Below are 50855 nucleotides of genomic sequence, written 5' to 3' on the forward strand. Positions count from 1 at the left end.
TTGTTGGCGAGGATTCCGCCGCGCCCAAGCGCCACGGGAACGGTCCAGCCATCGGCCGTCAGCCAGCCCCGGCGCGGATCGCCGGCGGCGCTGCGGACCTCGATGGCGGAGAGCGGGCGATCACGTTTTACTGTCATATAAGTGATTGAAATAGCTGGTGTTCCCTTAAGAATCGTTCAAAACTGAACTTGCCTTGGATGAACAGATCATTCTATCTCCCGGCATTACAGGACATTCACGTCCTGCCCCGCCGGATTTGAGGTAGACTGCGCTGCCTTGTGAATCGGTAACGACGGCCTACCTGAGCACGTATCTAGCCGATGCTACGGCCATAAGCGCCCTCCGCTTCTGACCGCCCCGCCCCCCGAAGGATTGTACCTATGGCCAATGCCCGCAAGATCTTGATCGTGGATGACGATACCGATCTGCGCGATACGCTGGTCGAGCAGCTGTCCCTGCACGAGGAGTTCGAAGCCTCGGCAGTCGATACCGGTGCCAAGGGCGCCACTGCCGCCAAAGCCAATTCCCCCGATCTGGTCTTGATGGACGTCGGCCTGCCCGACACCGACGGCCGCGAAGTGGTCCGCTCGCTTCGCAAGGGCGGCTTCAAGGCCCCAATCATCATGCTGACCGGCCACGACACCGATTCCGATACCATCCTCGGCCTGGAAAGTGGCGCCAACGATTATGTGGCGAAGCCGTTCCGCTTCGCGGTGCTGCTGGCCCGGATCAGGGCGCAGCTGCGCCAGCACGAGGCCAGCGAGGACGCGGTGTTCTCGGTCGGCCCCTACTCGTTCCGGCCCGGCTCGAAGATGCTCACCGGCGCCAATGCCAGGAAGGTCCGGCTGACCGAGAAGGAAACCGCGATCCTGCGCTTCCTCTACCGCGCCGGCCAGATGCCGGTGTCGCGCGAGACCCTGCTCCAGGAAGTCTGGGGCTACAATTCCGGCGTCACCACCCACACGCTGGAAACCCACATCTACCGCCTCCGCCAGAAGATCGAGAAGGACGCCGCCAACCCGGAAATCCTGGTGACGGAAGCCGGTGGCTACAAGCTGGTGCCGTGATACGCTTCGCGCTCAACGATTCGTGAAATCGAGGCGCACCGCGGTTACCGGCCCTGAATGTCGATCGATGATGACGTAGCCCTGCTTGAGCAGGTCCCGACGATGCGTCTGTTGGGCGACAGCTCCTTGCGCATGCTGGCGATTGGCTCCGAGCAACGCGATTTCAACGCAGGCGAGGTGCTGTTCAAGACCGGCGACACGGCCGATGCCGGCTATGTCGTGCAGCGCGGCACGTTCCGGGTCGAGGAAGGCGGCGCCGAGATCATCGCCGGTCCCGGCGCGCTGATCGGCGAGCTCGCATTGATCGTCGCGATGAAACGGCCCTCGACCGCGACCGCGCTGGAGCGCGGCTCGGTGATCCGCGTCGCGCGCAGCCTGTTCCAGCGCGTGCTGGAAAGCGATCCGGCCGCGGCCCGCCGCCTGCGCGACGAGCTCGCGCTGCGGACGAGCCAGCTCGCGAGCGACATTTTGATCGCGGGCGGGAAGCTGAGCACGTAGCCGCCGTCGTTGCGGCGACAGCTCATTGATCCGTCACCCTGAGGAGCGCGCTCTTGCGCGCGTCTCGAAGGGTCGACGGCCACCAGCCGGGCCGATTCATCCTTCGAGGCTCGCTCCGCTCGCGCCTCAGGATGACGGTGCTTAGGCTGACGCCGCGTCTAAACCTCCATCACCGCCGTCACAGGCACATGATCCGACGGCCGCTCCCAGCTGCGGGCGTCGCGGGTGATCTTGAAGTCGCTGACGTGATCCTTCAGCGCGCGCGAGACCCAGATGTGATCGAGCCTGCGGCCGCGGTCGCCGACGGTCCAGTCCGCCGCGCGATAGCTCCACCACGTGTAGACCTTTTCCGACATCGGAATCCGCTCACGCGCGATGTCGAACCATTCGCCATGCGCCTGCGCCGCGAGCAGCTTCTCGGTCTCGACCGGCGTGTGCGAGACCACCTTCAACAGCTGCTTGTGCGACCACACGTCATTCTCGTGCGGCGCGACGTTGAGGTCGCCGACCAGGATGTGACGGTCGTCGCCGCGCGGATGCAGCGGCTCGCAGGCCTTCATCTCGTCGAGGAATTGCAGCTTGTGCTCGAACTTCGGATTGAGCGCGGGATCGGGAATGTCGCCGCCGGCCGGCACGTAGAAATTATGCAGCACCAGCGGTTTCGAAAGCTGCGCTTTCTCGCCGAAGGAAACCGAGATGTGCCGCGAGTCGATCTTGTCGCAGAACGTCCGGATGTCGGTCGTCTCGAACGGCAGGCGTGAGACGATGGCGACGCCGTGATAGCCCTTCTGCCCGTTCAGCGCGATGTGCTCATAGCCGAGCCGCTTGAAGCGCTTCAGCGGAAACGCATCGTCGATGCATTTGGTCTCCTGCAGGCACAGCACGTCCGGCCGCGCGCCCTTCAGGAATTTGGCGACGATGTCGATGCGCAGGCGCACCGAGTTGATGTTCCAGGTGGTGACGGAGAACCGCATGAGAGGTGCGTCTTAGCACGGTTCTCGGTGCGGGTTAGCGCTTTGTCCACAAGCAAGCGCTTGTAGGATGGGTAGAGCGCAGCGAAACCCATCATCTCAATCCGCGGCACAAAGACGATGGGTTTCGCTGCGCTCTACCCATCCTACGCATCCCGCTCAACCCGGCGATGAACCCGGATACGTCGTGAAGTCGATCTTGAACAGCCCCGGATCGGGCTTCTGCGTGGCGTCGAGATTGTAGACCGCAACTGTCGTCTCGTAGCCCTGCGGATCGGTGACGGTCCACTGCTTGAGCTTGCCGTCCTTGGCGCCGATCATCAGCAGGAAGCGGCTGGTGCCGACCAGCGCCTGCTTCTCCTCGATCGTGATGCTGACGAACACGTCGTCGGCGGTGACGCTGACGACGTTGGTGTCCTTCATCAGGTCGATGCGGTCCGACAGCAGATAGCGCAGCGGGGTCTGCGACAGCGGATAGACGTCCTGGGTAGCGAGCCTGCGGTCGCGCACCGCGACCGACGAGCCGTCGGCGATCACCTCGATGGTGCTCGGATTGTCATATTCGAAGCGCAGCTTGCCGGGCTTCTGGATGTAGAAATCGCCCTTGGTCTTGGTGCCGTCGGGACCGACCTGGACGAAATTCCCGACCAGCGTCTGCAGCGACGACAGGTACGCCGAGACCTTGGCGGCCTGCGCCTTCTGGTTGGCGTCGAAGGTCTGGAAGATGTTGGCCGGCACGTTGCGGCGTGGATCGGGAATCACCGGGTCCGGCGGTGCCTGGGTGGCGCCCGTGGTGGCCGGGCCCTTGTCCGCATTGCTCTGCGCGCCGGCGTCCTTGGCCTTCGGCGCAGCCTTCGGTCCGGCGTTGGCTACGGGTTTCGGCGGCGCCGGCGCATTCTGCGCAGTCGCGCCGCCGGCGATCGCGGCGGTGACGAGAAGAGCCAGCGCAGTGCGCGTGCCGCGGTCAATGAGATGTTTTGCCATCAGATATGTCAGGTCTCTGTTCGACGCTCGTCCCGCTTCGCCGGATTTTATCCCGCCTCTTCCGAGGGAGATATGGTTTTTCCGTGATGATCGCCCCCGATCAGAACTGGCCCTCTTCCTCCCCGACCAGGATTTCGCGCTTTCCGGCGTGATTCGCCGGGCCGACGATGCCTTCAAGTTCCATCCGCTCCATCAGCGAGGCGGCGCGGTTATAGCCGATCTGCAGCCGGCGCTGGATGTAGGAGGTCGACGCTTTGCGGTCGCGCTTGACGATCGCAACCGCCTGCGTGAACAGGTCGCCGCCGCCGTCGCCACCCATGCCGGTGGCATCGAACACGGCGCCGTCCTCGTCGGTCGGCTCTTCCGCGGTGACGGCTTCGAGATATTCCGGCTGGCCCTGCGTCTTGAGGTGACGCACCACCTTCTCGACTTCCTCGTCGGACGCGAACGGGCCGTGCACGCGGCTGATGCGGCCGCCGCCCGCCATGTAGAGCATGTCGCCCTGGCCGAGCAGCTGCTCGGCGCCCATCTCGCCGAGGATGGTGCGGCTGTCGATCTTCGACGTCACCTGGAAGGCGATGCGGGTCGGGAAGTTCGCCTTGATCGTGCCGGTAATGACGTCGACCGACGGACGTTGCGTGGCGAGGATCACATGCAGGCCGGCGGCGCGCGCCATCTGCGCCAGGCGCTGCACCGCGCCTTCGATGTCCTTGCCGGCGACCATCATCAGGTCGGCCATTTCGTCGACGATGATGACGATATAGGGCAGCGGCTCGAGGTCGAGCTTCTCTTCCTCGTAGATCGCCTTGCCGCTCTCCTTGTCGAAGCCGGTGTGCACGGTGCGCGTCAGCTCTTCGCCCTTGGCCTTGGCTTCGACGAGGCGCGCATTGTAGCCGTCGATGTTGCGCACGCCGAGCTTGGCCATCCGCTTGTAGCGTTCTTCCATCTCGCGCACGGCCCATTTCAGCGCGACGACGGCCTTCTTCGGGTCGGTGACGACGGGCGTCAGCAAATGCGGGATGCCGTCATAGACGGAGAGTTCGAGCATCTTGGGATCGACCATGATCAGGCGGCACTGATCCGGACGCAGCCGGTAGACCAGGCTCAGGATCATGGTGTTGATCGCGACCGATTTGCCGGAGCCGGTGGTGCCGGCGATCAGCATATGCGGCGTGCGCGCGAGATCGATGATCACAGGATCGCCGCCGATCGTCTTGCCGAGACACAGCGGCAGCTTCGCAACCGAATCGACGCTTTCCTTGGCGACCAGCAGCTCGCGCAGATAGACCTTTTCGCGATGCGCGTTCGGCAGCTCGATGCCGATCGCGTTGCGGCCGGCGACCACGGCGACGCGGGCCGACAGCGCGCTCATCGAACGCGCGATGTCGTCGGACAATCCGATCACGCGCGACGACTTGATGCCGGGCGCGGGCTCGAGCTCGTACAGCGTGACCACCGGGCCCGGGTTGGCCTTGACGATCTCGCCGCGCACGCCGAAGTCCTGCAGCACGCCTTCGAGCGAGCGCGAATTGGCCTCCAGCTCGGCCTTGCTCAGCGGCTGGCGATCGCTCGCCTTCGGCGCACTGAGCACCGAGACCGACGGCAGCTCGAACTTGTCGGAATTCTTCTTCTTCGGCTTCGGCTCGGCCTTCTTGCGCGGTGCGCGCGCGACGGGAACTTCCTCCTCGTCCTCTTCTTCCTCTTCGTCGTCGCCGAGGTCCTCGGCTTCGTCTTCATCCTCGTCGTGATCGTCATGCGCGGGCGCGATCGAGGGCGCCGCGCGGCCACCGCTGATATTGGGCTCCTGGCGCTCGAACGCGGCGCTGCGGCCCTGCGCTCCGCTCGACACCAGCGATTTGTAGGCGGTGGTGAACAGCCAGCCGAGCCGGGCCTTGGCGCTCATCAGCGCGTGGAACAGCCAGCCGAGCGAGACCGAGCTGCGGTCCTCATCCTCCTCGACGAACGGCTCGTCGTCGTCGGAGATCGGCGTCAGTTCCTCGTCCTGCTCCTTGGCGCCCCAGCCGCAGGCGAACAGGAAGCATGCCGCCATCGCGACGAACAGGATCAGGCCGAGCACGACGCGGTAGATGAAGCCGGGCGGGCCGAACACCACGGCCGGTGCGCGCAGCAGCGCATCGCCAACCACGCCGCCGAGCCCGGTCGGCAGCGGCCATGCGGTGTTGTGCGGCCAGCAGCTGGCGAAGCCCGCCGCGATCACCGTGCACAGGACCCAGCAACCGAGCCGCAGCGCCTCGCGGTCGAACGGACGGTGCGTCAGCATCCGCCAGCCCCAGACCGCGACCGGCAGCAGCAGCATGATCGCGCCGAGGCCGAGGATCTGCATCAACAGGTCGGCGCCGATCGCGCCGGGATAGCCGAGCACGTTGCGGATCGCCCGCGAGGTGGCGTGACTGAGCGACGGATCCTGCACCGACCAGGTCATCAGCGCGGCCGTGATGGCGCCCGATAGCGCGATCAGGCCGAGCCCGGTGAGCTCACGCAGCCGTCGCGCCAGCGCCTCGCGCAACGAGAGCGGCAGATGGCCGACCAGGGGGATGACACGTTCGATCGCTGGCATACTCAATCTTCGCGCTTCGCGATTAACCCAGGGTTTCGACCAGGCGATGCATCGCCTCGGCCGTCGATTCACTGTCGGAGACCAGCGCAAGGCGGATATAGCCCGCGCCCGGATTGGAACCGTCGTTCTGCTCGCGCGCCAGATAGCTGCCGGGAATCACGCGAACGCCGGCGTCGCGATAGAGCCTGACCGTCGTCTCCTCGTCGCCGCCGCGGTCGGAGACGTCGAGCCAGACGCAGAAGCCGCCGGCAGGACGCTTGTAGCCGTAGCGGTTGCCGAGGATCTGGTCGGCGAAATCGAACTTGATGCGATAGAGCCTGCGGTTCTCCTCGACATGCGCCTCGTCGCCATAGGCGGCGACCGCGACATGTTGCAGCGGCACCGGCACCTGCGGTGCTGCGACATTGCGCAGCTCAAGGAATGCGGCGAGGAACTCCCGGTCGCCCGCGGCGAAGCCGACGCGCATGCCCGGCAGGTTCGAGCGCTTCGACAGCGACTGGAACGCGACCACATTGGTGAAGTCGGGTCCGGCGCATTCAAGCATGCTGCCCGGCGCGTCGCGGGTGTAGATCTCCGAGTAGCACTCGTCGGAGAGGATCATGAAGCCGTAGCGATCAGCGAGCTGCTTCAGCCGCGTGAAATAGGCGCGTGAGGCGACCGAGCCTTGCGGATTGGCCGGCGAGGCGATGAAGAACGCGACGGTGCGCGCCAGCGTCGCCTCGTCGATCGAATCGAGGTCGGGCAGGAAGCCGTTAGCGAGCGTGGTCGGCAGATGGATCTGCTCGCAGCCGGCCGCGCGGGCGCCGGCGCCATAGGCCGGATAGAACGGATTCGGCATCAGGACTGCCGGCCGGCCCTTGCGCGGCGAGACGTAGCGTGCTGCCGTGATCGCGGCAAAGAACAGCCCCTCGCGGCTGCCGTTCAGCACCATCACCTCGCTCTCCGGATCGACCGGACGCGGCAATTGGAACCGGGTTCCCAGCCAGGTCGCGGCCGCGCGGCGGAACGGCTCGATGCCCTTGGCCATGGGATAGCGGCCGAACTCGGCGGTGTGCCTCGCCAGCACCGGCCCAACGAAATCGGGCACAGGATGCTGCGGTTCGCCTACCGACAGCGTAATCAAGGGCTTAGCCGGTTGGTAGGGCGCCAGCAGCTCGGTGGTCCGCACGAATGGGGAGCGCTCGGCCTGGCCGGCGGATGCGACATCGCCGGCGCCCTGCGCCAAGCCGGATGAGGCGGTCATTGCCATGATTGAAATGCCAGCACTTTCACTGCGGTCGGAGGATAAGGGCGCCGACCGTAAACCGATCAAATCACCATAGATAGGGCGAGGTTAAGACGCGATTAACCATCGGTGGCGCGCGCGATTGGCCGGCCCGTGATATCAGCGCTGGCTCCGGGAAAACCGCGAAAATCGCACCAAATTGCTCCGAGACATGCTTCACCGCCGCGCCGTCAGGGCGCTCATCATTACGGCCGAACGCGAAGTACTGCTGATGCGGATTCGGCCGCCGCATGGCGGCGACTGCTTCTGGATCGCGCCCGGCGGCGGCATCGAGGGCGACGAGACGGCTGAGGCGACGTTGCAGCGGGAGCTGGCCGAGGAATTGGGGCTGGTCGATTTCGCACCCGGCCCCGCCGTCTGGCGGCGTCACCACATCTTCAATTGGGGCGGCCGGCGGATCTCGCAGAAAGAAGAGTACCGGATCGTTCGCGCCGATCGATTCGATCCCGTGATGGCCGATGAGGCCGAGGCGAAGGTGCTCGATTGCTTCCGCTGGTGGCCGATCGCCGATCTCGCGAGCGCTGAAGAGCGGCTGACGCCGCTGTCGCTCGCCGGTATCCTCGAAAGCTATTTGCGCGACGGCGCGCCGAGCGAGCTATCGGACGAGGAAGTCCTGATCGACTGATCAGGGTTGAACAAAGCCGCACACTCGAGCACGCGCGCGACGCAGCGTGACCGCCAAACTCTGTGCGGGCACGAGTATGCCGCTCTAAGCGACCAGATCGAGTGCCAGCACGAGCCTGGACGTGCTTACCTGCGATTGTACCCCGAAGCGCCACCACCGTGCCGCAATGTTCCACACATTGGGTCGCCGGAACTCAAATTGGCTGGCGGATGCGAATGACGAGAAGAACGGGTCGAACGGTATGCTTGGTGGCGCTGTTGTTATCGTTGTTGAGCGCCTGCGCACAGAAGCAGTACGGTGCGGGCCCAACCAACGCTTTTGCCGACGTTGCCATGCCCGGCGTAGCGGTGCAGGGCAATCCCTCTGCGGCCGATCGTTACGTTGCGGTCACGCATCGCCTGACGCTGCGCGTTCCCAGCGCCGAAATCGAAGCCGTTCAACGTCAGCACATGGCCGAATGCGCGAAGCTCGGCTGTTCGATTCTGGCTACCTCGATCGATCGTTCGAACGAGGGGCGCATCCATGCCCACGCCTCGGTCCGTATCAAACCCGAATCATTCGAAGCGTTCGCCGCGGCGTTGGCGGCGCCACCCGCCCAAATCATCATGAATGCGCAATCGTCAGAGGATCTTGCTGCGCCCATCCTTGACGACGAACGGCGGCTCGCGGCGAAGACCATGCTGCGAGACCGTCTGACGGCGCTGCTGCGCGATCAGTCGCCGAAATCGGCGGCTGACCTCGTCGCGATCGAGAAAGAGCTCGCCCAGGCCCAGGCCAACGTCGAGTCGATTACGGCACATCACGACAATCTGCGTGCGCGCACCGACATGGTGCGTGTTGAGGTCGCCTATCTGGGCGCCGCGAGTCTGCTTGGCGGAGCCGACCTTACTCCGATTCACCAAGCCATTAGAGCGGTCGGTGAGACAGCTGTCAGCTCGGTCGCCGCGTTGATCACGACGATCGTCGCCATTGTGCCGTGGCTGCCGGTCATCGCACTAATCTGGTGGCTGGCGCGCCGTGGCCTGCGGCGATGGAGATCCCGGAAGGTGCCGGGATAACCGTTCGCCGTGGCCGAATGCCTTCAGCTTCTTGCGCGTTTCAGCGCGCCGGCAGCTTCTCGAACGACGGCTTGCCCTCGGGCAGATGGTGGAAGGTCTGCTTGTCGCAGGTGTAGATCGTCATCTGCGGGGTGAACACACTGGGGTCGTCGAACGTGCCGACCTTCAGGATCGTGGCCGGCAGGCCCGGTACCTTGGTCACCAGATGCGTGCCGCATTCCGGGCAGAATTCGCGCGTCACGGCACGGTCGAGGTCCTTGCGGGTGAACTGCTTGGGTTGGCTTGCGGTGTATTTGAAGCCGGTGGTCGGCATCGCCATGAACATGTTCGGTCCGCCGCCGGTGATGTACTGGCATTCGCGGCACAGGCATTGCGCCGCCATCATCGGTTCGCCCTCGGCCTCATAGCGCACGTTGCCGCAATAGCACCTGCCTTGCACCTTCATGACGTCCTCCCATTTTCGTTGTTTGTGGCCTGTCATTCCACAATGGCAGGCCATTCCGACAATATTTTCTCAAGCCGGAGAAAAAAGAAAGGGGCTCCAACTTGCGCTGGAGCCCCTCAACGGTCCGGACATTGCCGGGTATGTGCCCGGACCGTAGTTCTGGGAACGACCGCTTGGGGAGGTCGCGCCCCGGGAGAACTCACATGTTGTAGGCGCGCTCCGTGTGCTCGGTGATGTCGAGGCCTTCACGCTCGGTCTCGACGTTGGCACGCAGGCCGACGATCACGTCCACGATCTTGTAGAGGATCGCAGAGCCGACGCCCGACCACACCAGCGTGGTGCAGACGCCCCAGACCTGCGAGGTCATCTGCGCCACGAAGTCGTAATCGGCAACCTTGGGCGGGATCGCGGTGTAGTCGATGATGCCGGCACCGCCGAGCGCCGGGTTGACCAGGATGCCGGTGCCGAGCGCGCCGATGATGCCGCCGACGCAGTGGACGCCGAACACATCGAGCGAGTCGTCATAGCCGAGCGCGTTCTTCACGACCGTGCAGAAGAACAGGCAGACCACGCCAACCACGAGGCCGAGCACGATGGCACCCATCGGACCGGCGTAACCGGCCGCAGGCGTCACCGCGACGAGGCCCGCGACCGCGCCCGAGAGCGCGCCGAGCAGCGAGGGATGGCCCTTGATGATCCATTCCGCGAACATCCAGGCCAACGCCGCCGCGGCCGTGGCCACGAAGGAGTTGGTCATGGCGAGCGCGGCGCCGCCATTGGCTTCGAGGTTCGAACCAGCGTTGAAGCCGAACCAGCCGACCCAGAGCAGCGAGGCGCCGATCATGGTCATGGTCAGCGAGTGCGGAGCCATCAGCTCCTTGCCGTAGCCGGTGCGCTTGCCGATCAGGAGCGCGCCGACGAGGCCGGCGATGCCCGCGTTGATGTGCACGACGGTACCGCCGGCGAAGTCGATCGCACCCTTCTTGAAGATCCAGCCGGCATCGGCGTTGATCGCGTCGAGGGCGGCCTGCGCCTTCGTCTTGGCATCGCCGTCAGCCGCGGCGGCAAGCGCCTTGGCGGCATCCTGGATGGCGTCCGGGCCCGGCCAGTACCAGACCATGTGCGCGATCGGGAAGTAGATCACGGTGACCCAGATCGGGATGAACAGCGCGATCGCCGCGAACTTCATGCGCTCGGCAAAGGCGCCGACGATGAGGGCCGGCGTGATCGCCGCGAAGGTCATCTGGAAGCACACATAGACGAGCTCCGAGATATTGGCGTCGACCGAGAAGGTCGCGGCCTTGGAATCCGGCGTGACGCCCATCAGGAAGGCCTTGGAGAAGCCGCCGATGAAGTCGGAGCCGCCGGTGAAGGCGAGGCTGTAGCCGTAGAGGGCCCAGAGCACGGTGACGATGCAGACGGTGTAGAACACCTGCGCCAGCACCGAGAGCATGTTCTTGGAGCGGACGAGACCGCCATAGAACAGTGCGAGGCCCGGGATGGTCATCAACAGCACCAGCACCGTCGATGTCAGCATCCAGGCGTTGTCGCCCTTGTTGACGGTTGGCTCGGCGTAGGCGGCGGTCGCGGCAAAGAGGCCGACTGCGAGGGCCGCCAATCCCGCGCCATAGGGACGCTTGAACGTCATGTTATTTCACTCCTGAGGTCTTAAGGGTTGAGCGCGAAATCAGAGGGCCGCGGCATCGGCCTCGCCGGTGCGGATGCGCACGGCGTGCTCGAGGCTGATGACGAAGATCTTGCCGTCGCCGATCTGTCCGGTCTTGGCGGCGGCGGTGATGGCGTCGATGGTCTTGTCGACCTGATCGGAGGCGACTGCGACCTCGATCTTGATCTTGGGCAGGAAGCTCACCGCATATTCGGCGCCGCGATAGATTTCCGTATGGCCCTTCTGGCGGCCGTACCCCTTGACTTCCGTCACCGTGAGACCGTGAACGCCAATGGCGGTCAGGGCGTCACGGACCTCTTCCAGCTTGAATGGCTTAATGATCGCCATAACAATTTTCATGAGTCCTATCCCCGCTTGGGCCCGGTGCGAACGAACACCGGGAGTTTCGACTGAGGTTCACCACGCGGAAGACATCCATTACGCGGGCACAGCCGAGACCCTTAGAATCAAATGCCGTGCCAAACGGCTCGGGTTCGCTAATGGATTATGAATCCGGACCTTTTCCCGCATTGCGGGAGCAAGGTGCTGCTGCGCTATTCCGTCGCGCCTAAAATCTAATCAGATTGGCCTAATTCGTGAGCAAGCCAGGGTCTGGACACAATTCTGCTCAGCCGCGGTGCAGGCGTCGGTATTTAGATAAAGCAATGCCAGGCCATTAGACGGCGTCGCGCGCTTCAAAAACCCTGTCGATCAGTCCCCATTCGAGCGCTTGCTCCGCCGACATGAAGTGATCGCGGTCCAGGGTCCGTTCCACGTCCGCCTCGGTGCGCCGGCAGTGCTGCGCATAAAGCCGGATGATGCGCCGCTTGGTCGCCTGCATCTCGGCGGCATGGATCTGGATGTCGGACGCCTGGCCCTGGAAGCCGCCGAGCGGCTGATGCACGTGCAGGCTGGCATTCGGGAGCGCGGCGCGATGACCGGGTTCGCCGGCCATCAGCAGGAACGACCCCATGGACCGCGCAGTGCCCATGCACAGCGTGTGCACCGGCGCCTTGATGAACTGCATGGTGTCGTACATCGCAAGCCCGCTGGTGACCACGCCGCCATAGGAGTTGATGTAGAGGTTGATCGGCTTGTTCGGGTTGTCGGCCTCGAGGAACAGAAGCTGCGCGCAGACCAGCCCGGACATCGCATCATTGACCTCGCCGCTGAGGAAGATGATGCGTTCGCGCAGCAGCCTGGAATAGATGTCGAAGGAGCGCTCGCCGCGGGACGACTGTTCGACGACCATCGGGACGAGTTGCATCATGTCGCGCATCGGCGACCTCCCATTTCAGCAGGTGATGAAGTTTCAGCGGATGATGAAGTCTGCGATCAGGCCGCGCGCATCAGCACGCGGCTGTTGCTGTTGGCCGCTTGCGGCTGGTTTGCGCGCTGGTCGCAGGCTTCCTGGATGATGCGAAACCGGGTGCCGCCGGCCTCGTTCGGCTCGATCCGGAAGGTAACGTGACTCTCGCGAAACGGCGGCTCGGAGTCGCGGAGCCGGTAACGCACCTCTTCGCCCGTGATCGATGATAGGGGTTCAGCGCCCGCGAGATCACAATCCGGAAGCCAGCGTTCGCGCAGGGCTGGAATGGTGACGGCGCGCCATACTTTGTCAGGCGGCGCGTCGAGCTCGTATTCGATCACCAAGGCTGCGTCGGCGTCAGGCTCAACCGTGTCGCTCATTGATCCATGTCCTTCAAGAGGTCAGAGAGCGCTTCGATGCGCTTCGGCCAATAGGCGCGGTAGCGGGCGAGCCAGGTCCCGATGCTGGCGATCCCGTCCGGGTCGACTTCATAATTCACGAAGCGGCCCTGCCGCTGCTCGCGCACCAGTCCAGCCGCGCGCAGCACTGCCAGATGCTGCGAAATCGCCGGCTGGCTGATCTCAAGCCCGTCGCGCAAGGCGCTGGCGTTCAGGCTGCCGCCAGCCAGTTTCTCAAAGACCCTGCGGCGGGTCGGATCGGCCAGTGCCTTGAAGATATCGGTGTCGACCATGCCAACACATAAGCATATACTAATGTGTTGTGCAAGCCCCGAACCACTTGAGGCTCGAGCAGCCGGCTTACTGCAGCGCCTCGCCGTGCTGCGAGATGTCGAGGCCCTCCAGCTCCTGCTGCATCGAGACGCGCAGCGGGACGAAGGCGCTGACCAGCTTGAGCAGCACGAAGGTGACGCCGCCGCACCAGACCAGCGTGACCACGACGCCGTAGAGCTGGATCAGGAGCTGTCACCGGTTGCCCTCCAGAAGGCCGGAGGTGCCGCCGATCGCCGCGGTGGCGAAAACGCCTGCGAGGAGCGTGCCGGTCAGCCCGCCGATGCCGTGTACGCCGAACACGTCGAGCGAGTCGTCATACTGGAAGCGATGCTTCAGCCAGGTACAGGCCCAGAAGCAGACCAGGCCGGCAATGATGCCGATGACGATGCCGTGCCAGGGCGCCACGAAACCGGATGCCGGGGTGATGGTGCCGAGCCCTGCGACCGCGCCCGAGATCATGCCGAGCACCGACGGCTTGCGGCGCGTCGCCCATTCGATCGCGCCCCACGTCAGCGCGCCGGCGCAGGCGGCAAGATGGGTGGCGGTGATCGCCATCACCGCGCGTGAACTGGCCGCCAGCGCCGAGCCGCCGTTGAAGCCGAACCAGCCGACCCAGAGCAGGCCGGTGCCGACCACGGCGAGCGACAGGTCGAACGGCGACAGATTGTCATGGCCGTAGCCGTGCCGGTTGCCCATCACCTTGGCCGCGACCAGGCCGCTGATGCCGGCGGACAGATGCACGACTAGGCCGCCGGCGAAGTCCATCACGCCCATCGAGGCGAGGAAGCCGCCGCCCCACACCCAATGCGCCAGCGGCACATAGGCGAAGATGAACCAGCCGATCGAGAACAGCACATAGGCGGAGAACCGCATGCGGTCGGCGACCGAGCCGGCAACCAGCGCCACCGTGATGATCGCAAACGTCATCTGGTACAGCATGAACAGCGCTTCCGGGATGGTCTTTGCCGCCGGATTGACGCTGTCCATCGTGATGCCGGCGAGGAACCAGCTGTCGAGCGATCCGAGCCATGGACCGTTGCCGACGAAGGTCAGCGAATAGCCGAAGACGACCCAGAGGATCGAAATGATCGCAACGGCCGTGAGGCTCTGCGCCATCGTCGCCAGCACGTTCTTCTTGCGCACCATGCCGGAGTAGAACAGCGCGAGCCCCGGGATCGTCATCATCAGCACCAGCGCGGTGGCGACCATCATCCAGGCGGTGTCGGCGGCGTTGACGCCGGAGGCGCTGGAGTCTTGCGCTGACGCCGGCGTACCCCACGAGAGCAGGATTGCAGCAGTGATCGGCGCAGCTGATATCGCTGCACGAAGAGCCCGTGCCCCCATCATCATTCCCCGGCGTGTCGTCGTTGCTTGGTGTGGATTTCGGCGTGCACCGGCGTCGTTGCCGGCGGTGATCTCGAACTTTTCTTGAGCATGATCTTTTCGGAAAACCGGCTTCCACTTTTCCGGATCAAGCTCCAAGACTCATGCTTCAAGGCTCAGAGCGCGTCGTTGTCGGTCTCGCCGGTGCGGATACGCAGCGCGTGGTCGATCGGCGTCACGAAGATCTTGCCGTCGCCGATCTGGCCGGTGCGGGCGTGCTCGGTGATGACGCTGACTGCCTTGTCGGCGAGCGCGGTATCGACGGCGATCTCGATCCTGAGCTTGGGCAGGAAATTCACGACATACTCGGCGCCGCGATAGATCTCGGTGTGGCCCTTCTGGCGGCCATAGCCCTTCACCTCGGTCACCGTCATGCCGTGAACGCCGATCGCGGTCAGGGCCTGGCGTACCTCATCGAGCTTGAACGGTTTGATGATCGCGACGACGAGTTTCATGGTTCAGGCCTTCATTTCCTTGAGGTTTTCCGTGTGCGCCCATCCCCGGAGCGGCACTTGCCATCTCCGAGCCTGCACGTTCCGCCACCGGAGCGGCAATTTGCCATCCGCCAAATCTGGCAGCTTTCTGGGCAAATGGCATAAAAAAGTTGCAGGTTGAAGGGGAAAACGTGCGCAGCGCGTGAACTCCGTCACTGTACGGGACGACAACCGTCGGCCAGAATATGGCTTTCCCGCCCCGGCCAGCGCTCCCGCTGGCTCATTCTCGCCACAGCGCGTGCGCCCGCGCCCCGAGGAACAATAAAATGTCGAATCGAAACTGGTTTTATGCATCTGAAGGCCAGCAAAAGGGCCCCCTGCCTGAAGCTCAGCTCCGCGACCTGATCACCCGTGGCATGGTGGGCGCCGATACCCTGGTGTGGACCGAGGGCATGGCCGGCTGGCAGAAGGCCGGGGAGATTCCTGGCCTTGTTCCGAGCGCGGGTGCGCCGCCGGCGTTTCCGCAGGCCGGCGGACCGCCGCCGGTGGCCGCATCGGCAAACTATAGTGGCGGCGCGCTGTCGGCCGACTTCCCGATCTGGGGCCTGTTCGGACGCAGCTTGCTGATGTTCATCGGCCAGATTTTCGTCATCCCCGCGCCGTGGACTGCGACCGGCCTATACCGCTTCGCGATTCCCTATATCCGCGTGCCGGGCCGGCCGCATCTCGGCTTCACCGGGCAGCCGCTCGACATCTGGTACGTCTTCATCGTGCTCGGTCTTCTGACCTATGCCGGAGCGGCCAACAGCAACATCGTCACGCTGCTCTCGTTGCTGTTGCAGGCTTTCCTGAGCTGGATGATCGTGCGCTGGATCTTCGGCCGCCTCAGCTCGAGCGGCCAGGATCTGCCGATCTCGTTCACGGGCAGCCCGCTCGTCTATATCGGCTGGTATTTGCTGATGGTGATCTCGGCCATCACCATCGTCGGCTGGGCCTGGGTGCTGACCGCATGGCTGCGCTGGATCTGCCGCAACGTCGAGGGCACGCGCCGCGAGGTCACCTTCAACGCATCCGGGCTCGAGGTGCTGTGGCGAACCATCGTGTTCTCGATCGGCTGCGCCTTCCTGATCCCGATTCCGTGGGTGCTGCGCTGGTACGCCAACTGGATCGTCTCGCAATTCGCGCTGACCGAGCGCGGCGCTTACGCGGGCGCCTGAGCGCGCTAAAGCGCGATGAGGTCAGGTTGGATCGTCATCGCGCTTTAGGCTCTTGTTTGAGCATGATCTCAGCGCAAACGCTTCGCGTTTGTCGCGGAAAACCGCTTCGCACCTTTCCGGATCACGCTTACGCCTTGCGTTCGCGCACCGAACCTTCTTGCGCGACGGACGCCACCAGCGTGCCGTCGGGCTTGAAGATCTGGCCGCGCGTCAGGCCGCGGCCTGATTGCGCGCTCGGCGAATCCTGCGCGTAGAGCAGCCATTCGTCGGCGCGGAACGGGCGGTGAAACCACATCGCGTGATCGAGGCTCGCCGGCATCATGCGCCGGTCGAACAGCGTGCGGCCGTAGCGCGCCATGACCGCATCGAGCAGCGAGAAATCCGATGCATAGGCGAGTGCGCACAGATGCAGCGCCGGATCGTCGGGCAATTTCGCCGCGGTGCGGATCCAGACGTGGATGCGGCCATCCTCGATCTGCTGGCCGAAATAGCGGCCGAGCTCGACCGGGCGCAGCTCGATCGGCCGGTCGCTCTCATAGTAGCGGCGGATGAACTCCGGCATTTCCTTGAACATCGGCTGCTTCGACACTTCCTCCGCGGTGAGCTTCTCCGGCGGCGGCACGTCGGGCATCTTCTCCTGATGATTGAAGTTGCTCTCTTCCTCGGCGTGGAATGACACCATGATGGAGAAGATCGCGTTGCCGTGCTGGATCGCGGTGACGCGGCGGGTGGTGTAGCTCTTGCCGTCGCGTAGCCGCTCGACCTGGTAGATGATCGGGATCTGCGGATCGCCCGGCAGGATGAAATAGCAATGGATCGAGTGCGGCAGCCGGCCCTCGACGGTGCGGCAGGCCGCGACCATCGCCTGGCCGATCACCTGGCCGCCGAACACGCGCTGCCAGCTCGTCTTCGGGCTGTTGCCGCGGAACAAATTCACCTCGAGCTGCTCGAGATCGAGGATGGACAACAGGTCGATCAGGCTCTTGGACATGAGGGGGCTCTCTTTCGTCATTCCGGGGCTCGCGAAGCGAGAGCCCGGAATCCATTCGTCCACGGAACATGCGGCTTGATGGATTCCGGGTTCACGCTGCGCGAGCCCCGGAATGACGACCGTTGGATTTGGCCTTGTTTCTGTCTCCTGTTTCGCCCAGCTATTATCAGGTAGCAAGCACAGTCTGAGAGCGCAGGGCGCGTAAAGGAACGGCATGCCGGCACAGCGAAGTATTGTCATCTGCGGGGGCGCTTTTGCGGGTCTGGCGCTGGCCGTGGCGTTGCGCCAGGGGCTGGGGCCGGACATTCCGGTCATCGTGGCCGATCCGGCGCTGAGCCAGCGCCCGAGCCGCGATCCGCGCGCGACCGCGATCGTGGCGGCCTGCCGGCGGTTGTTCGAGACCCTCGGCGTCTGGGGGCAGGTGGCGCCGACGGCGCAGCCGATCACCGACATGGTCGTGACCGACTCCAAGCTGGAGGATGCGACGCGCCCGGTGTTCCTGACCTTCGCCGGCAATGTCGAGCCCGGCGAGCCGTTCGCCCATATGGTCGAGAACCGCTATCTGATCGATGCGCTCGCGACCCGCGCCGAGGCCGAGGGCGTCGAGCTGCGCGCCACCGCGGTGTCGAGCTTCGACTCGCGGCCCGACGGCATCAGCGTCCGGCTGGCCGACGGCACCGAGATCGATGCGAGCCTGCTGGTTGCCGCCGACGGCGCGCGATCCAAGCTGCGCGAGCGCGCCGGGATTGCGACCCATGGCTGGGACTACGACCAATCCGGCATCGTGGTCACCGTCGGGCATGAGCGCGAACATCACGGTCGCGCCGAGGAGCATTTCCTGCCCGCCGGTCCGTTCGCGATCCTGCCGTTGACCGGCAATCGCTCGTCGCTGGTGTGGACCGAGACGCGCAAGGAGGCCGCGCGCATCACGGCGCTGAGCGAGGAGGAATTCCACGCCGAGCTCGAGCAGCGTTTTGGTTTGCACCTCGGCGAGATTAAGGCGCTCGACAAGCCGCGCGCATTCCCGCTCGGCTATTTCGTCGCGCGCTCGTTCATTGCCGAACGTCTGGCGCTGATCGGCGACGCCGCGCATGTGATCCATCCGATCGCAGGACAGGGGCTCAACATGGGCCTGAAGGATGTCGCAGCGCTTGCCGAGGTCGTCGTCGATGCGGCGCGGCTCGGCATGGATCTCGGACAGGCTGACGTGCTCGAGCGCTATCAGCGCTGGCGGCGCTTCGACACGATGGCGATGGGTGTTGCGACCAACTCGCTGAACTTCCTGTTCTCTAACGAATCGACGCTGCTGCGCACCGTGCGCGACATCGGATTGGGCCTCGTCGATCGCGCGCCGCCGCTGAAGAGCATGTTCATCCGCCAGGCAGCGGGATTGTCAGGCGAAGTGCCGCGGCTGCTGAAGGGCGAGGCGCTGTAGGACTCGCGCGGTGCCGTAGCCCGGATGCAGCGAAGCGAAATCCGGGAGCAGTCTCTCCACGGGTGGATCGGCCCCGGATTGCGCTGCGCTTCATCCGGGCTACGGCCTTCGCATCCACTATTTCTGCGAAATGAAGCCAGCCACCGCGTCGATCAGGTCGGGATCGAGCGGCCGCTCCGGCTCGTTGTAGCTTGCCATGTCGTCCGCCGCGTCGGTGACGTCGACCAGCAGGTGATTCATGTCCGGCAGCCACAATGATTTGGCCGCTACGTCGGCGGTGGTGAGCGCGAGGTAGTCGAGACGCGCCAGCTGATGGTCGCGGCCGCCCGCGACGATCAGGACAGGCCCGGTAATCTTCTTCATCGGATCGATCGGATCCTCGGTGAAGGCGGATGCGATGGCGGGCTGCATCGCAGGCGCGATCGCCAGCCCCGCCGGCGGCGGGTTGACGATCTGCCCGGCCATGATGTCGTCGATGGCCTTTCCGATCGGCTCGAATTTGTCCGGCGGCAGCTGCTTTTCGAGCTGCGCCTTCAACAGGTTGCCCTGCTTGCGCGCCGCCGTTGCCAGCAGCACCAGCCGGTCGACCGGCACGCGCTGTGCGGCGAGGATCGCGACCAGGCCGCCCTCGCTGTGCCCGACCACCGCGACATGGGCGAACCTGCCGCTGCCGCGCAGATACTCGATCAGTGCCGCCGCATCGCCGACATAGTCCTTGAAGCGAAAGTCCTCCGGACGACCGAACTCCTTCTTCCATTCGCCGGCGCCGCGCTTGTCGTAGCGCAGCGTCGCGATGCCGCGTGCGACCAGCTGCTCGGAGAGCTTCTTCAATGTCGCCGGCTTGAGCTGCGGCCCGTTGCCGTCATGATCGGTCGAGCCGGAGCCGGCGATCAGCAGCGCCACCGGCGGTTTTGCGATGTCGGGCGGCACCGTCAGCACCGCGTCAATGGCGCCGATGCGCAGCCTGCTCTCGTCGGCTGTCGCGCTCGCCACCGAGACGAGCAGCAGCAGCCATGTGACGAGGGCGCGCATGTGGTCCTCTTATTGGAGCATGATCTCAGCGCAAACGCTTGCGTTTGTCGCGGGAAAACCGCTTCACACTTTTCCGGATCATGCTCTAGTCGATCTTGCGCGCCTCTTCCGGCAGCATGATCGGGATGCCGTCGCGGATCGGATAGGCGAGCTTTGCGGAGCGCGAGATCAGCTCCTGCCGCGCGGCGTCGAATTCCAGCGGTCCCTTGGTGATCGGGCACACCAGGATTTCGAGCAGTTTTGGGTCGGCGGTGCTCTCGAGGTGGTCGGTCGTCGAATTCATTGATGTCTCCGACTGGAGCGTTTTCGAGCGAAGTGGGCAGCGGTTCGCGTGAAGAAAACGCGTCAGAACTAACTGGCCGTCGTGTAGCACATTCTCGTGTCAGCTGTCAGCGCTTGGTCATCCGCAACAGCTCGTCGATTGCGGCCTGCTGACGCGGCTTCGGCAGCGTCTGCTCGGACAGCGCGTAGCCGATGAACGCCCAATAGAAGATCTGCGCCCGGCCGCGCGCCACGCCGTCGGGGAATCCGGCATGCCGGAGCAGGGTTTCGATATAGCCGATGCGGCGCTGGTCGACCTCGAGCACGGCGGCGCGCGCTGCGGCATCGGCGGTGGCCCAGCTGCGCACCGCGCGTTCCAGTGCTAGCCGCGCCGAGAAGGCGCGGCGCAGCAGCAGCGCCAGCGCATCGCCGCCTTCCGGAATGGTCTCGAGTTCGGCGATCACCTGCTCGGCTGCGACCTCGCGCCAATGGTTGAGGATCGCGGTGCGGTAGGCGCCGATGTCGGCGAAATGCCAGTAGAAGCTGCCGCGCGAGACCCCCATGGCCTTGGCCAGCGGCTCGGCCTTGAGCGCCGTGAAGCCGTGCTTCGCCAGTGTCTTCAGGCCCTGATCGAGCCAGTCCTTGACCGAGAGCTGTTCCGTCATGGTTCCCCGCCCGCGCCCGACCATACACAAGTGTATTGACAGGCGCCAGCCGGCGGTGTCCTATCCATACAGAACTGTATGGAGGTGTCGCGATGCGTGATCTTTTGCTGCAAGGCGCCGGCATCATCGCCATCCTGGTCAGCCTGATCCACGGCGTTCTCGGCGAGACCAAAGTGTTCGCACGCGCCACCGTCGAACCGCCGCGGCTGCGTCTCTTGCTTCGTCTGGTTTATCAGGCCGGCACGGTCGCCTGGATCGGCGGCGGCGTGCTGCTGGTCGCCGCGCCGGCGATGGCCTCCGATGCCGCGCGGCACTGGATCGTGGCAACGCTCGCCATCGTGTTCGGCAGCGCCGCGCTCGCCAATGCAGTCGCGACCCGTGGCCGGCATTTCGGCTGGATGGCGATGAGCGCCGTCGTGGCGCTTGCCGCCGCCGGTTACTAGCGGGCGCATGACGACCGATCGCATCGGCCTGCGCATGATTCGCGGAGAACGCGCAGGGCGTGGCGTCGCCGTCGCAACCGGTGAAACGCTGCTCGTCCCGCTCGAGACTTGAGGACCCGCGCGATCGCAGGACGTGTGCAATATTTATGGAGCCATCAATTTCCGTGCGGAATCGGCTTACGCGTGGATAACCATGCCACTGAAAGTTGTAGAAAATTATCGAGAAGACAATTCAATCGGCCTAGCTTGTCGGCGCGGACAACCATGGACCGACGTATGTTTCGTGTTCTTACGTGTCTTTCAGGTGAGCATGACTGGCGGCTCGTTCTGCTCGCCGGCCTGGTCTGCTTCGTTGCGAGCATCGTCGCCGTCAACATCTTCCATCGCGCGATCGCTTCACAGGCGAGGACGCGGCTGATCTGGATCGCGATCGCGGGAGCTGCGATCGGCTACGGCATCTGGGCAACGCATTTCATCGCCATGCTCGCCTACGAGCCGGGCGTGCCGACCGGCTACGGTATCGTCCTGACCGGCCTGTCGCTCGTCGCAGCGATGATGCTGACATCCGGCGGCCTCGGCCTTGCCGCCAGCGACTCCAGCAGCTGGCGTGCGCCCGTCGGCGGCGCGGTGATCGGCGTAGGCATCGCCAGCATGCATTATCTCGGAATGTGGGCGCTGGAAGTGCCGGGCCATGTGGTGTGGTCGATGGATCTCGTGGCGGCCTCCATCGTGCTCGGCATGCTGTTCGGTTACGCCGCGCTGTCGGTCGCGGTCCGCTACCAGGATCGCTGGATGTCGCTCGTCGCGGCGCTGTTGCTGACGCTTGCGATCGTGTCGCATCATTTCACCGCGATGGGCGCGGTCGAGATCGTTCCGGACCTGCTGCTGGCTCCGGAAGCCCTGTCGCTCTCTCCCGCCTTCCTCGCCATCGTGATCGCGGGCGTGGCGCTCTCGGTGCTCGGGATGAGCCTGGTCGGCGTGCTTGCCGACCGGCGCCTCGCGCTTCGCACCCGCCGCTTCGAGGAGATCATCAGCCAGCTCTCGCTGGCGCGGCAGCAGGTCGAGGCGTCGCAGAAGGAGCTCGAGGAACAGCGGTTCCGGCTGGATACGGCGATCAACCACATGGGTGAGGGGCTCTGCATGTTCGATGCGGAGAAGCGCCTCGTGGTGTGCAACGAGCGCTACGCCAAGATGTACCGGCTGCCGCCCGAATTGCTGCTGCCCGGCACCGCGCATCGCGAGATCATCACGCATCGGATCGCCAATGGCATTCTCAGGGGCGAGACCAGCGACAGCGCCGCGACCCAGGTGCTCGCGACATTGAATGCGCTGCCGGCCGACGAGATCAGCAGCCGGGTCGACGAGCTTGCCGACGGTCGGCTGATCTGCGTGACGCGGCAGCCGATGCCCGGCGGCGGCTGGGTGGCGACGCATCGCGACGTTACCGAGCAGCGGCGCTCCGAGGCCAAGATTACCCATATGGCGCAACACGACGCGTTGACCGATTTGCCGAACCGCGTGCTGCTCAAGGAGTGGATGGAGCAGGCGCTCTCCGGCGCGCGGTGCGGCGGACCGAGCCTTGCGGTGCTGATGCTCGATCTCGACCGCTTCAAGGACGTCAACGACACCCTCGGGCATCCGGCGGGCGATGCGTTGCTGAAGTCGGTGGCCTCGCGTCTGCGCAGGTGCGTCAGCGATACCACGCTGGTCGCGCGGCTCGGCGGTGACGAGTTCGCTGTCATCGACTACGTCACCGATCCGGTCGCGGAAGCCGGTGTGCTCGCCGAGAGAATCAGGAAGGCGCTCAGCGAGCCGATCGATCTCGGCGATCATCGGGTGACCACAACGACCAGCATCGGGATTGCGATCGCACCACGCGACGGCACCGATTCCGACGAGGTCCTGCGCAGCGCCGATCTTGCGCTCTACTCGGCCAAGAGCGGCGGGCGCGGCTCGTTCCGCTTCTTCGAGCCGGAGCTCGACCGGCTGCTGCAGACCCGGCGCAGCCTCGAACGCGACATGCGCAGCGCGCTCGCCGACGGCGAGTTCGAGCTGCACTATCAGCCGTTCATCAACGTCGCGAGCGGGGAGACCTGCGGGTTCGAGGCGCTGCTGCGGTGGCATCATCCGCAACGCGGCATGGTCTCGCCGGCGCAGTTCATCCCGCTGGCGGAAGAGACCGGGATGATCGTGCCGCTCGGCGAATGGGTGCTGCGCACCGCGTGTGCGGAAGCCGCCAAATGGCCCGATGACCTCAAGATCGCGATCAATCTTTCGCCGGTGCAATTCAGGAGCCCCGAACTGGTCCCGGTGATCGTGCACGCGCTGGCGAGCTCGGGCGTTTCGCCTGACAGGCTCGAGCTCGAGGTCACCGAAACGGCGATCATCCAGGACAGCGAGGCGGTGTTCGCGGCGCTCGGCCAGCTGCACGATCTCGGGGTGCGGATCGCGCTCGACGATTTCGGCACCGGCTACTCGTCGCTGAGTTTCCTGCAGAAGTTTCCGTTCGACAAAGTCAAGATCGACCGCAGCTTCGTGTCCGAACTCGCGGGCGCAACCGACGAGTCGCGCCGGATCGCGCGCGCGATCGTTCGCTTCGCCGTCAGCCTCGGCAAGACGACGACGGCCGAAGGCGTTGAAACGAGGGAGCAGCTCGACATCCTGCGCGCCGACGCCTGCGTGGAAGTGCAAGGCTTCCACTTCAGCCCCGCGGTCCAGAGCGAGAAGGTCGCACAGATGATCAGTGGGCGGATGCCCGTAGCAACCGAACGCCCCGCGGTTCGTCTGGCAATGGCGGGTGCCGCGTCCTGACCGAAAGGCCGCGCCGGCAGACCTATGAGACGTAAGGCCGCAGCAAGCGGTCAAAACCAAATTGCGTGTGGAGCGCAAAGCGGTTTTCGCGGCCGTTAGAATTTCTCTAAAGCGTGACGCGTCAGCGCTTCCTTGACTTGGCAATCACCTCGGCATTGTTCACGCATGTGCTCAGCGCGATGGCGTTGTGGGCATGATCGTCAACGGAGGGGAGATGCGCGTGAGAGTGATTATGAGCGCTGCGCTTGCAGCGTGCGTTCTGGGGCTTACCGGTTCGGCGGCGTTCGCCGACGGCTACAAGAATTGCACCAAGCTCGACAAGGCGTCGTGGAAGCCGGCGACCGATGCCGAAGCCAAGGCCAAGGCCGCCGGCTACGAGGTGCGCCGCTCGAAGGTCGAGGGCTCCTGCTACGAAGTGTACGGCGTCAAGGAAGGCAAGCTCTACGAGCTGTTCTACAGCCCGGAGGATCTCAGCCTGAAGCACACGATCGCGAAGTGAAACAGACGCGATGACGAAGGCGGCGCCCGGCGCCCGCGGCGCCACCACCGTGCAGGTCTGGGACCTGCCGCTGCGGCTCTGGCACTGGGCGCTCGCCATCCTCGTCCTGGTCGCATGGGTGACGCCCAACGTCTATGACCGGCTGCACCGGCTGGCGGGCTATTCCGTGATCGGGCTCTTGGCGTTCCGGCTGATCTGGGGCTTTGCCGGCACGCGCTATGCGCGCTTCGGCAAGCTCGGCGTCCGATTGCGCGCCGCGCCGCGCTACATCTGGAATCTCCGCCGCGGCATCACCGGCCGCTATATCGGACTCAACCCCGCGGGCACCGTGATGTTGGTGGCACTGCTGCTCACGCTCGCGGTCTCCGCGATCACGGGTGCAATGGAGGTCACGGTGACCTTCTTCGGGGTCTGGTGGGTCGAGGACACTCACGCCTATGCCTCGGATGCGGTCATCATCCTGGTCGCCCTGCATGTGCTCGGCGTCATCGTGGTGGGATTGCTGCAGCGTCAGAACCTGGTGCGCGCGATGTTCACCGGGCGGAAGCTTTTCCGCAGTCCTCGGTAAGCAGCTTCGAGCCGTCGGACCGGGCCGCGTCTTCGGAAGCCCATGCGCAAATCCGCCTTCGGCGCCGGATGATCCCGACCAACAGTTGAAGCTTATTCTTATTCTAATTCCAAACTTGAGCGATTCTAATCGCCGAGCTGCCACTCGGATGACGGAAACTCTCCGAAATAATTCTCAGTGGTGTTAGGTGCGCCCTTATGTCGCGGGCTTTTCGTTTCCGCAGAGCAGGGGGCACATGTCATCGCATCGTCGCGTGGGGTTAGGTGCATCGATATTCGAACTTGGCTTTAATTCCAGGCGCGCGGCGCTGCTCGCGGCGACCGCGCTGTCGATCATCAGCAGCGGCAGCGCATTCGGGGCTGAAGATACCGCGAACGAGGCGTTGCTGAAAAAGCTCGACAAGATGGAGCGGCGTATCCAGGCGCTCGAGGCCGAGTTGAAGCAGAAGGACAGCCGCACACCGGCGCCGCAGGCGGCCTCGATCCGGAGCGCCAATGCCGCCGCTTCGTCGGTCGAGCCGAAAGAGGCGACAGACACCAAGGACCCGAAGGACGCCAAGGGCAAGCCCGCGGCTCAATCAGCGCAGACGCCGGCCAAGCCGATGTTGCAGCTGCCCCCGCTTCCGGCGGTGGGTGACAAGCCTATTCTCGGGCTGGCGGACTCGCCCGTGGCCGGTCTCAGCATCGGCGCCTATGGCGAGATCAAGTTCGGTAGCATGCAAAACCCTGCCGCCAACGGCCAATGGCAGAAGGGCTTCGATGCTGCACGATTCGTCTTGTTGCCGACCTATGCGATCACGCCGAACATCATCTTCAACGCCGAGATCGAGTTCGAGCACGCAGGGTCCGGTTTTGACAACGACGACAAACTGCACGGCACCGCGGAGATCGAGCAGCTCTGGATCGATTTCAAGATCCTCGATCAGTTCAACTGGCGCGCGCCCGGCATCGATCTCGTGCCGATCGGCTACATCAACCAGCATCACGAGCCGACGCAGTTCTACAGTGTGAACCGGCCCGAATTGTACAACGGCCTCATTCCATCGACCTGGAAGGTGCCGTCGAGCAGCGTCTACGGCACCATCAGCGAAGATCTGAAGTATCAGGTGATGGTCAGCACCAGCAACGAGGACTTCGGCGATACCTTCGACAATCGCACCGCGGCCAAGACCGTGCCGCTTCCCGGAACGCCCTACGCCGCGGGCATCGATGGCCTGAATGGGCTCGGGTTCTCCAGGCCTCCGCTCGGTGACTTCCAGCAGCTCAACAATGCCGTCGCCGTCTCCGGACGGCTCGACGTCACGCCGACATTCGTGCCCGGCTTCGCGGGAAGTGTGAGCGCCTATTTCTCGCCGAACACGACGCCACGGGGGGCGCACGATGATCTCGGCAACTTCCTCGGCCACTCCAGTCTGGCGATGTTCGACGCTGAGTTCCGCTACCGCGTCCCTGAAACGGGCCTCGAGCTTCGCGGCGAGTATGTCTACGCCGAATTCAGCCATCCGGAGAACCTGCGCGCGAACAACGATTCAGATCCCACCAACAATGTCGGCAAGGCGATGAACGGCTATTCCGGCGAGATCGCCTATCACGTGCCGCTCGGCACCATCCTGAACAGCGAGTGGGAGGCGGTGCCCTTCTATCGCTACACCTACCAGAATTTGCAGAGCGGCGGCTTTGCCGGAACGGATGCCAACATGCCGACCGGCGCCGGCCAACGCCAGTTCCACACCGCCGGCTTCGCGCTCTTCCCGTCACCGAAGATCGCGCTGAAGGCGACCTATCAGCACGTCATCGACAAGAGCATCACCGGCGCGATGTCGGATTCGTTCCTCGGCGGCGTCGGATTCTTCTTCTGAGATCAGCACGGCCGCGGCGGAGCAAACGCTCCGCGCGCATGACGAAAACGATTGGAGCCAGGTGAGAGATGACGTGGGTTCGATATACACTGCCTGCGGCGGCGATCGTGTCGGCTGCTTCGCCGGCCTATGCCGTTCAGTATCTGTCGATCGAGGAGGCGCAGAAGCAGGCGTTTCCGTCGGCGACGCATTTCACCGAAGTCCAGGCAGGCCGGGTCTGGAAGGCCGAAGCCGGAGGCAACGTCGCGGGCTTCTTTGTCTTCGACCGGGTGATCGGCAAGCACCTGTTCATCGACTATGCAGTGGCGCTGACGCCGGGCGGCGCGGTGCATAAGGTCGAGATCCTGCAATATCGGGAGTCCTATGGCGGCGAGATCCGGAGTCCGAGCTGGCTGGCGCAATTCGTCGGCAAGACCGGCGGCAGCGCGTTGAAGATCAACGGCGACATCCGGAATATCTCCGGCGCGACGCTGTCGTCGACGCATGTCACTGAGGGCGTGAAGAGGATTTTGGCCGCCTATGCCAATCGCCTCCGATAGTATTCGCCGCGCCCGGCCGCTGCTCGGCACCTTCGTCGAGATCGAGGTCGCGGCTGCCGCCGGACCCGAAACGGATGCCGCTATTGACGCCGCATTCGATGCCGTCGCGCGGGTTCATCGGCTGATGAGCTTTCACGAGCACGACAGCGACATCAGCCGCGTCAATCGGGAAGCCGGCGTCCGGCCGACGCGCGTTCACGCCTGGACGTTCGAGGTCCTGGAGGCGGCGCTCGAGATGCATCGCCGCTCCAAGGGTGCCTTCGATGTCACCGTTGCGCCGGTGTTGCAAGCCATGGGCCTGCTGCCCGAACCGGACGGCGATCGCGTCATCGGGCCGGAACGGAGCCTCGACAATTCGATCGAGCTGCTGCCCGAACAAGCAGTGCGCCTTCGATCACCGGGCATCGCGATCGATCTCGGAGGGATCGCCAAGGGCTTTGCCGTCGACCGCGCCGTCGAGGTGTTACGCAGCTTCGATATTCCGGGCGGAGTGGTGAATGCCGGCGGCGATCTTCGGGTGTTCGGACAGGGGCAGCACACGGTCCATCTGCGCGACCCCCGCGACCCGCTCCGCTTGCTCGCTGGTGTCGAGCTGACTGATCAGGCGCTGGCATCGACCGGACTTCGTTTTGATTTGGTCGACGGAGCGCCTCCGGGCACTTCGGCAATCATCGATCCGGCCACGGGCAATCCGACCAACGTCGCGATCGGCGCCACGGTCTGCGCGCCCTCATGCATGATCGCCGATGCGTTGACGAAGGCTGTCATGATCTCGGGGACCGAAGCCGGCGACCTGCTTGAGCACTACAGGGCAAGTGCCTTGCTGATCTCGACCGACGGCGATGTTCAGATCACTTCCGACTGGCCTCAGGCGGTGCATCTTGCGGCTTAAACGTTCATTTCGCTATTCGATGCACGCGACGTTCGGAGCGCTGTTGCTGACCGGCGCAGGCTGGTTGGTGGCGGATTGGCAAAAGAACGTTGCCAGCGACGAGATCTGGCAGCAGGCCGCGGCCAATTTATTGATGGTTCATGGCGGGGTCGCCATGCTGGCGCTGTTGACGCTGGGCGCCCTTATCCCCGTGCATCTGCTGCGCGCGTGGCGGAGCCGCAAGAATCGCATTTCGGGATCGATCATGGCGGCGTTCAATGCGGTGCTGATCGTGACCGCCTTCGGGCTCTATTATCTTGGATCCGAGCAGGTGCGGCCCTGGATGAGTTGGATCCACCTCACAGCGGGATTTGCCTTCTCCCTGATGTTTCCGCTTCACATCTGGCTGGGCCGACGAGAGTTGCGGTGAAGCGCCTTATTGCACCGGCGGGTCGCCGGAGGTGCGTTTCTTGGCGAGGTCCATCTCGGTGACCGCGATCAGGATCTCGGCACGGGTCTTCAGGTCGGGCGCCTCGAGCATTGCCTGCTTCTCGGCCGGACCATAGGGCGACATCATCGCCAGCGCATTGACCAGCGCCTCGTTCGGCGCGGATTCGATGCCCTCCCAGTCGACCTTCAGATTGTTGGCCTCCAGGAAATCCGCGAGCACTTCGAGCAACGCCTTACGATCGACGGCGTCCTCGCCCTTGCGCGCGGTGAAGTCGCCGGCGAAGGAGAAGAAGTCGACCTTGCACTGCCGGTACGGCGTCTGCACGGTCAGCTCCTCGACCACCTTGAAACGCGCGACGCCGGTCAGTTCGAGGATGTAGCGGCCGTCGCCGGATTCGGCGAGCTGGGTGATGCGGCCGACGCAGCCGATGCGGAACAGCGCCGGCTTCGCCTCCTTCTGCGAATGCGCCACGTCGGGCTGGATCATGCCGATCAGGCGGTGACCGTCGCGCAGCGCGTCGTCGATCATCGCGAGATATCGCGGCTCGAAGATGTTGAGCGGCATCTGGCCGCGCGGCAGCAGCAGCGCGCCCGGCAGCGGGAACACCGGGATCACCTCGGGGAGCTCGCCGGGCCCGCGATATTCGGCATTGATCGGCATCTGCGGTCCCGGTGCTGTGACGGGCGTACGTTACGAGAATAGAATCGTCGACAACCGCCTGCGCCCCTCGACGGTTGCCTCATCGGTGCCGCCCCACGCTTCGAAGAACTGCACCAGCTGCTTGCGCGCGCCGTCGTCGTTCCACTTGCGGTCACGCTTGACGATCGCGAGCAGCTGCTCGGTCGCCTCCGTGCGCTTGTTCATGGCATTGAGCGCGGTCGCAAGATCGAACCGGGCCTGATGATCGAGCGGGTTTGCGGCGACCTTCTGTTCCAGCTCCGCGATCGGGCCAACCGACTGCGCCTGTTCGGCGAGATCGATAGCCGCCTGCACCGCCTTCACCGCGGCGTCATTGCGCTTGGATTCCGGCACCATCGCAAGCGTCTGCTTGGCCTGCTCGACCGCACCCGACGTGACGTAGCACTTGGCGAGGCCGGCCAGCGCCGCGATGTTGGTGGCGTCGTGCGCCAGCACCTCGGCATAGATCTGCGCCGCACCCTCGACATCGCCCTCGGCCAGCACGGCGTCGGCCTCGGCCAGGATCTCCGCAAGATTGGGCTCGCCGGCGGCGGGCACACCCTTGGTGATCTTCTCGATGAAGGCGTTGATCTGGCTCTCCGGCACCGCGCCCATGAAGCCATCGGCGGGCTGGCCGTTGACGAAGGCGATCACGGCCGGGATCGACTGGATGCCCATCTGGCCGGGAATCTGCGGATGCTCGTCGATGTTCATCTTGACCAGCTTGACCCGGCCCTTGGCATTGCGAACCGCCTTTTCCAGCATCGGCGTGAGCTGGCGGCACGGACCGCACCACGGCGCCCAGAAGTCAATCATGACCGGCTGGCGGCGCGATTCCTCGATGACGTCCTTGACGAAGGTCTGGGTCGTCGTCTCCTTGATCAGATCGGGCGCTGCCTCGGGCGTGGGGCCGCCCTGCTCCATTATCGTCACGTTGTCCTCGCCTTGGTCTTCTGAGATCGGAAAAATACGGGGGCGTTCTAGCACGCTCCGGACGGCGTGTTCAGCCGTTCTGTCAGCCTAGAGCATGATCCCGGAACATGCTCCGTAGATGGCGGTCGGCCGGCAAAATTCAATCGCTCGCCGCCAGGTCTGTTCCATCGGAGATCGGGTGGGTTTGAGGTCCGGAACGGCCGACGATGGCGCTCCTTCATGGCAACAGGAGATCGCCCATGGCAAAGGCCTATTACAGCACCGTGTTCGAGCAGCCGGCCGGCGAGGTCTGGAAAATCATCCGCGATTTCAACAATTACCCGGTCTGGGTCCATGGCGCGGGCACCAGCGAGATCGAGGACGGCAAGTCCGGCGACACCATCGGCGCCGTGCGCAACGTCCTGTACCGGGAACGGCGGGTCCGACAGCGGCTGCTCGCACAGTCCGACGTCGAGCGCTTCCAGACCTACGAATTTGCCGGTCCGCCGACCCTTCCGGTGACGGACTTCAGCGCGACCCTGCGGGTGACCCCGGTGGTCGACGGCGACCGGGCCTTTATCGAATGGTGGGCGGTGTTCGATTGCGACGCGGACTGCCGCGTCGAACTGGTGCAGACGCTGACCGGCTGGTTCGAGACTTGGCTCGAATCGCTCCGGGATGAGATGGCCCTGAGGCTGGTTCCGGCCGAAACATAAAAAGAAATCGTCGCGATGACCGGTTTCGGCCGATTCGGGGTCAATTTTTAAGGAAACCGTGCGATTTCGTGAAGTTCGGACCGCGCTCTTGTGTTGCATTCACAGACGGCATTTGGCATAGGTCTGCCGTTGCCGGCGAGCGATCGCCGCCATTTCGGATGCGGGTGTAGCTCAGTGGTAGAGCACGACCTTGCCAAGGTCGGGGTCGAGGGTTCGAGCCCCTTCGCCCGCTCCAAAATATCTCGCTGACCGAGCTGACAGTCTAATGAAGGCCCGCCCATTGGTGCGGGCTTTTTTGCTGTTCGGACGGTCTTGCAGTTCAGGCAGTGCCGTGACCTCGCGGTCAAGATGCCGCGGCCCGCGAGGGCCGCTTCTTCCCGCTGCCGCGCGTGAGTGCGGCGCCGGATGTCGGGACCTGCGAGGCGGTCTGTCCCGCCGCCGCGGTGAAGCTGTGTTCCGGCTCGGACATCGACAGCGCTACAACCGAAAGAGGACGAGAGCTACAAGGCGCTCGCAGATGCATTCCGATTCCAGCGCGAGATCGTGCCGCAATGCGCGTGCAGCGCCGGCGCGTCCACCGGACTGTCGCCGATTGCGATCGCGGACGACATGACGCTGCGGACCGGCGACATCATCGCCGCCGATGACGGCTTCGAGATCGCAGCGATCTCCAGCGGGCAGAAACGCAGCGCGTTGTTCAGTCCGCTGTCGAAGGCCAAGGCGCAGGCACTCGGGCTTTCGCGCCTCTCGTCGCGATAGACGCGATCGCGAGCGTTAGCTTCATTCGAATATTACGCTGCGGTGCAGAATGCCTTGTTATCAGGCAGTCAGCGCAGGAAAATTTCGTCTCAAATTTCGTCTCAACTTGTTTTGACGCAGCGCACACCCGAGCATGCGCTTTTCAGCGTCGTTGGATGTGCTACCATTTTGCCGTCTGACCTACCTCACAGACCGCCACCATCATCTCTCAAGGCGTTCAAAATCAATAACAGGCAAGCTGCAACGGCTTGCGTAGGGGAGTGACGCGATGAAATCGGCTTTCAATCGATCCATACTTGCGTTCGCGGCGATTGCGCTGCTGGCGGGGACAACCATCGCCAATGCGCAGCAACAAACCGACAAGAACCGGGCGCTGAAGAAGTACGAGTCCGGCACCAAGGAATTCTGGACCCATCCGCCGGATGACTGGTTCCTCGGCGACGAGACCGAAGCGCAGAAGGGCCTTGCCCCGCCGTCCGGTCCGCCGACCGGCGCATCCGACGCCGAACTCGACGCGATGATGAAGAAGATCAAGCTGCCGCCGGGCTTCAAGATCGAGGTCTATGCCTCGAACGTGCTCGCCGCGCGGCAGATGGCCTGGGGCGACAAGGGCACGCTGTTCGTCGGCTCGTTCGGCCTCGGCAACGTCTATGCGATCAAGGACAACAACGGCAAGAAGGAGGTCAAGACCATCCTGAAGGGCCTCAACATGCCGACCGGCCTCGCCTTCCGCGACGGCGCGCTCTACGTCATCGCGGTCGACAAGCTGATCAGGTACGACAATGCCGAAGCCAATCTCGACAAGCTCGGCGAAGGCAAGGTGGTGTATGACGACATGCCGTCCTACGCGGCGCATGGCTGGAAATACATCGCCGTCGACAAGGACGGCTGGTTCTACCTTCCGTTCGGACCTCCCTTCAACATCGGCGTCCCGCCGACCTCGGTGTCGCAGATCCGCCGCGTCGATCCCAAGACCGGGAACGCGGAAATCTATGCGCTTGGCGTGCGCAACTCGGTCGGCGGCGACGTCGATCCGCGCACCGGCAAATACTGGTTCACCGAAAACGCCCGCGACTGGATCAGCGACGATCTGCCGAGCGACAAGCTCAACATGATCTCGAAGATCGGCGAGCATTTCGGCTATCCCTATTGTCACCAGGGCAACCTGCCGGACACCAAATTCGCGATGGGTCACAAGTGCTCGGAGTTCACCCCGCCGGTCTACAATCTCGGCGCCCACGTGGCTCCGCTCGGCATGAAGTTCTATACCGGCAGCCAATTCCCGGCCGAGTACAAGAACAGCATCCTGATCGCCGAGCACGGTTCCTGGAACCGGCACAAGTACCAGGGCGGCCGCATCGTAAAGATCACCGCGAGCCCCGACGGCAAGAATGCCAAGCAGGAGATCTTCGCCTCCGGCTGGATCGAGGGTGACCAGGGCTATCTCGGCCGTCCCGCCGACATCCTGCTCGACAAGGATGGCTCCATCCTCGTCGCCGACGATTGGGCCGGTGCGATCTATCGCATCAGCTACAGCAAGAAGTAACGGTTGAACCCATGCGGGGCTGCGGTGGCCTTTAAGGCGGCTGCAGCCCCGTTCGTTTGGTTCAGCAAGCCAAACACGGAACAGACTCGTCATGCCCGGACTTGATCCGGGCATCCATCCAAACAAAAACCCTTCTGCAAGCCAGATGGATTGCCGGGTCAAGCCCGGCAATGACGTCAGGAGAAAACTGGCAATGCGTATCGCGTCCCTCGGAATCCTGTTCGCGTCGGCAATCGCGATGACCTCCTTTGCGGAGGCAGCCGATGTCGCCGCCGGCAAGGCGAAAGCCGAAATCTGCGCCGGTTGTCATGGCGACAACGGCATCTCGCAGACCGAGAACATTCCCTCGCTCGCCGGCCAGCTCGACCAGTTCATTCAATGGCAGCTGGTGTTCTTCCGTGCCGGTGCGCGCAAGAACGAGCAGATGCAGCCGATCGTCGAGCAGCTCACCAATGATGACATCCGCAATCTCGGCGCCTATTTCGCCTCGCTGACGCCGTTCAAGGGCGGCAAGGACGACAATCCGGAATTGTCCGAGAAGGGCAAGCAGGCCGCGGCCGGCCGCCGCTGCGCCTCATGCCACGGCGATACCTTTGTCGGCACCAAGGCGGTCGCCCGCATCGCCGGCCAGCGCGAGGAATACCTCGTCAAGGCGCTGCACGACTACAAATCGGGCGTACGCTCCGGTGGAGCGCAGGCGGCGATGGCCGACGTGGCGTACCCACTGAGCGACGAAGAGATCACCGCGCTCGCGCATTATCTGGCGCATTTGTAGCGGCAAAATGGTTGTCGTCCCTGCTCCCGTGCGCAATTGCGCACTAGGCAGGGACGACATCAATAGCGTTACGCCTGCCGCTGCTTCTCGTACGCCTTGAGATGCGTGTAGGCCGTGCGCAGCTTCGGCACCGGGATCTTGGCGGCATCGGCGCGCACGATCAGGTCGCCGATCACGTGATCGGCCTCGACCGGCAGCCCCGCCTTGATGTCGCGGAACATCGATGCGGTCATCGGCGAGCCTTCGGTGGTCAGGAGCCCGCGGGTGCGCTGGAAGAACGGGCCGCCCGGCGCGTGGCCGGCATCGGCGGCAATCGCGCTGCATTCGTCGAGGATGCCGAGCAGAAAATCCTTGCCGCCCGGCGCGGCCAGGATGTTGCCGACCGAGGTCCGCATCAGGCTGGTGGAGGCGGCGAGCGACGCCAGGAACACCCACTTCTCCCACATGTCCTGCATCACGTGGTCGCTGGCAGCCGCACCGTTGATCGCGGAGAAGGTCTCCGCGACCGCGCGCACCCGGTCCGACAGGCCGCCAGCGCGTTCGCCGAAGCCGAGCGACTGCATCGGCTGCAGCTGCACCACTTCGCGCTTCTCGTTCAGCGTCGCCGCGATCGCGCAGAGGCCGCCGAGCACGTGCTGAGCGCCGAACTTCTTGTCGAGCGCATCGAGATGCAGCATGCCGTTGAGCAGCGGGATGATCGCGGTCTTGTCGCCGACCGCAGGCGCAAAGGACTTGATCGCGTCTTCGAGATCGAACGCCTTGCAGCTCAAGAGCACGACGTCGAATTTGTCCGAGAGCTTGTCGGCCTGCACGGTCGGCGGATTGCTCAGCGTGACGTCGCCGTTCGGGCTCTTGATGACGAGCCCGGCGGAGGCGAGCTCGGAGGCGCGGCGGGGCCGGACGAGAAAAGTAACGTCGCGGCCGGCCTGAATCATCCGGCCGCCGAAATATCCGCCGATCGCACCGGCGCCGACCACGAGAACGCGCATGGGAATTTGTCCTTCTTTGTTGTTGCCCGAGAAGCGAGCGAAGAGCGAATGGGGAATGGCGAATAGATAGCGATACTGGTCGACTATTCGCTACCCGCTATTGGCCATTCGCTCATCTCACTTTCCCGACACCAGTTCCTCGACTTCGCGCAGCTGCTCCTTGCCGAAGAAGATCTCGTTGCCGACGAAGAAGGTCGGCGAGCCGAACGCGCCGCGCTCCACGGCGGCCTGGGTGTTCGCGATCAGCTTGGCCTTCACGTCGGCGTCCTGCGCGCGGGCGAACAGTTTGGCGGCGTCGAGGCCGGAGGCGGCGATGGCTTTGCCGGCGACTTCCGGATCGTCCATCTTCTTCGGCTCGACCCACATGTGGTGGAAAGCCAGCTCGATGTATGTCTCGAACACGCCCTCGAGCTGGGCGGCGACCGCCGCGCGCATCAGGTTCAGCGTATTGACCGGGAAGAACGGGTTCCAGGTGTAGGGCTTGACGTTGAAGCGCTTGAGGAAGCGCTCGGTCTCGATCTTCATGAACTCGGGCTTGTTCTTGACGCCCGCCAGCGTCTCGGCCGGCGACTTGTTGTTGGTGGCCTTGAAGATGCCGCCGAGCAGGATCGGGACGTATTCGAACTTGACGCCGGTGCGTTTCTCGATGGCCGGGATCGCCTCGTGGCTGAGGAAGGCATTGGGGCTGCCGAAATCGAACAGGAATTGCGGATTCTGGCTCACGGCGGTCTCTCCCCTCGACTTATCTCGTTTGGGCTTGTTTAGCATTTCTCTAGCATGGGCCAACTGCCGCGGGCGCCATCAGGAGAATATGATACTCATCATGTGAGCCGTAGCGCGCGATGTCAAATCAGCCGCTTGATGGTCTGCTTGCGCCATACCAGAGCGTAATAGGCCATCTGCAGCACGAACATGGTGGCGAAGGTGGCGGGATAGGCGATCCAGATGCCGCTGATGCCGATGGCACGGCTGAGCAGGATCGCGACCGGCACCTCGACCAGCGCCATCGCCAGGATCGAGATGAACAGCGGCATCCATACCGTGCCGCCGGCGCGCATCGCCCCGGAAAACACCGTCGCCATGCCGAACAGCACCATGCTCCACAGCACGATGTACAGAAGCTGCTGCGCCAGCGCGAGCACCGCGCCGTCGACGATGAAGAACCCCATCAGCGGCCGCGCGAAGAGATAGCCGAGCACCACCAGTCCGCCGGTCAGCGCGAGATTCATCTCGATCCCGGTCCGGACGATGGCGCCGACCCGGCCGGAATCGCCGCGGCCGATCGCCTGTGCGCCGAAGATCGACACGGATATGGCGATCGAGATCGCCGGAAACTGCACATAGCTGATCACCTGGTTGACCGCGCCATAGGCGGCGGTGGCCTCCGAGCCGAAGCCGTTGACGAGGCCGAGCAGCACCAGTTCGGCGAGCGAGACCACCACCATGCCGATCGCGGTCGGAATGCCGAGCCGCAGCACGATGCGCAGCAGGGCGCCGTTCGGCCGCATCGCGCGCAGGAACGCGGCGTCGAAAGCCAGCGGATGCTTATGCCGCAGCATGTGGATATGCAGCCACAGCAGCGTCACCACGCCCGAGATCGCGGAAGCAACGGCGGCACTGGCGACGCCCAGCATCGGCAGCCCGAGCCAGCCGCGGATCAGCGCGGGCGTCACCACGAGGCCGACCACGGTCGAGACCGTCAGCGCCACCAGCGGCGTCACGGTGTCGCCGACGCCGCGCATCATCGCGGCGAGCAGCAGGAATGCGAAGGTCACCGGCATCGTGATCATCATGATCCGCGCATAGGACACCGCGGCGTCGAGGACGTCTGCCGGCGTGGCGAGCGCGATCAACAGCGGGCGCGCGAACAGGCCGCCGAGGATCGCGATCGCGAGCGCAAGCAGCAGCGTCACGGTCATGGTCGTGCCGGCGACCGCCTTGACGCGGTCGGGTGCGCCCGCGCCCCAGGCCTGGCCGATCATGACCGAGGCGCCGGCGCTCAGGCCGATCACGAAGGAGATGAAGAAGAACATCACCGGAAAGAACACCGACGCAGCCGCGAGCGCGTCGACGCCGATCATCTGGCCGAGATAGATGCCATTGATGGTGCCGAACAGCGACTGCAGCACATTGCTCAGCAGCATCGGCGCCAGGAACGACAGGAAAGCTTTGCCTAGAGAGGGAGGCTTGGACACGTTCAACTTCCAAAAATCGAGACCGTCAGGACGGCGGCGGGGCGGGTTTGCGGTTCGGCTCTGAAGCCGAATCGCCCACCCGCGGCCGCCACCTATTTCGCGCGAAAGCGCCTCAGTCCGCTTGATCGCTATAGGCGAGCCGGATCGTGTGATCACGGATATCGGCCGGCCAGTCCGCGATCAGCGTCGCAAAGCGCCGCCGGTCGTGCGCGAACAGCGCGCGGATCGCATCCTCGTAGTTTGGCCGGTTGCCGGCCATCGTTGTCATGAAGCGATAGGCGGCATCCTGGGCGCTGCGCGTCCGGTCCTTGTCGCCGCTCGCGCGCCGCGCCTCGTCGATCAGCTTGCGGATCGCAACCGATGCGCCGCCCGTCTGCTGCGCGAGCCAGTCCCAATGACGCGGCAACAGCGTGATCTCGCGCGCGACGACGCCGAGCTTCGGCCGTCCCGGACCGCGCGGCCCGGCCGGCGTTGCCGGCTCCTCGTCGAGCGGAGGCGCGAGCTTCGGCAGCCGCGCCAGCACGTCGTCGACCGAGCCGCGGAAATCGATATCGACCAGCGCCGAGGTGCGGCCGTTGAACACCAGGACCGCGGCATCCTTGCGCCGGTCGAGCAGCTGCTTGGCGGCGCGTGCGACCTCCGCGAGGTCACCGGCCCCGATGCGATGCTCGCCTTCGAAGGCGACATAGGCAGGATTCATGGTAGACCTCTCCGATTGCGCGACGTATTGCCCGGGTGATTTCCAGCAAGCGCGGCGCGTGGATCTCGACTTTCCTGTTCCCGGCTGGCACCAAACGCCGCCCGATTGCGCCGATATTTCAGAGGACGCCCATGCTGACGGTTCATCATCTCAACAATTCCCGCTCGCAGCGCGTACTGTGGCTGCTCGAGGAATTGGGCGTGCCCTACGAGATCGTGCGCTACCAGCGGCAGCCCGACATGCGGGCGCCGAAGGAGCTGCGCGCGATCCATCCGCTCGGCAAGTCGCCTGTTGTCACCGACAATGGCAACACCATCGCGGAATCCGGCGCGATCCTCGAATACATCATCGCGACCTACGGCAAAGGCCGTCTGATCCCGCAGGCCGATACGCCGGAGCGGCTGCGCTACACCTATTGGCTGCACTATGCCGAAGGCTCGGCGATGACGCCGCTGCTCTTGAAGCTGCTGTTCACGCTGATGCCGAAGCGCGCACCGGCGCTGCTGCGGCCGCTGGTGCGCAAGGTCTCGAACCAGGCGCTGTCCACGCTGGTCAATCCGCAGATCAAGCAGCACATGGCCTATTGGGAAGGCGAGCTCGGCAAGAGCGAGTGGTTCGCCGGCAACGAATTCTCCGGCGCCGACATCCAGATGAGCTTTCCGCTCGAGGCTGCCGCCGCGCGCGGCGGGCTCGCTGACGGCCATCCGAAATGTGTCGCCTTCCTCGAGCGCATCCACGCGCGCCCGGCCTATGCGCGGGCGCTCGAGAAGGGCGGGCCGTACGAGGTTGGCCGCTAGCATCTCGCTCATCGCGGCAGCTCGACCAGCGGCAGCAGACGTGAATCGGCCAGCGCCGCGGTGCGGTGTCCGATGCCGGCGAGGTAGGCCTCCGCCACCGCGAAGGCGAGGAACGCGCCGCGGCTCTTCTGCCGGATCAGCATGGCGCGATCCCAGCGCTCGCCCTCGGGACCGATCAGGAACGAGCCGCCTTCACCCATGAACAGGATGTCGCCGCCGCTCTTCCGCAGATGCGGCAGCGTGTGGGCGATATAGCGGTCGTAGGCTTCCGCACCCGTGACCGGCTGTGGCGGGGCGAGCTCCGGGCTTTGCGAATAGTCGGCGATGTCGCGGAAGCGCAGCAGGTTGAGCATCACCAGCTCGCCGGTGATCGCACGCTGGGCGAAGTCGCGCCCGGCATTCCACGTCGGCTCCAGATGGCAGGTGGAGTCCATGTCAGTTCGCCTGATTCCCGGTTTCGATATCGTAGTTTTATCCGGGTTGTTTTGTCAATAATACCCGGATATAAATAGTGGACCGACCCGACAGGAGCCGCCATGAAGGCCGAGGACCGCAAGCTGGCCATTGCCGACTACAAGAAGCGCGCGGCTGTGGCCGGCGTGTTCGCGATCCGCTGCCGCGCGACCGGGGAGGTCTGGGTCGGGCAGGCGCTCGATCTGGAGAAAATCCAGAACCGCATCTGGTTTACGCTGGGGATGGCCAGCCACCGCAATGCCGAGCTGCAGCGCGCCTGGTCGGCGCATGGCGCCGACAATCTCTCGCTCGAAACGCTGGAGCGTATCGAGGACGAGGAGCTTGCCTATGTCCGCGATACGCTGCTCAAGGAGCGCGTGCAGCATTGGCGCGCGCAGCTGAACGCGTCGGCCGTCTAGTTTAGCGCGCCGTCTGCGCGCCGCCCGCCGACGGCAACGGCTGCACGGTGACGCCGGGCGGCGGCACGTCGTCGTCGGGCACGAAGAAATCCGACATCAACGGCACCGAGGGATCGACGCGATAGCGCTCGAAGTCGCGCACGCCGTTGGCATAGAGCACCTTGTCGTCGATGCAGAAATTGCCGGTGAACTCGCGCGATGGCCGCGTGACGATCGCATAGGCCGCATCGCCCATGATCTCGGGCGTGCGGCTGGCGCGCATCATGGCGTCGCCGCCGAGCAGATTGCCGACCGCGGCGGTTGCGATCGTGGTGCGCGGCCACAATGCGTTGACCGCAATGCCGGCGGATTTTTGCTCACCGGCCAGCCCGAGCACGCACATGCTCATGCCGAACTTCGCCATCGTGTAAGCGGTCGAGTGCTCGAACCACTTCGTCTTCATGTCGAGCGGTGGCGACAGCATCAGGATGTGCGGACTCTCCGCCTTCTTCAGATGCGGGATGCAGTATTTCGACACCATGAAGGTGCCGCGGGTGTTGATCCCCATCATCAGATCGTAGCGCTTCATGTCGGTCGCCTGCGAATTGGTCAGGCTGATGGCGCTGGCATTGTTGACGCAGACGTCGATGCCGCCGAACTCGGCGACGGTAGCTTCAATTGCCGCCATCACCTGCGCCTCGTCCCTGATGTCGCAGAGCACCGGCAGCGCCTTGCCGCCGGCGGCGAGGACCTCGTCGGCGGCGGTGTAGATCGTGCCTTTCAGCTTTGGATGCGGCTCGGCGGTCTTCGCCGCGATCGCGACATTGGCGCCGTCACGCGCGGCGCGCAGCGCAATCGCGAGCCCGATGCCGCGGCTCGCACCCGAGATGAACAGCGTTTTGTCTTTGAGCGAAGTCATGGCGAGGACCTCCAGTTAGGGACGCACACTATCAGGGCTCCCTCCCCCCTTGCGGGGGAGGGTTGGGGAGAGGGGTAAGCCACAAGCACCGTCTTCGCGGCCACCCCTCTCCTTAGCCCTGCCCGCAAGGGGGAGGGAACGACGGGGCAAGCGTCGCGGCCATCGCGCACCTGTTACAGCGCTACCCACCCGCATGCAGCACGCGCCCGCGCGTTTCAGGCAGCGCGTAGGCGGCGATGAAGAACACGGCATAGGCCGCCACCGCGAAGATCGCGATCGCGTTGGCGAGCGTCGTCGTGGTCGAGAGCGCGCCGACCAGGAACGGAAACAGCGCGCCGACGCCGCGGCCGAAATTGTAGCAGAAGCCCTGTCCGGAGCCGCGCAGCCGGGTCGGATAGAGCTCGGTCAGGAATGCGCCCATGCCGGAGAAATAGCCTGAGGCAAAGAAGCCGAGCGGGAAGCCCAGCACCCACAGCACCTCGTTGGAGAGCGGCAATTGGGTATAGAGCAGCACGATCGCGATGGCGCCGATCGAGAAGATCAGGAACAGATTGCGCCGGCCGATCCGGTCGGCGAGCCAGGCGCCGACCAGATAGCCGATGAACGAGCCGATGATCAGCGTCGCGAGATAGCCGGTCGAGCCGACCACCGAGAGCTTGCGCTCGGTGGTGAGGAAGCGCGGCACCCAGAAGGTGACGGCGTAATAGCCGCCCTGCATGCCGGTGCCGACCAGCGAGGCCAGCAGCGTGGTCTTCAGGATCGGTCCCTGGAAAATCTCCCACAATGCGGCGGGTCCGCTGCCGGATGCCTGCTGCTGGGCCATCGTCGCGGCCGAGATCTCCGGCTCGGTGACATAGCGGCGCAGATAGAACACCAGCAGCGCCGGCAGCGCGCCGATCACGAACATCCAGCGCCAGGCGTTCTCCGGAGGCAGGATCGAGAACAGGATCGCCTGCGCCAGCACCGCAAGGCCCCAGCCGATCGCCCAGCCCGACTGCACCGAGCCGACCGCGCGTCCGCGATATTGCGGCCGGATCGCTTCGCCGATCAGCACTGCGCCGGCCGCCCATTCGCCGCCAAAGCCCAAGCCGAGCAGCGCGCGGGCGATCAGCAGCTGGTCGAAATTCTGCACCACGGCGCAGACCAGCGAGAAGAACGAGAACCAGATGATGGTAAGCTGCAGCGTCTTGACCCGTCCGATCCGGTCGGACAGATAGCCGCCGAGCCAGCCGCCGACGGCGGAGGCCAGCAGCGTCACGGTGCCGGCGAGGCCGGCAGTGCCGGCATCGACCTTCCACAGCGTGATGATGGTGCCGATCACCAGCGGATAGATCATGAAATCCATGCCGTCGAGCGTCCAGCCCGAGGCGCAGGCCCAGAACGTGCGCCGCTCCGGCAGGTTCATGTCGCGATAGAAGGCGAGGAGGCTGGTGTCCTCGATCTCTGCGACTTCCATCGATTTGGATTCGGCCGTGCTCATGCGCGTTCCCCGGAGAAATCTTTCACCGGCTCTTTGCGATCCGCGGCCGGAGTTGCGCGGAACGCCAATCTATCGCGATGTTGCAGGTAGGGCAAAGGCGCGCTTGCTGGCCTTTAGTATCCTGCGGCCTCCGAGCCGCGCGTACGTGGATCGGGCGCGCCGAGCAGACCGCTGGTCGTGACGACGATCGAGTTCGCGGAGGAGTAGCCGAGCGGCTCGACCGGTTTGTGACCCTTGGCGCGCAGCTCGGCGAGCACCTCGTCGGGAAAGCCGCGCTCGATCCGGACCTCGTCGGGCAGCCATTGATGATGCATGCGGGGCGCGGCGACCGCGGCTGCGATATCCATCTTGTAGTCGATGACGTCGACGATGATCTGCGTCACCGCAGAGATGATGCGGCTGCCGCCGGGCGATCCCGTCACCAGCACGGGCTTGCCGTCCTTGAGCACGATGGTCGGCGCCATCGACGACAGCGGGCGCTTGCCGGGTCCGGGCAGATTGGCCTCGAAGCCGACCAGGCCGAACGCATTGGAGGCGCCGGGCGCCGCGGTGAAATCGTCGAGCTCGTTGTTGAGCAGCACGCCGGTGCCGTCGGCGACGAGGCCGACGCCGTAGGGGAAGTTCAGCGTGTAGGTGTTGCTGACGGCGTTGCCGCTTGCATCGACGACCGAATAATGCGTGGTGTTGTCGCCCTCGTGCGGTTGCTTGGCGTTGCGCACATCGGTCCAGGGCGTGGCGCGGGCAAGGTCGATGGTCGCGCGCTGCCTGGCGGCATAGTCCTTGTCGATCAGCAGCTGGGTCGGCGCGTCGACGAAGGCGGGATCGCCGAGATAACGGGCCCGATCGGCATAGGCCCGCTTCATCGCCTCGATCATGACATGCAGCGAAGCGGCCGAGCCCTGCTTCATGTCCGACATCGGAAAGCCTTCGAGGATGTTGAGGATCTCCAGCAGCACGACTCCGCCGGAGGACGGCTGCGGCATCGAGACGATGTCGTAGCCGCGATAGGTGCCGCGGATCGGCGTGCGGATCACCGGCTGGTAGGCTTTCAGATCCGCGAGCGTAAAGATGCCGCCGGCATTCCTGATTCCGCTGACAAGCTTCTCGGCGACCGCGCCCTCGTAGAAGCCGCGCGGTCCCTGCTCGGCGATCGCCGTCAGCACGCCAGCGAGGTCGCCCTGGATCAGGCGGTCGCCCTCATGCAGCGGCGTGCCGTCGGCATGCGAGAACGTCTTGGCCGAGTTCGGCCAGCGCGACATGCGGCGGTACATGTCCGACAGCGTGTCCGACGTATCGTCGGTGACGATGAAGCCGTCGCGGGCGAGATCGATCGCGGGCTTGACGATCTGCGCCAGCGTGAACTTGCCGGAGCCGTATTTCTCCAATGCCAGCGCGAGGCCCGCGACCGTGCCGGGCACGCCGATCGCGAGCGCGGAGTTGCGCGACTTGTCCGGGTCCGGCTTGCCGTCGGCGTTCAGGAACATGTCGCGCGACGCGGCCTGCGGCGCGGTCTCGCGATAGTCGATTGCGACATCTTCGTTGCGGCCGGCAAGATGGATCACCATGAAGCCGCCGCCGCCGATATTGCCGGCGCGCGGATAGGTCACCGCCATCGCAAAGCCGGTGGCGACCGCGGCGTCGACGGCGTTGCCGCCTTGCCGGAGGATGTCGGTGCCGACCCGCGCGGCGAGCTTCTCCTGCGCCACCACCATGCCGTTTTCGGCGCGAATGCTTTGAATCGTATTGGTGGCTGAGGGCTCGTAAGCGCGCCGCTGCACCTGACCGAGGGCGGGTGTCGCGATGCCGATCACGAGGAGAGCGGCAAACAGCCGTCGCGACATCGTTGCCGTCAGCGCCATCGAAATGTCCTGCCCTGTTCATCGCCGTATCAGCAAACCGGCCCATGCTATATGGGAACGGATTGAAGCGGCAAAAGCCTGCCTGTGGTTCGAGTTGGGGAATATCTTTCGCGATGACGGCAACAATGCAGACGGGCGCTGAACATGCGAAGGCCTACACCAAGGTCTATCCTGGCCGCGCAGCCGTCGTCAGCTGGATCTTCTTCGACTGGGCTGCGCAGCCCTACTTCACGCTGATCACGACCTTCGTGTTCGCGCCTTATTTCGCGAGCTTCGTTGCGCCCGATGCCGCAAGCGGGCAGGCGCTGTGGGGCTTTGCCACCGCTGCCGCAGGACTTGCGATCGCGCTGCTGTCGCCGGTTCTCGGTGCGATCGCCGATGCCAGCGGCCGGCGCAAGCCGTGGATCGCTGTTTTCGGCGCGCTGCTGGTGATCGGCTCGAGCGCGATGTGGATCGGCAAGCCCGGCAATCCCGACATCATCCCCGCACTGCTGCTCGCCTATGCGATCGCGAGCGTCGGCGTCGAGTTCGCGACCGTGTTCAACAATGCGATGATGCCGACCCTGGTGCCGCCGGACCGGATCGGGCGTCTCTCCGGCACCGGCTGGGCCACCGGCTATGTCGGCGGTATCCTGAGTCTCGTGCTGGTCCTCGGTTTCCTCGCCGCCAACGCCGAGACCGGCCGGACGCTGTTCGGCTTCACGCCGCTGTTCGGTCTCGATCCCGTCATGCATGAAGGCGACCGCATCACCGGACCGCTGACCGGGCTGTGGTTCATCATCTTCGTGACGCCGATGTTCCTGTTCACGCCGGACTATCCGGCGAAGCGCCCGTTGCGCGAGGCGCTCGGCGAAGGCCTGCGCGAGCTCAGGGAATCACTGGCCAGCTTGCCGAAGCAGCAGTCGCTGGCGCGGTTTCTGCTGGCGAACATGATTTACACCGACGGGCTGGTCTCGCTGTTCGCGTTCGGCGGCATCTATGCCGCCGGCACATTCGGCTGGGACACGATCCGGATCGGTACCTTCGGCATCATCCTGGCGGTGGCAGGGACGTTCGGCGGCTGGCTCGGCGGCAAGCTCGACGATGCGTTCGGGCCGAAGCGCGTGATCACCGGCAGCCTCGTGATCCTGCTGTTTGCGATCGTGGTGATCCTCACGGTGAACAAGGATTCCATCCTGTTCATCCCGGTCGCGCCGCCGGTGCCGGGCGGTCCGGTTTTCGCGGGCGCTGCCGAGCGCGCCTATATCGTGTTGGGTTGCCTGATCGGCGCCACCGGCGCGCCGCTACAGGCAGCCTCGCGCTCGCTCCTAATCCGCCTCGCGCCGAAGGATCGCATCGCGCAGTATTTTGGCTTGTTCGCGCTCACCGGAAAGGTGACGTCGTTCATCGGCCCGCTGCTGATCGGTGCGATCACGGCAGCGACCGCGAGCCAGAAATACGGCATGGCGGTGCTGGTGGGGTTTTTCGTGGTGGGGCTTATGCTGCTGGCGAAGGTGCGGGAGTAAATCACCGCCGTCGTCCCGGCCAAGCCAACGGGTCGGCGCTAAGCGCCGCCCGATGACAGGCTCCGCGCGAGCCGGGACCCATAACCACCGCTGCTCGTGTTGCGCGGCGCCGGAGCCCCAGCTTGTTCCAACAACATACGCCTGTGGTTATGTGTCCCTGCTTTCGCAGGGACGACCATGCCGCTAGATCAATGCCTAAAATGCCGCACGCCGGTGAACACCATGGCGATGCCGTGCTCGTCGGCGGCCTTGATCACCTCGTCGTCGCGCATCGAGCCGCCGGGCTGGATCACCGCAGTCGCGCCGGCCTCGATGCAGGCGAGCATGCCGTCGGCGAACGGGAAGAACGCGTCGGAGGCGACCACCGAACCCTTGGTCAGGGGCTCCGCGAGCTTCAGTTCGGCCGCCGCATCCAGCGCCTTGCGCGCGGCGATGCGTGCGGAATCGACCCGGCTCATCTGGCCGGCGCCGATGCCGACGGTGGCGAGATCCTTGGCATAGATGATGGTGTTCGACTTGACGTGCTTGGCGACGCGGAACGCGAATTTGAGATCGCGCAGCTCGGCGTCGGTCGGCGCGCGCTTGGTCGCGACCTTCAAATTCATGTCCTCGACCACCGCGTTGTCGCGGCTCTGCACCAGCAGGCCGCCGGCGACGGTCTTGGCGGTGAGGCCTACCGCGCGCGCGTTCGGCAGGCCACCGGCGAGCAGCAGGCGCAGATTGCGCCGGCCGGCGATGATCGAGATCGCCTCCTCGGTCGCATCGGGCGCGATGATCACCTCGGTGAAGATGCCGATGATGGCGCGCGCGGCATCTGCATCGAGCATGCGGTTGACCGCGATGATGCCGCCATAGGCCGAGGTGGAGTCGCAGGCGAGCGCGCGGGCATAGGCGGTCGCAAGATCCGGACCCTCGGCGACGCCGCAGGGGTTGGCGTGCTTGACGATCACGCAGGCCGCGGTGCGCTGCGGATCGAACTCGCCGACGCATTCATAAGCCGCGTCGGTGTCGTTGATGTTGTTGTAGGACAGTTCCTTGCCCTGCAGCTGGCGTGCGGTCGCAACGCCCGGCCGCTTCTCCGGCGTGGCGTAGAACGCCGCGGTCTGGTGCGGGTTCTCGCCATAGCGCAGCGACTGGAGCAGCCGGCCGCCGAAGGCGCGGAAGTCCGGCGCCTTGGTGTCGAGCTGCACGGCGAACCAGTTCGAGATCGCGGCATCATAGGCCGCGGTGCGCGCATAGGCCTTGGCGGCGAGGCGGCGGCGCAGGCCAAGCGAGGTCGCGCCTTTCTGCGCGGCGAGCTCGTCGAGCACGGCCTGATAATCCTGCGCCTCGACCACCACGGCGACGTCGTCGTGGTTCTTCGCCGCGGCGCGGATCATCGCGGGGCCGCCGATGTCGATATTCTCGATGCACTCCTCGAAGCCGGCGCCTTTGTCGACGGTGGCCTCGAACGGATAAAGATTGACGACCAACAGGTCGATCGGCGCGATGCCGTGCGAGGCCATCGCCGCGGCGTGTTCCTTGTTATCGCGGATCGCGAGCAGGCCGCCATGCACCTTCGGATGCAGCGTCTTGACCCGGCCGTCCATCATTTCAGGGAAACCGGTGAGCTCGGAGACGTCCTTGACCTTGAGCCCGGCCGCCGCGATCGCCTTGGCGGTGCCCCCGGTCGAGACCAGCTCGACGCCATGGTCGGAAAGCGCCTTGGCGAAATCGATCAGTCCGGTCTTGTCGGAAACGGACAACAGAGCGCGGGTCACGCGGCGAAGCTGTTCGGTCATTGAGGAAATCCCTGGCTGTTAAGGCAGCCGGGTAGCATGGTTTTGTGCGGCACGAAACCGGTCTCCGAAGCCGATTCCCGGGAATCTAACCCCGTCATCCTGAGGTGCGAGCGCAGCGAGCCTCGAAGGGTGCACGGCCCGGCTGGTGGCCGTCGACCCTTCGAGACGCCGCTTCGGCTCCTCAGGGTGACGGGTCTAGGGTCAGTCGCGTTGCCGATACCCTGTCCTACAGCGGCAGTTCTGGCTCGCGGCGGGCGTTGCGGCGGGCGTTGGTGGCGGTGGCCGAGGTCGAGGAGCGCACGAAGCTCCAGCGGATGGTGGCGGCCTGCCTTGCGTCCTGCCGGATCACGATCTGGGAGGTGCGGCGCGGGCCGTCATTCCCGGCCAGGAACACGCTGTCCTCGAGGTCGACCTTGTCGTCCATCGCCTCGAAGGTCCAGACGTCGCGGTTGGGTAGCACCAGCATCACGCCGCGGGCGTCCGATAGCCGGCTCGCCTTCACCGAGGGGTGAAGATGGAAGCGCAGCGCGAAATCGGCCTCGCTGCCCTTGATGCGGCCGCCGGGCGCAGGCGATAGCGAGTCCTCGCCCTCCATCCGCGTGCCGTCCTGGGCGATCATCAGCACGCGGCGGTGGATCACGCCGAAGCGGGAGAGATAGCCGTCATGCGAGGCGGTCAGCACGTCGCCGTCGGGGATGGCTTCGCGGTAGCTCTCGACATTGCTGGGCCCGCTGGTGACCGGCGCGCCGCGCAACAGCCGCTTCATCGCCGACAGCTCGACGAACTGGCACGATGAGGTGTCGCGATAGGTCAGCGTCGAATGCGCCGCGGTGGAGCGCGCGAACGGCCGCCAACTGTCGCGCCCCGTGTTCGGCATGCCGCAATTGACGACAATGCGGCTGACGCCGGAGGAGAGCTCGAACGACAGGCAGCCGGCATGCGCATCCTGGCTGACGCTTGCCGGCGGCGGCGGACCGGTGTCGATGATCAGGGTCATGTTGCCGGCATCGAGGCGCTGGAAGCCGGTGTGTGGCATGCTCGCCATCGGCACGCCGCGGGTGTCGTCATAGGCGAGCAGCGTCGCGACGAGATCGGACGGCGCGGTGCTCATGCCGTTGAACAGCGCGAAGCTGCCGTCACCGTGCCGGAAGAAGCGTAGCATCGGCATCATGCGGTCGATGGCGTTGAGCAGCGCCGGCGGCGGCGCGATATTCCGTGCAGCAAAGGTCTGGCGCAGCGGCAGCAGATCGCTGAGCAGCTCGACCAGCGCGCCGGGATTGCGCGAGATGTGGCCGCCATCGGGCAGGATCTGGCGCTGCAATTCGTCGGACAGCCTGCGCGTGGCGGATTTGATGTTGCGCGCCTGGTTGGCGAGGCAGAGCGAGGCGTAGCACAGCGCGATCAGCACCTGCAGGCGCGGAACGCCGTCATTGTCGAGCGTCGAATGGCGCAGATAGCGGATCTCGCGCGCCAGCCCGCGCAGATATTTGCGGTAGAATTTTCCGTCGGTGTCGCCGAGCACCAATGGCGCCTGCGACAACAGCGAGATCACGCGCCGTGCGCGCACGTCGGCGCGCCGCTGCAGCGGTCGCTTGCGCGCCTGGTTGGAGATCCAGTCGTCGACCAGCGAGCGGGCGTTGGCGCGGGTCAGCGCGGTGTCGGCGGCGCGCAGATGGCGCAGCCAGCCGAAGCCGAGCAGGGCGGCTTCCCAATCCTCCGACGGCGGCTCGAGATCGAAGATCGAGCGGCCGTGGCAGGTGACGATCTTGCCGGCGAACACGAATCGCCCGGCATAGATCTCGGCAGCGCGGGTGGCGTCGGCGGTCCGGAGGTCGTGCGGCGCGATGATCAGCCGGTCGGTGCGGCCGGGCCAGAGCCGCGACAGCGCAACCGTGCTCCCGCTGGCGCGTGCGAGCATGCTGCGGGCAAATCGGCCAGCAATCAGCGTCGAGATGCGTCTGCTTTGAGCGACCGACACGCCTAACCTTGTGGGGAGGGAATTTTCAACGAATCCTTATTTAATCCGGAAACGCGGCCAAGACACCTTCTTGATATGCAAGACACCCTCTTGATACCGCACGAATCACTTCGAGCTTAGAAGACTGAAGTTTAAAATCAGGATTTGACCAGCCGGGCGGCGTAAAAGCCGTCCAACCCGCCCAGCCGCGGGTCGGCGTTGGGCAAATGGCTGGGCAGGGTGCGCAAATCGCCGTCGGCGGTGATGATGTCATTGAGGCCGGCGACCTCGCTTGTCTCGACCGGCGCACGGCGCAGGCCTGATTCGCTCGCCAGCAGCGCGGCAATCGCGTGCTCGCCTTCCTCCGGCTCCAGCGAACAGGTGCAGTAGACCAGCGTACCGCCCGGCTTCAGCAGATTGGTGGCCTTATGCAGCAGCCGCTTCTGCAGAGCCGTCAGTGCGGCGATGTCGCCTTCCTGGCGCAGCCAGGCGACGTCGGGATGGCGGCGGATGGTTCCCGTCGAGGTGCAGGGTGCATCGACCAGAATACCGTCAAAGCTCTCGGCCGCTGCGGACCATTCGGCGGCGTCGGCGACGACAGTCTCGGCCTGCAACGCCAGCCGCGTGAGATTGTCGCGCAGCCGCGCGACTCGCGCCGGCGAGCGGTCGACCGCGGTGACCTGTGCGCCGGCCAGCGCGAGCTGGGCCGTCTTGCCCCCGGGCGCCGCGCAGAGATCGGCGACCCGCTTGTCCTTGATGTCGCCGAACAGGCGCACCGGCAGCGCGGCGGCGGCGTCCTGCACCCACCATTGGCCTTCGGCAAAGCCTGGCAGCATGGTCACGGAACCCTGCAGCAGCGTGCGTACGGTTCCCGTCGGCAGGATCTCGCCGTGCAGGCGGCTCGCCCATTTCGGCGCGTCGGACTTCACCGTGAGATCGAGCGACGGTTCGTGGCCAAGCGCCAGCGCCATGTCGCGCGCGGTGGCTTCACCGTAATGCGCATTCCAGCGCGCCAGCATCCATTGCGGCAGATCCAGCGTCTGCGGGCTGATCTCGTCGATCAGGCCCTGGCCCTCGCGCGCGCAGCGGCGCAGCACGGCGTTGACCAGCCCGGCATATTTCGCCGCGCGCCGGTCGGACTGCACCAGCCGCACCGAGAGATCGACCGCGGCATGGTCAGGCACGTCCATCCAGAGGATCTGCGCGGCGCCGATCAGCAGCGCGCTCTGCGCGCGCGGTGCATCGGTCGGGACGCCGCGGTCGAGCAGCCGCGACAGCAGATGGCCGAGCGTGCCGAGCTTGCGCAGGATGGTCGACACCAGCCGGCGCATCAGCGCGCGGTCGCGATCGGCCAGCGACTTCAGGCCGGGATGCGCGCCGGCGCCGTCGAGCTGATCGTCGAGCGTGCGGTGCTTGTGCAGCACGCCATCGAGGATGTCGGCCGCGATACGGCGCGCCGCGAGACCGGGGACTTCGGCAGGGACTGCAAATCTTGAAGGAGGCATGGAGCGGAGATATCTCGAAGGTGCTGAGTTACGTTCGGCTCATGCCATCAACTCGAAAACACCTCTGGCATGCGAATATGCCAAATGTAAGAATCATCTTGCGGGATTTCTTGATCGTGATGCCGTCACTGAGCCAACACCAAGATACGAAATTCGCAGGCAGAAAGTTTTGTCATGTCTGAGAAATCGCCATCGCCATTGTCGTCTCCGCCGGAACCCGCGCCGCGCAAGCCGCTGACGCCGGCGGCGCAGCGCG

49 protein-coding genes, 1 tRNA gene and 2 pseudogenes are annotated in these 50855 nt (G+C 64.9%); 22 read left to right on the plus strand and 30 right to left on the minus strand.

Annotated elements, in window-relative coordinates; genetic code table 11:
• Window positions 1-137 (minus strand): annotated as a pseudogene (locus H8B02_RS49285) (L,D-transpeptidase family protein); the annotation flags it as partial.
• A 243-nt stretch (window positions 138-380) separates the two neighbouring features.
• On the opposite strand from H8B02_RS49285, the gene H8B02_RS10020 reads away from it, so the two are divergent.
• Window positions 381-1067 (plus strand): response regulator transcription factor, encoded by a 687-nt coding sequence (locus H8B02_RS10020; RefSeq protein ID WP_016841446.1) that lies wholly within the window; start codon window positions 381-383, stop codon window positions 1065-1067.
• A gap of 57 nt (window positions 1068-1124) precedes the next feature.
• Complete coding sequence (locus H8B02_RS10025; RefSeq protein ID WP_176534510.1) at window positions 1125-1565, plus strand: Crp/Fnr family transcriptional regulator; 441 nt, start codon at window positions 1125-1127, stop codon at window positions 1563-1565.
• Between the two features lie 158 nt (window positions 1566-1723).
• Here H8B02_RS10025 and H8B02_RS10030 read toward each other — a convergent pair whose 3' ends face one another.
• From H8B02_RS10030 to H8B02_RS10045, 4 genes are all read right to left on the minus strand, one after another.
• On the minus strand, window positions 1724-2539 hold the full coding sequence (locus H8B02_RS10030) for an exodeoxyribonuclease III (protein ID WP_229166098.1): 816 nt from the start codon (window positions 2537-2539) through the stop codon (window positions 1724-1726).
• Window positions 2540-2695: 156 nt separating this feature from the next.
• Window positions 2696-3520 carry an outer membrane lipoprotein carrier protein LolA gene (locus H8B02_RS10035; protein WP_229166099.1) on the minus strand — a complete coding sequence of 275 codons (825 nt, stop codon included), beginning with the start codon at window positions 3518-3520 and terminating at the stop codon, window positions 2696-2698.
• Between the two features lie 100 nt (window positions 3521-3620).
• Window positions 3621-6104, minus strand: a complete 2484-nt coding sequence (locus H8B02_RS10040; protein WP_229166100.1) for a DNA translocase FtsK — start codon at window positions 6102-6104, stop codon at window positions 3621-3623.
• Window positions 6105-6120: 16 nt separating this feature from the next.
• Window positions 6121-7347 (minus strand): aminotransferase class I/II-fold pyridoxal phosphate-dependent enzyme, encoded by a 1227-nt coding sequence (locus tag H8B02_RS10045; protein ID WP_229166101.1) that lies wholly within the window; start codon window positions 7345-7347, stop codon window positions 6121-6123.
• A gap of 187 nt (window positions 7348-7534) precedes the next feature.
• Between H8B02_RS10045 and H8B02_RS10050 the strand changes: the two genes are divergently transcribed.
• Both H8B02_RS10050 and H8B02_RS10055 read left to right on the plus strand, forming a co-directional pair.
• Window positions 7535-8008 carry an NUDIX hydrolase gene (locus tag H8B02_RS10050; RefSeq protein WP_283842174.1) on the plus strand — a complete coding sequence of 158 codons (474 nt, stop codon included), beginning with the start codon at window positions 7535-7537 and terminating at the stop codon, window positions 8006-8008.
• A 248-nt stretch (window positions 8009-8256) separates the two neighbouring features.
• The gene (locus tag H8B02_RS10055; RefSeq protein ID WP_229166136.1) at window positions 8257-9066 is read left to right on the plus strand and encodes a DUF4349 domain-containing protein; all 810 of its coding nucleotides are present in this window, start codon (window positions 8257-8259) and stop codon (window positions 9064-9066) included.
• 40 nt (window positions 9067-9106) lie between these two features.
• Here the strand turns inward: H8B02_RS10055 and H8B02_RS10060 are convergent, their stop codons facing one another.
• The 8 genes and pseudogenes from H8B02_RS10060 to H8B02_RS10095 form a co-directional block, all read right to left on the minus strand.
• Window positions 9107-9511: a GFA family protein gene (locus H8B02_RS10060; RefSeq protein ID WP_163159909.1), complete on the minus strand. Its 405-nt coding sequence runs from the start codon at window positions 9509-9511 to the stop codon at window positions 9107-9109.
• A gap of 199 nt (window positions 9512-9710) precedes the next feature.
• Window positions 9711-11159: an ammonium transporter gene (locus tag H8B02_RS10065; RefSeq protein ID WP_229166103.1), complete on the minus strand. Its 1449-nt coding sequence runs from the start codon at window positions 11157-11159 to the stop codon at window positions 9711-9713.
• A gap of 39 nt (window positions 11160-11198) precedes the next feature.
• Window positions 11199-11537, minus strand: a complete 339-nt coding sequence (locus tag H8B02_RS10070) for a P-II family nitrogen regulator (RefSeq protein ID WP_044539269.1) — start codon at window positions 11535-11537, stop codon at window positions 11199-11201.
• A gap of 316 nt (window positions 11538-11853) precedes the next feature.
• Window positions 11854-12456: an ATP-dependent Clp protease proteolytic subunit gene (locus H8B02_RS10075; RefSeq protein WP_229166104.1), complete on the minus strand. Its 603-nt coding sequence runs from the start codon at window positions 12454-12456 to the stop codon at window positions 11854-11856.
• A gap of 56 nt (window positions 12457-12512) precedes the next feature.
• Window positions 12513-12866, minus strand: coding sequence for an SRPBCC family protein (locus tag H8B02_RS10080; protein WP_229166105.1), 354 nt, complete (start codon window positions 12864-12866; stop codon window positions 12513-12515).
• Entirely contained in the window at window positions 12863-13177 is a 315-nt protein-coding gene (locus H8B02_RS10085; protein WP_229166106.1) for an ArsR/SmtB family transcription factor, read from the minus strand. Before H8B02_RS10085 ends, H8B02_RS10080 begins: the two co-directional genes overlap by 4 nt.
• Before the next feature lie 67 nt (window positions 13178-13244).
• A pseudogene (locus H8B02_RS10090) lies at window positions 13245-14561 on the minus strand (ammonium transporter).
• 155 nt (window positions 14562-14716) lie between these two features.
• Complete coding sequence (locus H8B02_RS10095; RefSeq protein WP_092121117.1) at window positions 14717-15055, minus strand: P-II family nitrogen regulator; 339 nt, start codon at window positions 15053-15055, stop codon at window positions 14717-14719.
• A gap of 305 nt (window positions 15056-15360) precedes the next feature.
• On the opposite strand from H8B02_RS10095, the gene H8B02_RS10100 reads away from it, so the two are divergent.
• Window positions 15361-16251: a DUF4339 domain-containing protein gene (locus H8B02_RS10100; protein ID WP_229166107.1), complete on the plus strand. Its 891-nt coding sequence runs from the start codon at window positions 15361-15363 to the stop codon at window positions 16249-16251.
• Between the two features lie 127 nt (window positions 16252-16378).
• Here H8B02_RS10100 and tesB read toward each other — a convergent pair whose 3' ends face one another.
• On the minus strand, window positions 16379-17242 hold the full coding sequence (gene tesB / locus H8B02_RS10105) for an acyl-CoA thioesterase II (protein WP_212312813.1): 864 nt from the start codon (window positions 17240-17242) through the stop codon (window positions 16379-16381).
• A 214-nt stretch (window positions 17243-17456) separates the two neighbouring features.
• Here tesB and H8B02_RS10110 point away from each other — a divergent pair, with 214 nt between their 5' ends.
• Complete coding sequence (locus tag H8B02_RS10110) at window positions 17457-18677, plus strand: ubiquinone biosynthesis hydroxylase (RefSeq protein ID WP_229166108.1); 1221 nt, start codon at window positions 17457-17459, stop codon at window positions 18675-18677.
• 117 nt (window positions 18678-18794) lie between these two features.
• On the opposite strand, the gene H8B02_RS10115 is transcribed toward H8B02_RS10110, so the two are convergent.
• The 3 genes from H8B02_RS10115 to H8B02_RS10125 all read right to left on the minus strand — a co-directional run bounded on the left by H8B02_RS10115 (window position 18795) and on the right by H8B02_RS10125 (window position 20635).
• Window positions 18795-19709 (minus strand): alpha/beta hydrolase family protein, encoded by a 915-nt coding sequence (locus tag H8B02_RS10115; RefSeq protein ID WP_229166109.1) that lies wholly within the window; start codon window positions 19707-19709, stop codon window positions 18795-18797.
• Between the two features lie 85 nt (window positions 19710-19794).
• Window positions 19795-19992: a Trm112 family protein gene (locus tag H8B02_RS10120; RefSeq protein ID WP_018269337.1), complete on the minus strand. Its 198-nt coding sequence runs from the start codon at window positions 19990-19992 to the stop codon at window positions 19795-19797.
• 106 nt (window positions 19993-20098) lie between these two features.
• The gene (locus tag H8B02_RS10125) at window positions 20099-20635 is read right to left on the minus strand and encodes a TetR/AcrR family transcriptional regulator (RefSeq protein ID WP_229166110.1); all 537 of its coding nucleotides are present in this window, start codon (window positions 20633-20635) and stop codon (window positions 20099-20101) included.
• Between the two features lie 92 nt (window positions 20636-20727).
• On the opposite strand from H8B02_RS10125, the gene H8B02_RS10130 reads away from it, so the two are divergent.
• From H8B02_RS10130 to H8B02_RS10165, 8 genes are all read left to right on the plus strand, one after another.
• Window positions 20728-21078 carry a hypothetical protein gene (locus H8B02_RS10130; protein ID WP_207834136.1) on the plus strand — a complete coding sequence of 117 codons (351 nt, stop codon included), beginning with the start codon at window positions 20728-20730 and terminating at the stop codon, window positions 21076-21078.
• Window positions 21079-21354: 276 nt separating this feature from the next.
• A complete protein-coding gene (locus H8B02_RS10135) occupies window positions 21355-23889 on the plus strand; it encodes a bifunctional diguanylate cyclase/phosphodiesterase (protein ID WP_229166111.1) in 2535 nt (844 codons plus the stop codon).
• 232 nt (window positions 23890-24121) lie between these two features.
• On the plus strand, window positions 24122-24388 hold the full coding sequence (locus H8B02_RS10140) for a PepSY domain-containing protein (RefSeq protein ID WP_376711636.1): 267 nt from the start codon (window positions 24122-24124) through the stop codon (window positions 24386-24388).
• A gap of 10 nt (window positions 24389-24398) precedes the next feature.
• Window positions 24399-24956 (plus strand): cytochrome b/b6 domain-containing protein, encoded by a 558-nt coding sequence (locus H8B02_RS10145; RefSeq protein WP_229166113.1) that lies wholly within the window; start codon window positions 24399-24401, stop codon window positions 24954-24956.
• Window positions 24957-25191: 235 nt separating this feature from the next.
• Window positions 25192-26814: a hypothetical protein gene (locus H8B02_RS10150; protein ID WP_229166114.1), complete on the plus strand. Its 1623-nt coding sequence runs from the start codon at window positions 25192-25194 to the stop codon at window positions 26812-26814.
• 68 nt (window positions 26815-26882) lie between these two features.
• Window positions 26883-27353, plus strand: a complete 471-nt coding sequence (locus tag H8B02_RS10155; protein ID WP_229166115.1) for an FMN-binding protein — start codon at window positions 26883-26885, stop codon at window positions 27351-27353.
• On the plus strand, window positions 27334-28245 hold the full coding sequence (locus H8B02_RS10160; protein ID WP_229166116.1) for an FAD:protein FMN transferase: 912 nt from the start codon (window positions 27334-27336) through the stop codon (window positions 28243-28245). Before H8B02_RS10155 ends, H8B02_RS10160 begins: the two co-directional genes overlap by 20 nt.
• Window positions 28235-28654: a hypothetical protein gene (locus H8B02_RS10165; RefSeq protein ID WP_229166117.1), complete on the plus strand. Its 420-nt coding sequence runs from the start codon at window positions 28235-28237 to the stop codon at window positions 28652-28654. The genes H8B02_RS10160 and H8B02_RS10165 overlap by 11 nt, the downstream gene beginning before the upstream one ends.
• Before the next feature lie 6 nt (window positions 28655-28660).
• On the opposite strand, the gene H8B02_RS10170 is transcribed toward H8B02_RS10165, so the two are convergent.
• Window positions 28661-29335 carry an LON peptidase substrate-binding domain-containing protein gene (locus H8B02_RS10170; protein ID WP_229166118.1) on the minus strand — a complete coding sequence of 225 codons (675 nt, stop codon included), beginning with the start codon at window positions 29333-29335 and terminating at the stop codon, window positions 28661-28663.
• Window positions 29336-29365: 30 nt separating this feature from the next.
• Entirely contained in the window at window positions 29366-30286 is a 921-nt protein-coding gene (gene trxA, locus H8B02_RS10175; protein ID WP_171947937.1) for a thioredoxin, read from the minus strand.
• Between the two features lie 239 nt (window positions 30287-30525).
• Here trxA and H8B02_RS10180 point away from each other — a divergent pair, with 239 nt between their 5' ends.
• The 5 genes from H8B02_RS10180 (at window position 30526) to H8B02_RS10200 (ending at window position 34061) form a co-directional block, all read left to right on the plus strand.
• On the plus strand, window positions 30526-30981 hold the full coding sequence (locus H8B02_RS10180) for an SRPBCC family protein (RefSeq protein ID WP_229166119.1): 456 nt from the start codon (window positions 30526-30528) through the stop codon (window positions 30979-30981).
• Between the two features lie 160 nt (window positions 30982-31141).
• Window positions 31142-31216 (plus strand) — tRNA-Gly (locus tag H8B02_RS10185).
• A gap of 308 nt (window positions 31217-31524) precedes the next feature.
• Window positions 31525-31740, plus strand: a complete 216-nt coding sequence (locus H8B02_RS10190; RefSeq protein WP_229166120.1) for a hypothetical protein — start codon at window positions 31525-31527, stop codon at window positions 31738-31740.
• Window positions 31741-32008: 268 nt separating this feature from the next.
• The gene (locus tag H8B02_RS10195) at window positions 32009-33286 is read left to right on the plus strand and encodes a PQQ-dependent sugar dehydrogenase (protein ID WP_229166121.1); all 1278 of its coding nucleotides are present in this window, start codon (window positions 32009-32011) and stop codon (window positions 33284-33286) included.
• 193 nt (window positions 33287-33479) lie between these two features.
• Window positions 33480-34061, plus strand: a complete 582-nt coding sequence (locus H8B02_RS10200) for a c-type cytochrome (RefSeq protein WP_376711634.1) — start codon at window positions 33480-33482, stop codon at window positions 34059-34061.
• Between the two features lie 68 nt (window positions 34062-34129).
• On the opposite strand, the gene panE is transcribed toward H8B02_RS10200, so the two are convergent.
• From panE to H8B02_RS10220, 4 genes are all read right to left on the minus strand, one after another.
• Window positions 34130-35050, minus strand: a complete 921-nt coding sequence (gene panE / locus H8B02_RS10205) for a 2-dehydropantoate 2-reductase (RefSeq protein ID WP_229166122.1) — start codon at window positions 35048-35050, stop codon at window positions 34130-34132.
• Window positions 35051-35167: 117 nt separating this feature from the next.
• The gene (locus H8B02_RS10210; protein WP_376711635.1) at window positions 35168-35818 is read right to left on the minus strand and encodes a 2-hydroxychromene-2-carboxylate isomerase; all 651 of its coding nucleotides are present in this window, start codon (window positions 35816-35818) and stop codon (window positions 35168-35170) included.
• Between the two features lie 77 nt (window positions 35819-35895).
• Complete coding sequence (locus H8B02_RS10215; protein WP_229166124.1) at window positions 35896-37251, minus strand: MATE family efflux transporter; 1356 nt, start codon at window positions 37249-37251, stop codon at window positions 35896-35898.
• A 106-nt stretch (window positions 37252-37357) separates the two neighbouring features.
• Window positions 37358-37945: a DUF2239 family protein gene (locus H8B02_RS10220; RefSeq protein WP_229166125.1), complete on the minus strand. Its 588-nt coding sequence runs from the start codon at window positions 37943-37945 to the stop codon at window positions 37358-37360.
• A gap of 131 nt (window positions 37946-38076) precedes the next feature.
• Between H8B02_RS10220 and H8B02_RS10225 the strand changes: the two genes are divergently transcribed.
• A complete protein-coding gene (locus H8B02_RS10225; protein ID WP_229166126.1) occupies window positions 38077-38742 on the plus strand; it encodes a glutathione S-transferase family protein in 666 nt (221 codons plus the stop codon).
• Between the two features lie 8 nt (window positions 38743-38750).
• Here H8B02_RS10225 and H8B02_RS10230 read toward each other — a convergent pair whose 3' ends face one another.
• On the minus strand, window positions 38751-39176 hold the full coding sequence (locus tag H8B02_RS10230; RefSeq protein ID WP_229166127.1) for a DUF1330 domain-containing protein: 426 nt from the start codon (window positions 39174-39176) through the stop codon (window positions 38751-38753).
• Window positions 39177-39278: 102 nt separating this feature from the next.
• Here H8B02_RS10230 and H8B02_RS10235 point away from each other — a divergent pair, with 102 nt between their 5' ends.
• Window positions 39279-39614: a GIY-YIG nuclease family protein gene (locus H8B02_RS10235; protein WP_229166128.1), complete on the plus strand. Its 336-nt coding sequence runs from the start codon at window positions 39279-39281 to the stop codon at window positions 39612-39614.
• A gap of 1 nt (window position 39615) precedes the next feature.
• On the opposite strand, the gene H8B02_RS10240 is transcribed toward H8B02_RS10235, so the two are convergent.
• The 3 genes from H8B02_RS10240 to ggt form a co-directional block, all read right to left on the minus strand.
• Window positions 39616-40512 (minus strand): SDR family oxidoreductase, encoded by an 897-nt coding sequence (locus H8B02_RS10240; RefSeq protein WP_229166129.1) that lies wholly within the window; start codon window positions 40510-40512, stop codon window positions 39616-39618.
• Window positions 40513-40693: 181 nt separating this feature from the next.
• The gene (locus tag H8B02_RS10245; protein ID WP_229166130.1) at window positions 40694-41992 is read right to left on the minus strand and encodes an MFS transporter; all 1299 of its coding nucleotides are present in this window, start codon (window positions 41990-41992) and stop codon (window positions 40694-40696) included.
• 113 nt (window positions 41993-42105) lie between these two features.
• Window positions 42106-43851 carry a gamma-glutamyltransferase gene (gene ggt / locus H8B02_RS10250; protein ID WP_229166131.1) on the minus strand — a complete coding sequence of 582 codons (1746 nt, stop codon included), beginning with the start codon at window positions 43849-43851 and terminating at the stop codon, window positions 42106-42108.
• Window positions 43852-43976: 125 nt separating this feature from the next.
• On the opposite strand from ggt, the gene H8B02_RS10255 reads away from it, so the two are divergent.
• The gene (locus tag H8B02_RS10255) at window positions 43977-45356 is read left to right on the plus strand and encodes an MFS transporter (protein ID WP_229166132.1); all 1380 of its coding nucleotides are present in this window, start codon (window positions 43977-43979) and stop codon (window positions 45354-45356) included.
• 188 nt (window positions 45357-45544) lie between these two features.
• Here the strand turns inward: H8B02_RS10255 and purH are convergent, their stop codons facing one another.
• The 3 genes from purH to H8B02_RS10270 all read right to left on the minus strand — a co-directional run bounded on the left by purH (window position 45545) and on the right by H8B02_RS10270 (window position 50599).
• Window positions 45545-47137 (minus strand): bifunctional phosphoribosylaminoimidazolecarboxamide formyltransferase/IMP cyclohydrolase, encoded by a 1593-nt coding sequence (gene purH / locus H8B02_RS10260; protein WP_229166133.1) that lies wholly within the window; start codon window positions 47135-47137, stop codon window positions 45545-45547.
• A gap of 226 nt (window positions 47138-47363) precedes the next feature.
• On the minus strand, window positions 47364-49115 hold the full coding sequence (locus tag H8B02_RS10265) for a heparinase II/III family protein (RefSeq protein WP_229166134.1): 1752 nt from the start codon (window positions 49113-49115) through the stop codon (window positions 47364-47366).
• 137 nt (window positions 49116-49252) lie between these two features.
• Complete coding sequence (locus H8B02_RS10270; protein WP_229166135.1) at window positions 49253-50599, minus strand: RsmB/NOP family class I SAM-dependent RNA methyltransferase; 1347 nt, start codon at window positions 50597-50599, stop codon at window positions 49253-49255.
• Window positions 50600-50855: the final 256 nt, after the last annotated feature.

The organism is Bradyrhizobium altum (genome assembly GCF_020889705.1).
GTDB lineage: Bacteria > Pseudomonadota > Alphaproteobacteria > Rhizobiales > Xanthobacteraceae > Bradyrhizobium > Bradyrhizobium altum.

What these genes read in the sequence shown, in the direction of transcription:
- H8B02_RS10020 (WP_016841446.1), top strand. Translation starts at nt 381, where the DNA reads ATGGCCAATGCCCGCAAGATCTTGATCGTGGATGACGATACCGATCTG.
- H8B02_RS10025 (WP_176534510.1), top strand. Translation starts at nt 1,125, where the DNA reads ATGTCGATCGATGATGACGTAGCCCTGCTTGAGCAGGTCCCGACGATG.
- H8B02_RS10030 (WP_229166098.1), bottom strand. Translation starts at nt 2,539, where the DNA reads ATGCGGTTCTCCGTCACCACCTGGAACATCAACTCGGTGCGCCTGCGC.
- H8B02_RS10035 (WP_229166099.1), bottom strand. Translation starts at nt 3,520, where the DNA reads ATGGCAAAACATCTCATTGACCGCGGCACGCGCACTGCGCTGGCTCTT.
- H8B02_RS10045 (WP_229166101.1), bottom strand. Translation starts at nt 7,347, where the DNA reads ATGGCAATGACCGCCTCATCCGGCTTGGCGCAGGGCGCCGGCGATGTC.
- H8B02_RS10050 (WP_283842174.1), top strand. Translation starts at nt 7,535, where the DNA reads ATGCTTCACCGCCGCGCCGTCAGGGCGCTCATCATTACGGCCGAACGC.
- H8B02_RS10060 (WP_163159909.1), bottom strand. Translation starts at nt 9,511, where the DNA reads ATGAAGGTGCAAGGCAGGTGCTATTGCGGCAACGTGCGCTATGAGGCC.
- H8B02_RS10065 (WP_229166103.1), bottom strand. Translation starts at nt 11,159, where the DNA reads ATGACGTTCAAGCGTCCCTATGGCGCGGGATTGGCGGCCCTCGCAGTC.
- H8B02_RS10070 (WP_044539269.1), bottom strand. Translation starts at nt 11,537, where the DNA reads ATGAAAATTGTTATGGCGATCATTAAGCCATTCAAGCTGGAAGAGGTC.
- H8B02_RS10075 (WP_229166104.1), bottom strand. Translation starts at nt 12,456, where the DNA reads ATGCGCGACATGATGCAACTCGTCCCGATGGTCGTCGAACAGTCGTCC.
- H8B02_RS10080 (WP_229166105.1), bottom strand. Translation starts at nt 12,866, where the DNA reads ATGAGCGACACGGTTGAGCCTGACGCCGACGCAGCCTTGGTGATCGAA.
- H8B02_RS10085 (WP_229166106.1), bottom strand. Translation starts at nt 13,177, where the DNA reads ATGGTCGACACCGATATCTTCAAGGCACTGGCCGATCCGACCCGCCGC.
- H8B02_RS10095 (WP_092121117.1), bottom strand. Translation starts at nt 15,055, where the DNA reads ATGAAACTCGTCGTCGCGATCATCAAACCGTTCAAGCTCGATGAGGTA.
- H8B02_RS10100 (WP_229166107.1), top strand. Translation starts at nt 15,361, where the DNA reads ATGTCGAATCGAAACTGGTTTTATGCATCTGAAGGCCAGCAAAAGGGC.
- tesB (WP_212312813.1), bottom strand. Translation starts at nt 17,242, where the DNA reads ATGTCCAAGAGCCTGATCGACCTGTTGTCCATCCTCGATCTCGAGCAG.
- H8B02_RS10110 (WP_229166108.1), top strand. Translation starts at nt 17,457, where the DNA reads ATGCCGGCACAGCGAAGTATTGTCATCTGCGGGGGCGCTTTTGCGGGT.
- H8B02_RS10115 (WP_229166109.1), bottom strand. Translation starts at nt 19,709, where the DNA reads ATGCGCGCCCTCGTCACATGGCTGCTGCTGCTCGTCTCGGTGGCGAGC.
- H8B02_RS10120 (WP_018269337.1), bottom strand. Translation starts at nt 19,992, where the DNA reads ATGAATTCGACGACCGACCACCTCGAGAGCACCGCCGACCCAAAACTG.
- H8B02_RS10125 (WP_229166110.1), bottom strand. Translation starts at nt 20,635, where the DNA reads ATGACGGAACAGCTCTCGGTCAAGGACTGGCTCGATCAGGGCCTGAAG.
- H8B02_RS10130 (WP_207834136.1), top strand. Translation starts at nt 20,728, where the DNA reads ATGCGTGATCTTTTGCTGCAAGGCGCCGGCATCATCGCCATCCTGGTC.
- H8B02_RS10135 (WP_229166111.1), top strand. Translation starts at nt 21,355, where the DNA reads ATGTTTCGTGTTCTTACGTGTCTTTCAGGTGAGCATGACTGGCGGCTC.
- H8B02_RS10140 (WP_376711636.1), top strand. Translation starts at nt 24,122, where the DNA reads ATGAGCGCTGCGCTTGCAGCGTGCGTTCTGGGGCTTACCGGTTCGGCG.
- H8B02_RS10145 (WP_229166113.1), top strand. Translation starts at nt 24,399, where the DNA reads ATGACGAAGGCGGCGCCCGGCGCCCGCGGCGCCACCACCGTGCAGGTC.
- H8B02_RS10150 (WP_229166114.1), top strand. Translation starts at nt 25,192, where the DNA reads ATGTCATCGCATCGTCGCGTGGGGTTAGGTGCATCGATATTCGAACTT.
- H8B02_RS10155 (WP_229166115.1), top strand. Translation starts at nt 26,883, where the DNA reads ATGACGTGGGTTCGATATACACTGCCTGCGGCGGCGATCGTGTCGGCT.
- H8B02_RS10160 (WP_229166116.1), top strand. Translation starts at nt 27,334, where the DNA reads ATGCCAATCGCCTCCGATAGTATTCGCCGCGCCCGGCCGCTGCTCGGC.
- H8B02_RS10170 (WP_229166118.1), bottom strand. Translation starts at nt 29,335, where the DNA reads ATGCCGATCAATGCCGAATATCGCGGGCCCGGCGAGCTCCCCGAGGTG.
- H8B02_RS10180 (WP_229166119.1), top strand. Translation starts at nt 30,526, where the DNA reads ATGGCAAAGGCCTATTACAGCACCGTGTTCGAGCAGCCGGCCGGCGAG.
- H8B02_RS10195 (WP_229166121.1), top strand. Translation starts at nt 32,009, where the DNA reads ATGAAATCGGCTTTCAATCGATCCATACTTGCGTTCGCGGCGATTGCG.
- H8B02_RS10200 (WP_376711634.1), top strand. Translation starts at nt 33,480, where the DNA reads ATGCGTATCGCGTCCCTCGGAATCCTGTTCGCGTCGGCAATCGCGATG.
- panE (WP_229166122.1), bottom strand. Translation starts at nt 35,050, where the DNA reads ATGCGCGTTCTCGTGGTCGGCGCCGGTGCGATCGGCGGATATTTCGGC.
- H8B02_RS10210 (WP_376711635.1), bottom strand. Translation starts at nt 35,818, where the DNA reads ATGCTAAACAAGCCCAAACGAGATAAGTCGAGGGGAGAGACCGCCGTG.
- H8B02_RS10220 (WP_229166125.1), bottom strand. Translation starts at nt 37,945, where the DNA reads ATGAATCCTGCCTATGTCGCCTTCGAAGGCGAGCATCGCATCGGGGCC.
- H8B02_RS10225 (WP_229166126.1), top strand. Translation starts at nt 38,077, where the DNA reads ATGCTGACGGTTCATCATCTCAACAATTCCCGCTCGCAGCGCGTACTG.
- H8B02_RS10230 (WP_229166127.1), bottom strand. Translation starts at nt 39,176, where the DNA reads ATGGACTCCACCTGCCATCTGGAGCCGACGTGGAATGCCGGGCGCGAC.
- H8B02_RS10235 (WP_229166128.1), top strand. Translation starts at nt 39,279, where the DNA reads ATGAAGGCCGAGGACCGCAAGCTGGCCATTGCCGACTACAAGAAGCGC.
- H8B02_RS10240 (WP_229166129.1), bottom strand. Translation starts at nt 40,512, where the DNA reads ATGACTTCGCTCAAAGACAAAACGCTGTTCATCTCGGGTGCGAGCCGC.
- H8B02_RS10245 (WP_229166130.1), bottom strand. Translation starts at nt 41,992, where the DNA reads ATGAGCACGGCCGAATCCAAATCGATGGAAGTCGCAGAGATCGAGGAC.
- ggt (WP_229166131.1), bottom strand. Translation starts at nt 43,851, where the DNA reads ATGGCGCTGACGGCAACGATGTCGCGACGGCTGTTTGCCGCTCTCCTC.
- H8B02_RS10255 (WP_229166132.1), top strand. Translation starts at nt 43,977, where the DNA reads ATGCAGACGGGCGCTGAACATGCGAAGGCCTACACCAAGGTCTATCCT.
- purH (WP_229166133.1), bottom strand. Translation starts at nt 47,137, where the DNA reads ATGACCGAACAGCTTCGCCGCGTGACCCGCGCTCTGTTGTCCGTTTCC.
- H8B02_RS10270 (WP_229166135.1), bottom strand. Translation starts at nt 50,599, where the DNA reads ATGCCTCCTTCAAGATTTGCAGTCCCTGCCGAAGTCCCCGGTCTCGCG.